Source organism: Parvibaculum indicum, from assembly GCF_011762095.1.
GTDB lineage: Bacteria > Pseudomonadota > Alphaproteobacteria > Parvibaculales > Parvibaculaceae > Parvibaculum > Parvibaculum indicum.
In genome coordinates this window covers 1-56,754 of the sequence record NZ_JAASQO010000016.1, presented here as the reverse complement: position 1 = coordinate 56,754, position 56,754 = coordinate 1, and the positions used below count along the sequence as shown (strand labels likewise).

General features: G+C 63.1%; 52 protein-coding genes (1 of these 52 only partly in view). 26 read left to right on the top strand and 26 right to left on the bottom strand.

Features of this window, described 5'->3' with window-relative positions; all coding sequences use genetic code 11:
- Positions 1-602: the 3' portion of a guanylate kinase gene (gene gmk / locus FHS78_RS16810; RefSeq protein ID WP_167095538.1), read on the top strand. 37 nt of this gene lie to the left of the window's left edge; 602 of the gene's 639 nt are visible here — the last part of the coding sequence; its start codon lies beyond the left edge, outside the window; the stop codon is at positions 600-602.
- Between the two features lie 124 nt (positions 603-726).
- On the opposite strand, the gene FHS78_RS16805 is transcribed toward gmk, so the two are convergent.
- The 8 genes from FHS78_RS16805 to lptF form a co-directional block, all read right to left on the bottom strand.
- Positions 727-1,344 carry a Spy/CpxP family protein refolding chaperone gene (locus tag FHS78_RS16805; RefSeq protein ID WP_167095537.1) on the bottom strand — a complete coding sequence of 206 codons (618 nt, stop codon included), beginning with the start codon at positions 1,342-1,344 and terminating at the stop codon, positions 727-729.
- A gap of 140 nt (positions 1,345-1,484) precedes the next feature.
- Complete coding sequence (locus FHS78_RS16800) at positions 1,485-2,534, bottom strand: alcohol dehydrogenase (protein WP_167095536.1); 1,050 nt, start codon at positions 2,532-2,534, stop codon at positions 1,485-1,487.
- Positions 2,535-2,616: 82 nt separating this feature from the next.
- Positions 2,617-3,471 (bottom strand): 16S rRNA (adenine(1518)-N(6)/adenine(1519)-N(6))-dimethyltransferase RsmA, encoded by an 855-nt coding sequence (rsmA, locus tag FHS78_RS16795; RefSeq protein WP_167095535.1) that lies wholly within the window; start codon positions 3,469-3,471, stop codon positions 2,617-2,619.
- Entirely contained in the window at positions 3,468-4,526 is a 1,059-nt protein-coding gene (pdxA, locus tag FHS78_RS16790; protein WP_167095534.1) for a 4-hydroxythreonine-4-phosphate dehydrogenase PdxA, read from the bottom strand. The genes rsmA and pdxA overlap by 4 nt, the downstream gene beginning before the upstream one ends.
- 5 nt (positions 4,527-4,531) lie before the next feature.
- The gene (locus FHS78_RS16785; protein WP_167095533.1) at positions 4,532-5,884 is read right to left on the bottom strand and encodes a peptidylprolyl isomerase; all 1,353 of its coding nucleotides are present in this window, start codon (positions 5,882-5,884) and stop codon (positions 4,532-4,534) included.
- A gap of 195 nt (positions 5,885-6,079) precedes the next feature.
- A complete protein-coding gene (locus FHS78_RS16780) occupies positions 6,080-8,302 on the bottom strand; it encodes an LPS assembly protein LptD (RefSeq protein ID WP_167095532.1) in 2,223 nt (740 codons plus the stop codon).
- A gap of 78 nt (positions 8,303-8,380) precedes the next feature.
- Positions 8,381-9,475 (bottom strand): LPS export ABC transporter permease LptG, encoded by a 1,095-nt coding sequence (lptG, locus tag FHS78_RS16775; RefSeq protein WP_167095531.1) that lies wholly within the window; start codon positions 9,473-9,475, stop codon positions 8,381-8,383.
- The gene (gene lptF / locus FHS78_RS16770; RefSeq protein WP_167095530.1) at positions 9,472-10,647 is read right to left on the bottom strand and encodes an LPS export ABC transporter permease LptF; all 1,176 of its coding nucleotides are present in this window, start codon (positions 10,645-10,647) and stop codon (positions 9,472-9,474) included. Before lptF ends, lptG begins: the two co-directional genes overlap by 4 nt.
- A gap of 232 nt (positions 10,648-10,879) precedes the next feature.
- Between lptF and FHS78_RS16765 the strand changes: the two genes are divergently transcribed.
- On the top strand, positions 10,880-12,379 hold the full coding sequence (locus FHS78_RS16765; RefSeq protein ID WP_167095529.1) for a leucyl aminopeptidase: 1,500 nt from the start codon (positions 10,880-10,882) through the stop codon (positions 12,377-12,379).
- A 21-nt stretch (positions 12,380-12,400) separates the two neighbouring features.
- Positions 12,401-12,850, top strand: coding sequence for a DNA polymerase III subunit chi (locus FHS78_RS16760; RefSeq protein WP_167095528.1), 450 nt, complete (start codon positions 12,401-12,403; stop codon positions 12,848-12,850).
- Positions 12,851-13,034: 184 nt separating this feature from the next.
- Here FHS78_RS16760 and FHS78_RS16755 read toward each other — a convergent pair whose 3' ends face one another.
- Complete coding sequence (locus FHS78_RS16755; protein WP_167095527.1) at positions 13,035-13,247, bottom strand: cold-shock protein; 213 nt, start codon at positions 13,245-13,247, stop codon at positions 13,035-13,037.
- A 370-nt stretch (positions 13,248-13,617) separates the two neighbouring features.
- On the opposite strand from FHS78_RS16755, the gene FHS78_RS16750 reads away from it, so the two are divergent.
- Both FHS78_RS16750 and FHS78_RS16745 read left to right on the top strand, forming a co-directional pair.
- Positions 13,618-14,484 carry a transglutaminase N-terminal domain-containing protein gene (locus FHS78_RS16750; RefSeq protein WP_167095526.1) on the top strand — a complete coding sequence of 289 codons (867 nt, stop codon included), beginning with the start codon at positions 13,618-13,620 and terminating at the stop codon, positions 14,482-14,484.
- Positions 14,485-14,563: 79 nt separating this feature from the next.
- Positions 14,564-14,890: a DUF6665 family protein gene (locus tag FHS78_RS16745; protein WP_167095525.1), complete on the top strand. Its 327-nt coding sequence runs from the start codon at positions 14,564-14,566 to the stop codon at positions 14,888-14,890.
- Here the strand turns inward: FHS78_RS16745 and FHS78_RS16740 are convergent.
- The 3 genes from FHS78_RS16740 to FHS78_RS16730 form a co-directional block, all read right to left on the bottom strand.
- Positions 14,887-15,252 carry a hypothetical protein gene (locus FHS78_RS16740; protein WP_167095524.1) on the bottom strand — a complete coding sequence of 122 codons (366 nt, stop codon included), beginning with the start codon at positions 15,250-15,252 and terminating at the stop codon, positions 14,887-14,889. The genes FHS78_RS16745 and FHS78_RS16740 overlap by 4 nt on opposite strands.
- A 14-nt stretch (positions 15,253-15,266) precedes the next feature.
- Positions 15,267-15,656 (bottom strand): DUF4175 domain-containing protein, encoded by a 390-nt coding sequence (locus tag FHS78_RS16735; protein ID WP_167095523.1) that lies wholly within the window; start codon positions 15,654-15,656, stop codon positions 15,267-15,269.
- Positions 15,657-15,776: 120 nt separating this feature from the next.
- Positions 15,777-17,693, bottom strand: a complete 1,917-nt coding sequence (locus FHS78_RS16730; protein WP_167095522.1) for an ABC-F family ATP-binding cassette domain-containing protein — start codon at positions 17,691-17,693, stop codon at positions 15,777-15,779.
- Positions 17,694-17,833: 140 nt separating this feature from the next.
- Between FHS78_RS16730 and ndk the strand changes: the two genes are divergently transcribed.
- Together ndk and FHS78_RS16720 are read left to right on the top strand one after the other, a co-directional pair.
- Positions 17,834-18,256, top strand: a complete 423-nt coding sequence (gene ndk / locus FHS78_RS16725; RefSeq protein ID WP_167095521.1) for a nucleoside-diphosphate kinase — start codon at positions 17,834-17,836, stop codon at positions 18,254-18,256.
- 174 nt (positions 18,257-18,430) lie between these two features.
- Complete coding sequence (locus FHS78_RS16720; protein ID WP_167095520.1) at positions 18,431-19,279, top strand: sterol desaturase family protein; 849 nt, start codon at positions 18,431-18,433, stop codon at positions 19,277-19,279.
- A 173-nt stretch (positions 19,280-19,452) separates the two neighbouring features.
- Here the strand turns inward: FHS78_RS16720 and purN are convergent, their stop codons facing one another.
- Together purN and purM are read right to left on the bottom strand one after the other, a co-directional pair.
- Entirely contained in the window at positions 19,453-20,100 is a 648-nt protein-coding gene (purN, locus tag FHS78_RS16715; RefSeq protein ID WP_167095519.1) for a phosphoribosylglycinamide formyltransferase, read from the bottom strand.
- Positions 20,100-21,194, bottom strand: coding sequence for a phosphoribosylformylglycinamidine cyclo-ligase (purM, locus tag FHS78_RS16710; protein ID WP_167095518.1), 1,095 nt, complete (start codon positions 21,192-21,194; stop codon positions 20,100-20,102). Before purM ends, purN begins: the two co-directional genes overlap by 1 nt.
- Before the next feature lie 275 nt (positions 21,195-21,469).
- Here purM and FHS78_RS16705 point away from each other — a divergent pair, with 275 nt between their 5' ends.
- The 6 genes from FHS78_RS16705 (at position 21,470) to FHS78_RS16680 (ending at position 30,071) form a co-directional block, all read left to right on the top strand.
- On the top strand, positions 21,470-22,762 hold the full coding sequence (locus FHS78_RS16705; protein ID WP_167095517.1) for a DUF2066 domain-containing protein: 1,293 nt from the start codon (positions 21,470-21,472) through the stop codon (positions 22,760-22,762).
- Between the two features lie 43 nt (positions 22,763-22,805).
- Positions 22,806-23,969, top strand: a complete 1,164-nt coding sequence (locus FHS78_RS16700) for an AI-2E family transporter (protein WP_167095516.1) — start codon at positions 22,806-22,808, stop codon at positions 23,967-23,969.
- Positions 23,969-24,646 (top strand): P-loop NTPase family protein, encoded by a 678-nt coding sequence (locus tag FHS78_RS16695; RefSeq protein ID WP_167095515.1) that lies wholly within the window; start codon positions 23,969-23,971, stop codon positions 24,644-24,646. Before FHS78_RS16700 ends, FHS78_RS16695 begins: the two co-directional genes overlap by 1 nt.
- A gap of 305 nt (positions 24,647-24,951) precedes the next feature.
- The gene (locus FHS78_RS16690; protein ID WP_167095559.1) at positions 24,952-27,090 is read left to right on the top strand and encodes an RNA degradosome polyphosphate kinase; all 2,139 of its coding nucleotides are present in this window, start codon (positions 24,952-24,954) and stop codon (positions 27,088-27,090) included.
- Between the two features lie 30 nt (positions 27,091-27,120).
- Positions 27,121-28,614 carry an exopolyphosphatase gene (ppx, locus tag FHS78_RS16685; protein ID WP_167095514.1) on the top strand — a complete coding sequence of 498 codons (1,494 nt, stop codon included), beginning with the start codon at positions 27,121-27,123 and terminating at the stop codon, positions 28,612-28,614.
- Between the two features lie 80 nt (positions 28,615-28,694).
- On the top strand, positions 28,695-30,071 hold the full coding sequence (locus FHS78_RS16680) for a 4Fe-4S ferredoxin (RefSeq protein ID WP_205305352.1): 1,377 nt from the start codon (positions 28,695-28,697) through the stop codon (positions 30,069-30,071).
- Positions 30,072-30,077: 6 nt separating this feature from the next.
- Here the strand turns inward: FHS78_RS16680 and FHS78_RS16675 are convergent, their stop codons facing one another.
- Positions 30,078-30,515: a MarR family winged helix-turn-helix transcriptional regulator gene (locus FHS78_RS16675; RefSeq protein WP_167095513.1), complete on the bottom strand. Its 438-nt coding sequence runs from the start codon at positions 30,513-30,515 to the stop codon at positions 30,078-30,080.
- 252 nt (positions 30,516-30,767) lie between these two features.
- On the opposite strand from FHS78_RS16675, the gene FHS78_RS16670 reads away from it, so the two are divergent.
- Together FHS78_RS16670 and FHS78_RS16665 are read left to right on the top strand one after the other, a co-directional pair.
- Positions 30,768-31,721 (top strand): diguanylate cyclase, encoded by a 954-nt coding sequence (locus FHS78_RS16670; protein WP_167095512.1) that lies wholly within the window; start codon positions 30,768-30,770, stop codon positions 31,719-31,721.
- A gap of 28 nt (positions 31,722-31,749) precedes the next feature.
- A complete protein-coding gene (locus FHS78_RS16665; RefSeq protein WP_167095511.1) occupies positions 31,750-32,709 on the top strand; it encodes a diguanylate cyclase domain-containing protein in 960 nt (319 codons plus the stop codon).
- 18 nt (positions 32,710-32,727) lie between these two features.
- Here the strand turns inward: FHS78_RS16665 and rnd are convergent, their stop codons facing one another.
- The gene (gene rnd, locus FHS78_RS16660; RefSeq protein WP_167095510.1) at positions 32,728-33,882 is read right to left on the bottom strand and encodes a ribonuclease D; all 1,155 of its coding nucleotides are present in this window, start codon (positions 33,880-33,882) and stop codon (positions 32,728-32,730) included.
- Positions 33,883-34,073: 191 nt separating this feature from the next.
- Here rnd and aspS point away from each other — a divergent pair, with 191 nt between their 5' ends.
- Positions 34,074-35,906 (top strand): aspartate--tRNA ligase, encoded by a 1,833-nt coding sequence (aspS, locus tag FHS78_RS16655; protein ID WP_167095509.1) that lies wholly within the window; start codon positions 34,074-34,076, stop codon positions 35,904-35,906.
- A gap of 90 nt (positions 35,907-35,996) precedes the next feature.
- Here aspS and FHS78_RS16650 read toward each other — a convergent pair whose 3' ends face one another.
- The gene (locus FHS78_RS16650) at positions 35,997-36,425 is read right to left on the bottom strand and encodes a phasin family protein (protein WP_167095508.1); all 429 of its coding nucleotides are present in this window, start codon (positions 36,423-36,425) and stop codon (positions 35,997-35,999) included.
- A gap of 220 nt (positions 36,426-36,645) precedes the next feature.
- On the opposite strand from FHS78_RS16650, the gene FHS78_RS16645 reads away from it, so the two are divergent.
- On the top strand, positions 36,646-37,104 hold the full coding sequence (locus tag FHS78_RS16645) for a baeRF12 domain-containing protein (protein WP_167095507.1): 459 nt from the start codon (positions 36,646-36,648) through the stop codon (positions 37,102-37,104).
- A 9-nt stretch (positions 37,105-37,113) separates the two neighbouring features.
- Here the strand turns inward: FHS78_RS16645 and FHS78_RS16640 are convergent, their stop codons facing one another.
- Positions 37,114-37,683 carry a fasciclin domain-containing protein gene (locus tag FHS78_RS16640; protein WP_167095506.1) on the bottom strand — a complete coding sequence of 190 codons (570 nt, stop codon included), beginning with the start codon at positions 37,681-37,683 and terminating at the stop codon, positions 37,114-37,116.
- 385 nt (positions 37,684-38,068) lie between these two features.
- Between FHS78_RS16640 and FHS78_RS16635 the strand changes: the two genes are divergently transcribed.
- Together FHS78_RS16635 and FHS78_RS16630 are read left to right on the top strand one after the other, a co-directional pair.
- Positions 38,069-39,907 (top strand): response regulator, encoded by a 1,839-nt coding sequence (locus FHS78_RS16635; RefSeq protein WP_167095505.1) that lies wholly within the window; start codon positions 38,069-38,071, stop codon positions 39,905-39,907.
- A 515-nt stretch (positions 39,908-40,422) separates the two neighbouring features.
- Positions 40,423-41,079: a hypothetical protein gene (locus FHS78_RS16630; RefSeq protein WP_167095504.1), complete on the top strand. Its 657-nt coding sequence runs from the start codon at positions 40,423-40,425 to the stop codon at positions 41,077-41,079.
- Here the strand turns inward: FHS78_RS16630 and FHS78_RS16625 are convergent, their stop codons facing one another.
- Complete coding sequence (locus FHS78_RS16625) at positions 41,080-44,790, bottom strand: vitamin B12-dependent ribonucleotide reductase (RefSeq protein ID WP_167095503.1); 3,711 nt, start codon at positions 44,788-44,790, stop codon at positions 41,080-41,082.
- Positions 44,791-45,173: 383 nt separating this feature from the next.
- On the opposite strand from FHS78_RS16625, the gene FHS78_RS16620 reads away from it, so the two are divergent.
- From FHS78_RS16620 to FHS78_RS16605, 4 genes are all read left to right on the top strand, one after another.
- A complete protein-coding gene (locus tag FHS78_RS16620) occupies positions 45,174-45,716 on the top strand; it encodes a response regulator (RefSeq protein WP_343042003.1) in 543 nt (180 codons plus the stop codon).
- A gap of 135 nt (positions 45,717-45,851) precedes the next feature.
- Positions 45,852-46,250 (top strand): NADH:ubiquinone oxidoreductase subunit NDUFA12, encoded by a 399-nt coding sequence (locus FHS78_RS16615; RefSeq protein ID WP_167095501.1) that lies wholly within the window; start codon positions 45,852-45,854, stop codon positions 46,248-46,250.
- A gap of 67 nt (positions 46,251-46,317) precedes the next feature.
- Entirely contained in the window at positions 46,318-46,782 is a 465-nt protein-coding gene (gene mlaD, locus FHS78_RS16610; RefSeq protein ID WP_167095500.1) for an outer membrane lipid asymmetry maintenance protein MlaD, read from the top strand.
- A gap of 56 nt (positions 46,783-46,838) precedes the next feature.
- Positions 46,839-47,267 (top strand): DUF2155 domain-containing protein, encoded by a 429-nt coding sequence (locus tag FHS78_RS16605; RefSeq protein WP_167095499.1) that lies wholly within the window; start codon positions 46,839-46,841, stop codon positions 47,265-47,267.
- Here FHS78_RS16605 and aat read toward each other — a convergent pair.
- From aat to aroQ, 4 genes are read right to left on the bottom strand one after another with little or no spacing between them, the layout of a single operon-like run.
- Positions 47,201-47,860: a leucyl/phenylalanyl-tRNA--protein transferase gene (gene aat, locus FHS78_RS16600; protein ID WP_167095498.1), complete on the bottom strand. Its 660-nt coding sequence runs from the start codon at positions 47,858-47,860 to the stop codon at positions 47,201-47,203. The genes FHS78_RS16605 and aat overlap by 67 nt on opposite strands.
- Positions 47,861-47,896: 36 nt before the next feature.
- Entirely contained in the window at positions 47,897-49,240 is a 1,344-nt protein-coding gene (accC, locus tag FHS78_RS16595; RefSeq protein ID WP_167095497.1) for an acetyl-CoA carboxylase biotin carboxylase subunit, read from the bottom strand.
- Positions 49,241-49,257: 17 nt separating this feature from the next.
- Complete coding sequence (gene accB / locus FHS78_RS16590; protein WP_167095496.1) at positions 49,258-49,710, bottom strand: acetyl-CoA carboxylase biotin carboxyl carrier protein; 453 nt, start codon at positions 49,708-49,710, stop codon at positions 49,258-49,260.
- 54 nt (positions 49,711-49,764) lie between these two features.
- Positions 49,765-50,214: a type II 3-dehydroquinate dehydratase gene (aroQ, locus tag FHS78_RS16585; protein WP_167095495.1), complete on the bottom strand. Its 450-nt coding sequence runs from the start codon at positions 50,212-50,214 to the stop codon at positions 49,765-49,767.
- A 281-nt stretch (positions 50,215-50,495) separates the two neighbouring features.
- Between aroQ and thiS the strand changes: the two genes are divergently transcribed.
- Both thiS and FHS78_RS16575 read left to right on the top strand, forming a co-directional pair.
- Positions 50,496-50,723 (top strand): sulfur carrier protein ThiS, encoded by a 228-nt coding sequence (thiS, locus tag FHS78_RS16580; RefSeq protein WP_343042002.1) that lies wholly within the window; start codon positions 50,496-50,498, stop codon positions 50,721-50,723.
- Positions 50,724-50,736: 13 nt separating this feature from the next.
- Positions 50,737-51,543 (top strand): thiazole synthase, encoded by an 807-nt coding sequence (locus FHS78_RS16575; RefSeq protein ID WP_425500308.1) that lies wholly within the window; start codon positions 50,737-50,739, stop codon positions 51,541-51,543.
- A gap of 95 nt (positions 51,544-51,638) precedes the next feature.
- Here the strand turns inward: FHS78_RS16575 and FHS78_RS16570 are convergent, their stop codons facing one another.
- Genes FHS78_RS16570 through FHS78_RS16560 form a run of 3 tightly spaced genes read right to left on the bottom strand, consistent with a single transcriptional unit; the run spans position 51,639 to position 54,843 of the window.
- Complete coding sequence (locus FHS78_RS16570; protein WP_167095494.1) at positions 51,639-52,628, bottom strand: zinc-dependent alcohol dehydrogenase family protein; 990 nt, start codon at positions 52,626-52,628, stop codon at positions 51,639-51,641.
- Positions 52,629-52,649: 21 nt separating this feature from the next.
- The gene (locus FHS78_RS16565) at positions 52,650-53,426 is read right to left on the bottom strand and encodes a DsbA family protein (RefSeq protein ID WP_167095493.1); all 777 of its coding nucleotides are present in this window, start codon (positions 53,424-53,426) and stop codon (positions 52,650-52,652) included.
- A 40-nt stretch (positions 53,427-53,466) separates the two neighbouring features.
- A complete protein-coding gene (locus tag FHS78_RS16560; protein WP_167095492.1) occupies positions 53,467-54,843 on the bottom strand; it encodes a M48 family metalloprotease in 1,377 nt (458 codons plus the stop codon).
- Between the two features lie 234 nt (positions 54,844-55,077).
- Between FHS78_RS16560 and FHS78_RS16555 the strand changes: the two genes are divergently transcribed.
- On the top strand, positions 55,078-56,601 hold the full coding sequence (locus tag FHS78_RS16555; RefSeq protein WP_167095491.1) for a gamma-glutamyltransferase: 1,524 nt from the start codon (positions 55,078-55,080) through the stop codon (positions 56,599-56,601).
- The last annotated feature ends 153 nt before the right edge of the window (positions 56,602-56,754 follow it).

Below are 56,754 nucleotides of genomic sequence, written 5' to 3'. Positions count from 1 at the left end.
TGGTGCTGTCCTCGCCGTCCGGCGCGGGCAAGACGACGCTGTCGCGCCGCCTGCTCGACAGCGACGCCAATATCGCCATGTCGGTTTCCGCCACGACGCGCGCCCCGCGCCCCGGCGAGGTGAACGGCAAGGACTATTATTTTCTGTCTACGGAAGATTTCGGCATCATGCGCAACAAGGGCGACCTCCTTGAAAGCGCCAAGGTCTTCGACAATTACTACGGCACCCCCCGGGCGCCCGTGGAAGAGGCGCTGAGCGAAGGGCGCGACGTGCTTTTCGATATCGACTGGCAGGGCACGCAGCAGCTCAGTGAAAGCGCCAAGGGCGATCTGGTGAGGGTTTTCGTGCTGCCGCCCTCCGCGCAGGAACTTGAAAGACGGCTGCACTCGCGCGCGCAGGACAGCGAGGAGGTCATCGCCCGTCGCATGGCGAAGGCGTCGGACGAGATCAGCCATTATTCCGAATATGAATACATCATCGTCAATGACGATCCGGAAAAGGCGTTCGGCGAGTTGCAGGCCATCCTGCGGGCCGAGCGCCTTCGCCTGAGCCGCCTGACGGGGCTGTCCAACTTCGTGAAGCAGATCCGCGAAGCACTCTAGGGAGGCTCGTTCCCCGACAGTGTCGTCATTGCGAGCGCAGCGACGCCATCCAGTGCCGTAAGGCAGGGCGTGGATTGCTTCGTCGCTATGCTTCTCGCAATGACGGCGGCTATCGGGTTCCCGCCTACATGCAGCCCATGACCGGCAGGATGTCGTCGGCCGTTTTCTTCTGTTCGTCGGAAAGGGCGTTGTAGAGCTTTTCGGTGGCGGGCTTCAGCTCCTGCAGCGTTTCCAGCCGGGCCTTCATGGCCTCGATCCGGAAATCGAGCATATCGACCACCGAACGGTCCTGACCGCCATTGCGGAACATCTGCATCATGGTGCCGCGCATGGAGACCATGGTCTGCGAATTCGTGCGCATCGCATCCGCATATTCGCTCCAGGCCGTTTCCTGATCGGCGGTGATCTTGAGTTCGGCCTTGAGGAAAGCGATCCGCCCGTCGAGATAGGTGCCGTAATCGCCGCCGGAGCCCATCATGCCGCAGCCGCCCATCATGCCGCGGCCATAGCCCTGGCCCATCTGGCCGGAGCCCATCATGCCCCGACCCATCATGCCTTGCCCCATCATACCGGGGCCCATGCCTTGTCCGGCACCCTGACCCCAGCCCTTCATCATGCCGTAGCCCGGCTGGGGGGCGGTGCCGGTGTCATCCTGTGCCCGGGCCGCGGGCGCGGACAGGGAAAGGCCCAATGCGAGAGTGAGTGCGCAGAAACCGGCACCCGCAGGCTTCAAAAAATTCATGGCGTCCTCCTGTTACGAGAGGACGCCATGCTTGTCCCGGAACCGGGCCTGCTCATTGAGGCAGATCAAACGGAACCCACAATTAATCTGTGGGTTTATCGGAGCCCCGTTTGAGCTGGATCAAATGGCCTTTCGCCGTGTCAGGGCTTCAGCACCACGCGGCCCATCACATGGCCTTCGCGCAGATCGTCCAGCGATTTGGAGGCTTCCGAAAGCGGGCGCTCGGCCACCGGGATCGGGTCGATCTTGCCGGCCTTCACCAGATCCATCATCTCATGCGTTTCCGACAGCGAGCCCACATAGGAGCCGCCGATGGAAATGGCGCGCATGGGGAACATCGGGATCGGCATGGAGAAGCCGCCGCCGAACAGGCCGACCACGATCACCTTGCCGCCCTTGCGCACGGCGCCTTGCGCGAATTTCAGCGAGGCTTCCGAGCCGACGAAATCGACCGCGGCCGGGACGCCGCCATCGGTGTCGGCGAGCAGCTTCTTCAGCGCGTCTTCGTCCTTCGGATTATAGACCTCATGCGCGCCGGACCCCTTGGCGGACTGGAGCTTGTTTTCGTCCACATCCGCCGCGAGCGGCGCGGCCGGGAACATGGCCTTGGCGAACTGGAGACCCATCATGCCCACGCCGCCGAGACCGACCACCAGCACCCGCTCTTCGTCGGTGAGCTCGCCGATCTTCTTCATCGCGCTGTAGGCGGTAAGGCCCGAGCACATATAGGTCGCGGCAAGCCCGTCCTGCACGCCTTCATAGTCGAGCAGGTAGCGCGGATGCGGCACGATGCAATGCGTGGCATAGCCGCCCGCCACGGTGATGCCGAGCGCGCGCGGCCTGTTGCACAGATGCTCTTCGCCGCGGTTGCAGGTGGCGCAGGCGCCGCAGCCGATCCAGGGGAAGACGACGCGCTGGTCGCCCACCTTCACGCCTTCGGCGTCCGGGCCGACAGCGACGACTTCGCCTTCGATCTCATGGCCGAGCGTGAAGGGCAGCTTGCGGCCGCCGCTGACATCGAGCTTGTTGCCGCCGCCCATGTCGAAATAACCGTCATGCAGATGAACGTCCGAATGGCAGACGCCGCAATGGCTCACTTTCACAAGGACTTCGGTTCCCTGCGGTTCCGGCGTGTCCAGGGTAACTTCCTGGAGCGGCGCCCCGTATTCGACGATGGCTTCGGCTTTCATGATGGCCTCCCGACTGGACTGGCTGGTTGTTTTGCGCGCTACTTTTACACGGCGCAGGCCCGCTCACAACATGGGCGGCCCGCTAAAACGCCTGCTGACGCAAGGTTTCGGCCAGCTGACAGAATTGTTCGACGCCAAGCTGCTCCGCGCGCACGGTCGGGTCGATATGGGCCGCCTCGAGCAGCGCGACGGGATCGCGCACGATGGGCTTCAGCGCGGCGCGCATCATCTTGCGGCGCTGTCCGAACGCGGCGGCGACGACCTTCTCCAGAATTTTCGGGTCGGCGGGCGCGAGCGGCTTGGGACGCGGAATGAGTTCCACCACCGAAGAGGTGACGGAAGGCGGCGGCGTGAAGGCGCGCCGGTCCACATCGAACAGAATGCGGGCATGGGTCCGCCATTGCGCGAGGACGCCGAGCCGTCCATAGGCGCGGCTGCCGGGCGGGGCGACGATGCGCTGAGCGACTTCCTTCTGGAACATCAGCGTCATCGTTTCGTACCAGGGCGGCCATGGTTCGGTCTGCAGCCATCTGACGAGGAGCGGCGTTCCCACATTGTAGGGAAGGTTGGCGATGATCCGCGCCCGCCCGCCGACAAGCGACCGCATATCCGTTTTCAGCGCATCGCCCTCGACGATCTGCAAACGGCCCGGATAGGCGGCCGACAGCTCCTCCAGCGCGAGGATGCACCGATGATCCATCTCGATCGCGATGACGCGCTCCGCGCCTTCTTCCAGCAGCGACCGGGTGAGACCGCCGGGGCCGGGACCTATTTCGATCACCTGCCGCCCGACCAGCGACCCGGCCGCCCGCGCGATGCGCCGCGTGAGGTTGAGGTCGAGAAGGAAGTTCTGCCCCAGCGATTTCTGGGGGCTGAGCCCGTGACGCTCCATCACTTCGCGGATGGGCGGAAGCTCGGGCGGCACGGCCTGGCTCATGCGCCCGCTCCGGCAGTGCGTCGCCTGCGGTTCCAGGCGATTTCGCCCGCCTGCCGGATCGCCTCGACGAGGCTGCCGGGATGGGCGAGACCCTTGCCCGCGATATCGAGCGCCGTTCCGTGGTCGGGCGAGGTGCGCACGATGGAAAGACCGAGCGTCGTATTGACGCCGCGCTCGAAGTCGATGGTCTTGAGCGGGATCAGGGCCTGATCGTGATACATGCACAAAACCGCGTCATAGCTTTCGCGCGCGCGCTCATGGAAAAGCGTGTCGGCGGGGAGAGGCCCCGTCACCTCCGCGCCTGTATCGCGGATAAGGGGGATGGCGGGGGCGATGATATCGATTTCCTCGCGCCCGAGATGGCCTTCCTCGCCGCCATGCGGGTTGAGCGCCGCCACGGCAAGGCGCGGCGCGTCGATACCGAAATCGGATCGCAGCGCGTGGGCCAGCGTCGTGCCCGTCTGCGCGATGGCCGATGTCGAGAGATGTTCGGCAACGGCCTTGAGCGGCATATGGATGGTGACGAGGGCGACGCGCAAGCCCGGGCAGGAGAGCATCATGACCGGCGATCCGCCGACCCGCTCGGCGAGATATTCCGTATGGCCGGGCAGCTTGAACCCCGCCTCGTAAAGCACGCGCTTGTGGATGGGGCTCGTCACGATGCCCGAGGCCTCTCCCTTGAGCGTAAGGTCGCAGGCAAGGTCGATGGCGCCGATGACGGCGGCGGCATTCGCCGGCGCAAGTTCGCCCGGCCGGGCCGCCGTGGCGAGCGGAAGGTCGAGCACGGGAAAGGCATGTTTGAAAACGGACAGGGCGTCGCCCGGCTGCGAAATCCGTTTGACCGGAATGTCGACGCCGAGGCGGCTCGCCGTTTCGCGATAGCAGGCCGCGTCGCCAATGGCGAAAAAAGCGGGAAGGGCCTCCCGGTCGCGCAGCCCCCAGGCCTTGAGAGAAATTTCCGGACCGATGCCCGCCGGCTCCCCGATGGTCAGGGCAAGCGGCGGCGTTTCGTCATGGGCGGGCCTGTCGTCCGAACTGCCGCTGGAGGCGTTCATGCATCCTACCGCATCACCACGACGGCATCGCGCCGCAGGTCGCGCAGGTGACGCCGCGCCATCATGGAAAGTTGCTGCTCATAGAGGTTGTTGTCGATCTGCTCCGCCGTGGGCAGGCCGCCTTCATCCGGCTTGTAGCCGCAGACGACGAGCATTTCCACACCGACATTGGAGCGGATGGGCTCGCTTACATCGCCGGTTTCAAGGCCGGAGATGGCCTTGCGCATGCGCGGCTCGAGCTGGCCGGCGAGTACCGTGCGCGGCTTGTCCGCCGTGCCGCCGACATAGGCGTTGATCTTCTTCTGGGCGGCCTCGCAACTGTCGACGCTTGAGCGGAACGCTTCCGCTTCGCGGGCGCGCTGCGCGACGAAACGCGGCGCGGCATCGGGCGTCAGCGGCAGCAAGACGCGCATCAGCACATACTGGTCGTTCAGCGGATCGGCGCCGGAGCCGCGGCGCATCGCGCGAAGCTGGATGATGTAATAACCGTTCCGGGTACGGATCGGATCGGAAACCGTGCCGGACGGCATATCCTTGACGACATCGGCGACGGGTGCGGGAAGCTGGCTTGCCCGGACCCAGCCGATATCGCCGCCGCTCGCCGCGGAGGCCGACTGGCTGAACTGACGGGCCACGGCCTGGAAGGGCGCACCCTTGCGGATCTGCTCGATGAGCTTTTCGGCGCCGCCGCGTACCTCGGCTTCCTGCGAGGGATTGTCGAAGGTCAGGAGAATTTCGCCGACATCGTAGCTCGGGCTGTCCGATTCATCGCGCAGCCGCTGGAGTACTTCCTGCACTTCGCCGTCGCTGACGGAAACCAGTGCGCCGAACTGCTGGCCCACGAGCTTGTTCCATGCAATGTCGGTGCGCAGCTGCTGGGTCAGTGTGCTCTTTTCGACGCCGTTGTCCTTCAGGAACTTGCCGATCTGATCGACCGTCATGTTGGAGCGGCTGGCGATCCGCTCGAACGCCCCGTTGATGTCGTCTTCGCTTACATCGATCTTCAGCCGCTTGGCTTCCTGTTCCTTCAGCCTCTCATCGACCAGATTGCGGAGAACCTGCGGCCGGATGCGGTCCCGGTTTTCCTGGGTGTCGGGAATACCGGAACTGGCGAATACGAGCTTGATGCGCTGGTTGAGATCGTAGCTGGAAATCACTTCGTCGTTCACGACCGCGGCGATGCCCTGGCTCAGCGAACCTCTGGAAGCGCCAGTGGCGGCCTCCTGGGCCGATGCGGCGCGAGGCAGACCGCCCGTCAGAATGACGAGACAGGCCAGCCCGAAAATCCTTGCGAAAAACGGCATGGCAACGCCCCGCCGAAAGGCAGGTGTCTCGCGAACGGCAATCTCTTTCGTCATGGCTGCTTTCTCACGGCGGACGTGTCGTCCGATGGTCGGCCCAGAAACCCGGGCACAGAATACTGGAATTGAGTGTCCGATCAACCTGGCCGACAATCGGAAAAAACTGTCCGATTTCAGTAGGTTGGCGATACAGCCCCTTGATGTTGCATCGTCATGAAAATCTCGTCGGGCGATCCTGGCGCTTGCTCGTCCTCACCCCTCGATGCCCCCGAGGGTCGCGAGGGTCAGGCGCAGTATGAAGGAATTTTCCGGCTCGATGTCGCGGTCGCGCGTGAAGGATTGGTAATATCCCAGCGAGATGTCGAGGCACTCGTCCGAATATCCCACGCCGACGCTGTTGTTGACCGCGCGGTGATTGGAGAGGTCGCGGCGGGTCTGTCCGAACAGGCGCCAGTAGTCGTCGAGGCGGACGACCGATCCCAGCACGAGTTCCTCGCGCGGCGTGAAGGTGCTGAACTGGTCGGCGGCGAAATAGGCATATCCGAGCTGGGCGCTCACCGGGCCGTAGCGGCCATAGGCATTCACTTCGTTGCGGCGCAGCTTGAAACTCTCGCTGCCGACCCGGAAGCGATGCACGATCAGCCAGTTCGACGACGGCGACAGCATGATCCGGCCGACCACGTCCGAAAGTTCGTTGCGAAGCCCGCTGGCAGACGAAAAACTCGTATTTTCGTCGAGGCGGTAACTCTGTCCGATCAGCGCGCTGGCGCGGCCCTGTTCGCCCCAGAAGAGCGAATAGCGCATACCGGCATTCAGGCGCGTGCCGGTTTCCCACTGGTCGAGGCCGGGGAACCGGTTTTCGGAGAAGAGGTTGGTGTCGTCGAACTCGAAGCTGAGCGAATCCTCGTTGGGCAGCTTCACCGTATTGCCGATGTCGGGCGAATAGATGAGCTGCAGGATGGGTTCGAGCACTTCGCGCAGGCCGCCGCTGTTGCGCACCAGCGGATAGCTGACTTCGGAGCCGATCGTCGGCAGGCCGCGGAAAAGGGTCGTGTTGTCGAAGGTCACGCCCGGGTTCGACGGATCCTCGATGTTTTCGACGGAATAGACGTCGCCGCGCAGATTGCCGAACAGCCGGTAGACGAAACCGCCCTCGGTCGTCCGTCTCATGTTCCAGTCCATCTGGGTGGACAGGCGGCGCATGTTCGGGCCGTCGTTCCGGCCCAGCACCAGCGCATCGCCGGAAAAGGAGAGCGTACCGCCCAGCACCTGCGAGGGAAGGGTGTAGCTTCCCTTCATATGCGGCGCGATCCAGGGCGTCGTGTCGTAGTTGTCGGAAGAGAGCAGGCCCCGGAAGGCGTAGAGGTCGGTTGTGAACCAGTTGCGGCCGTTCGCGTAGTCGACCGACAGGTTGTTGACGAGGTCGGTCGCACCGGAAAGGTCGTATTTGCGCAGATAGGTTTCGTCCGTCGTGAGCTCGCTCCGGAAGCTCCAGCTCCAATGGTCGTTCAGACGGAACCTGCCGTTACCGAAAAAGCTGCCGCGGAAATTTTCCTCGCCGGGCGTACCGAGCGTCTTGTCCCGGGGCCAGGTGCCGCTGCCGTTGAGCGTCATCCGGCCGTTGCTGAACAGCTCGCGATAGATGCCTTTGTAGACGATGCCCTGGCGCGAGGTGTAACGCGGCGAGAAGGTGAAATCCTTGTCGGGGGCGATGGCCCAGAAATACGGCGTTTCGACCTGTTTTCCGAGATCGTTGGAATTCGCGAAGCTCGGCGCGAGGAAGCCCGATTTGCGCTTCACCGACGGATCGGCCATCGAGAAATAGGGGGTATAGAGGACGGGGATGCCGAAGAGTTCCATCCGCGCGTCTTCGTAGACGATCTGCTTTTCTTCCTTGTTGTGCGTAACGCGGAAGGCCTTGATCTGCCAGACGGGTTCCGTCTGGCCTTTTTCCTCGCAGACGTCGCAGGCGCTGTAGACGCCCTTGTGCAGCGTCGTGATGTTGGCGTCCTTGCGGACGACGTCGTTGCCCGCGAGCTTTGCGTTGTTCGCCATCAGGATGCGCAGGGTGGTGACGACGCCGTCCTTCATCTCGTTGCGCAGAACGATATGGTCGGCAAAGGCGACGTCGCCGCCGGGATCGAGAAGCGCCACATTGCCATCGGCGGTCACGATGTCGGCGTTTTCGTCATAGACGACCTTGTCGGCGATCAGGACGCGCTCGCCATAGGCGAGTTCGACATTTCCCCTTGCCGTGACGATCCGGGCGTTGCGGTCATAGTCGAGTTCGTCGGCGAGCATGAGCACTTCGCCGGATTCCGGGAAGCTCTTGTTCTTGGCGATTTCCGATTGCGGCCGCGCGTCCTGGGCCGAGGCCGGGACGGCGACCAAAGCAAAGCCCGCCAGCAGGGTTGCCGGCAGGAGGGTCGCAGCACTCAGCGCGTGCCGGATTTTGTTCGTTCCACCCCGTGTCACGTGCTGCTTCAGCCCCCTGATGCCCCTCTGTCATGCGCGGCCGGAGGATATGGCAGTCCCCCGCGATTCGTCTGGTCTTTAACCGTCCTCAAGGTGGAACAGTACCGCAAGCCCCAAAAAAAGGACCATAAGCGATGGCGCCCACGCCGCAAGGAAGAGGGGCAATATGCCCGATAGGCCGAGTGCGAGCGAGAGGTCGGACAGAAAATAGACGATAAATCCGGAAAATATGCCGCCCATCACCAACTGGGCCATGCCGCCGAAGCGGTTCATGCGCAGCGAGAAGGCCGATCCGACCAGCACCATGGTGCATAGCAGCAGCGGCGTCGCCAGAATTTCGTAGAAATGGAGCTTGTAGCGCCGCGCCGTGAAGCCGGCCGCCTCGGCGGTCTCGATGAAGCGGGGCAGGTCCCAGAACGAAATCGTGTTGGGATTCGCAAAGCTTTCCTGCACCTGCTCGCGTGTGAGCGAGGTCGGCTGCTGGAAGGTGTCCATATGCACCGGCGCCTGATTGGGGCGCGCGATCCAGAGGTCGGACAGCGCCCAGTAACCGTCGCGCAGGACCGCCTGTTTGGCGTCGATGCGGCCCGTGAACTCGTCGTTGAGGCCGTAAAGGACGAAGATGACCTGATCGAGCGTCAGCCCGGCATCGCTGATCCGCGTGGCGTGAATCACCGCCTGGCCTCTCCCGTCGGCCTGACGCAGCCAGAGCCCGTTATCCGATACCGCCATGAAGCTCGACCGGCCCTTCAGATGCGTCGCGTCGAGCTGGTCGAATCGCGAGGCCATGGTGGCCGATATGGGGTTGTAGATCGTGATGACGATGACCCCCAGCGTGAAAGCCACGAAAATGGCGGGCGCGAGAAACTGCCAGACGGAAATACCCGAGGCGCGCGCGATGACGAGTTCGTTGCTGCGGCTCAGCCTCAGGAAGCACGCCATGGCGCCGAACAGCACCGCGAAAGGCATGGTCGCATTGCCCACGCGCGGCAGGTCCAGAAGGGCCATGCCGGCCAGAAAGGCGAAGGAAATGTCCTCGTGCTCCGCACCCCGGCGCATCAGCTCTACAAGATCGATCATGTAGATGATGAACAGGAACAGGCCGAAGGTGAACAGCGCCGTGGTGAGAAAGCGTTTGGCGAAATAGGCCGAAAGCGTCCAGGAGAGATTCATCGGCTATGGCTCCCCGGCCGCGGGTGACGGATCATGGCGCGAACCGCGTTGAGCCCGGCAATGGTTTTCCCCTCCACCGGAACGCCCGACAGCACCGCCGCGGCCATGGCGCAGACCAGGAGCGGAACGATGTACATGACCGGGATCGTCGCAGGCGCGGTGGCGGCCGAACTCACGATCCCGAAAGCCAGGACGCGGAAGAACAGCGCAATGCCCGCCGCCAATGCGATGCGCATGCCGTAGCCCCGGCGGCTGAACGGGGCGGGCAGGAGCGCGGCCAGCGCCACCAGCGCGAAAAGCAGGGGATAGATGGCATTCGATATGCGGTCGTTCGCATCCGCCAGAAGCTGGGTGCGGAACTGCTGCGCATAGGCATCGTCCGGCGCGGGGTTCACGAGCTCGCTGAAATAGCGCTCCCGGGCTTCGTTGTAATAATCGGGCTCCTGCTGGATGTAGGAGGACAGGTCGTAGGTGTATTTGTCGAAATAGAGCAGGGTGACGGGGCCGCTCTCGCCGTCGTCGGTCCGCTCGACACGCTGGATATTGCCGTTGAACATGACGAGCCGGGGCCCGGCGGGGCTCTTCACCAGGCTGCCGGTTTCGGCCAGATAGGTGGTCGGCTTCATCTTGTTGCGGCTGTCCTGCACCAGAATGCCGTGCACCGTGCCGTCGCTCGACCGCTCGCGGACATAGACCGTGAGGCCCTCCGTCGGATTGGTGAAGGTGCCTTCGCGCAGCATGGTGGTGACGACATCGCCGCGAATTTCGTAAAGCCGGCTCTTCAACTCGCGAAGGCCCGCCGGCGCGACATAGATGTTGAGGGCCAGCACCACGACCGAGACGGCGCCCGCCACGGCAAGAACGGGAACCGCCACCCGCCACATGCTCATCCCGGCGGAGAACATCACCACCACCTCGCTGTCGCTGATGAGCTTGTGAAGGGCGTAAAGCACCGCGCAAAGCAGCGAGATGGGCAGGACGATGGCCAGCGTGCTGGGCAGCGCGAGAACCGTCAGGTCGAAATAGGCGAGAATGCTCTGCCCCTGGGAGATCAGCACATCCAGCATCCTGAGGGCCTGGGTCAGCCAGATGATTCCGGTCAGCACGAATGTGACGATCGCGAAGGGCACCGCCGTTTGCCAGAAGATGTACCGTGTGAGCGATTGCAGCATCGAATCCGTCGGGCGGCGCAATGAGGAAAATTGTTCGGAACGGTCAGGTTTGTCTATCCTGCGTCACCGGGTTAGATAGCATGGTTATCCCAATTCGACGGGCGGGAAAAGGCGGCGGGGCCGCCGCCGGACCGCCCGACCCCCAAAGGCCGCCTTCGAGGCCGACCCGGGAGGCCAACCAGAATGCGGAACGGGCGCTAAGGGCGCCGGTGTCCGGAGAAAGGCTTGTTTGATGAATATTTCCTTCGCCGACATATCGCTGACCAAATCGGGCGCACTCGCCGTCCTCGTGACCGAGGCCGCGACGCCGCGGGGCGTGGCCGCCGAGATCGACAAAAAGACCGACGGCGCCCTGAAGCGGGCGATGAAGGCCGCCGGGTTCACCGGCAAGGCGGAGAGCGCGATCGAGATACTCGCCCCCAAGGGGCTGGGCGCCAGCCGGGTTCTACTTGTCGGCGTGGGCAAGACGGGCGATCTCGACAAGGCGGTTCTGGAAAAGGCGGGCGGCATCATTGTCGGCCGGCTCGAAAAGGACAAGGAGACGGCCGGAGCGATCGTGGTGGAGGGCATCTCGTCGGCCCGGGTGACGGCGGCCGACGCCGCGGCGCATGTTGCCCTTGGGGCGGCCTTGCGGGCCTACAAGTTCGACAAATACAAGACTGCCAAGGGCGGCAACCACAAGGATGCGAAGAAAGAGCTGAAGACGGTCTCCATCATGTCCGGCGGGGCCGCCGCCGCGCGCCGGGCCTATGCGCCGCTTTCCAAGGTGGCCGAAGGGGTCTGTCTCGCCCGCGATCTGGTGAACGAACCGGCCAATATTCTGCACCCGGCGGAATTCGCCAAGCGCGCCCGCGCGCTCTCCAAGCTCGGCGTGAAGGTGGAAGTTCTCAGCGAAGCGCAGATGCGCAAGCTCGGCATGGGCGCGCTTCTCGGCGTGGGGATGGGCAGCGAGCATGAAAGCAAGCTCGTCGTGATGCGCTGGGAAGGCGGCAAGGCGAACGACAAGCCGGTCGCCTTCGTCGGCAAGGGCGTCTGCTTCGACACCGGCGGCATTTCGCTGAAGCCGCCGGCGGGCATGGAAGACATGAAGGGCGATATGGGCGGCGCGGCCTGCGTGACCGGTCTCATGCATGCGCTTGCCGCCCGCAAGACCAAGGCGAATGTGGTCGGCGTGATCGGCCTTGTGGAGAACATGCCCGACGGCAAGGCGCAGCGCCCCGGCGACATCGTGACCTCCATGTCGGGACAGACCATCGAAGTCATCAACACCGATGCCGAAGGCCGCCTCGTGCTGGCCGATGCGCTCTGGTACACGCAGAACCGCTTCAAGCCGAAATTCATGATCGACCTCGCCACGCTGACCGGCGCGATCATGGTTGCGCTCGGCAAGGAGCATGCGGGGCTCTTTTCCAATGACGACAAGCTGTCGCGCCAGCTTGGCGATGCCGGCATGGCCGAGGGCGAGAAAGTCTGGCGGCTGCCCATGGGCCCGGCCTATGACAAGCTCATCAATTCCAGGTTTGCGGATATGAAGAATGTCGGCGGACGCGATGCGGGCTCGATCACCGCGGCGCAGTTCCTCGAGCGTTTCGTGAACAAGGTCACATGGGCGCATCTCGATATCGCCGGTACAGCCATGTCGTCGCCGCAGACGCCGACCAATCACAGCTGGGGCGCCGGCTGGGGCGTGCGGCTGCTCAATCGTCTGGTGGCGGACAATTACGAGGCGTAGTTGCCCGCACCGGAGAGCGGCATGACCGAGGTGCTTTTCTACCATCTGCAGAACGCGCCGCTGGAGCGCGTTCTGCCCGACCTGCTGGAACGCTCGCTGCAACGCGGTTGGCGGGCGATCGTCCGCGCCGGCAGCAAGGAACGGCTGGACGCGCTCAACAACACGCTCTGGACCTATCGCGACGAGAGCTTCCTGCCGCATGGCATGGCCGAGGACGGCCCGCCGGAGCTGGAACCCGTCCTGTTGACGACGGAGACGGAAAACCCCAACGGGGCGAATGTGCTCTTTCTGGTGGACGGCGCCGAGCCCGGCGAGGTGGACGGCTATGAACGATGCGTCCTGATGTTCGACGGTCGCGACGCGGAGGCCGTCGGCGCGGCGCGAAATCACTGGAAGACTCTGAAAGAAGCCGGACACGACACGACCTACTGGCAGCAGAGCGATGCCGGAAAATGGGAAAAGAAGGCCTGAGAGCAGCAAAAAGCCCCGCATCCATCATCAGGATACGGGGCCAAAGACGCGAGGCGTCTTACTGGGCGTCATGCCGCCGCTCTACCGCTTCGATCAGGGCCGCCAGTACATCCGTGGTCGGCCGTGAGCAAGGGCAAGCGGGCTGCCGGTCTTATCCGGAAATCCGGAACGCCGGCTTATGCAATCAGTCCAGAAACTTCAGGTTCTCGGCAGCGGACTTGCCACTGCGCGAATCCTGAGTGAGTTCATATTCGATCTTCTGGCCTTCGCGCAGATTGCTGCCGCCCGCGCGTTCCACAGCACTGATGTGAACGAAAGCGTCGTTGCCGCCATCATCCGGCTGGATAAAGCCAAAGCCCTTTTGGGCATTGAACCACTTTACGGTTCCTGTCGTCATATTGTGTTTCTTCCAAACATAGTGTGGTCGGCCCGCACCTTGCGGGCCGTCGATATCGAATTGTCAGGTGAGATGATTATGAACTTGGGGCGGGCAGGGCCCGCACAAGGCCAACACGTCTGGCCATCTATCGATTGGATGGAACATAAATCCTGTTTGGGTAAAGTACAAGTATATTCAAAAATTTATTTATCCGGCATCGTTTAAAGTACTGGAAAATTCTCGAAAATGACAAGGAATTTCGCCGGTTTTAAGGTGTTTTATCTTAATAAATCAGAGGGTTTTTGCGATTGAATTTTGCCATGGGGACGCGCTACGTCCGGTCCGGGCCTGTTTCAGACGAGGAAGTTTCGCCGCAAGGAGGCGCAACGTGACGGCAATCACCATTCGGCACCGAACGACCTACAGCTATGACGAAGCCGTCAGCCTGGGGCCGCATCGCCTCATGCTGAGGCCGCGGGAGAGCCGGGACCTGCGCCTCCTGTCGCATGAGGTCACGGTGACGCCGAAGGCGGAGCTGGCATGGTCGAGCGACGTGTTCGGGAACGCTGTCGCGATCGCGTCGATGGCCTCGCCGACGGACCGGCTGGTGATCGACAGCGTCGCGCGGATCGAACTCGACAGCGAACCATGGCCGGTCTTTCCCATCGCGGCCTCGGCGATCCGCTACCCCTTCCTGTATTCCGATGATGAATGGACCGATCTCGGCGCGATGACGGTCCGGCAATATGAAGACCCGGAAGACAGGCTGCGCATCTGGGCGCGGGGCTTCGTCCGGGGAGAGGAAACCGACACGCTTTCCTTGCTCAAGGACCTCAATGCCGGGGTTGCGGCTGCGCTCGGTTATCGCGAACGCGAGGAAGAGGGCACGCAATCCCCGGTGGAAACGCTCGATCTGGGCACCGGCACCTGCCGCGATTTCGCCGTGCTCTTTGCCGAAGCGGCCCGCGCGCTCGGCTTCGGCGCGCGGATCGTCTCCGGCTATCTGAGCAATCCCGACGACCCGGATACGGTCGGTTCGGCAGAGGCAGGTTCGACCCACGCATGGGTGGAGGTCTATGTGCCGGGGGCCGGCTGGATCAGCTTCGATCCGACCAATCGCGGAATGGGTGGATATAATCTCGTGCCTGTGTGCGTCGCGCGGGATATCCGCCAGACGATCCCCGTTTCGGGCAGCTTCGTCGGCAACCCCGCCGCCTTTCGCGAAATGGAGGTGGAGGTCGTCGTCTCCCGCTAGTGCCGCCGGAAAGCGGCCCCCTCTCGAAACGCAGGCCTTGTCATGTTTGAATGACGCTCCACCGAACGGAGCGGGACCCATGTCGCTCAGACCGCCAAATCTCTTTGCCGTCCAGACCCATGTCGAAACCGGCGAGCAGGTGCTGGACCAGGAAATCCTTGCCGAGCAGGCCTCCGCGCTGGGCCGGGCGGGCGCGGGTGTGGAAAAAGCGCTGAAAGCATTGCGGGAATGCGAAGCGGAAGACGAGGCGCGTCCGGCGCTCGTCGACGCGGCGGCGGAGAAGGTCTATGGCTTCCTGATCCAGCGCGAACTCTGCGGGCTCAGAGACCGGCGCGACGTCATTCGCACCTATGGCATCCCGGGTGAAGTGCTGGCGCGGCTGGGGGCGAGTTCGGGAGGAAGTTAAGGGGTGTAACCCCGTTTCTTCAACTCGGTTCGCAGCTCTTTTGCTTTCTGTCGCAGATATGAGAGCCGTTGTCGGGCCTCTCTATCAGCCTTGTATATTTCGGCGTCTTCCAGAAAATTATCGATCAACACATATAGCGCAAATAGCGTTGCAACTAGACCCCAAACGGTCATCGAACTGATCGCCGCGCCGGCAAAAAGGCCGGCGGCACTGAGGATAAGGTTTCGCGTCCTGCGGCCGGCCTGATGCGGAAGGTCGAGTGAGGCGAAAATGATGTGCGCCTCGATCTCTAGAGAATGCAAAAGCTCCCTTATCTCACCGTCGGTGAGAGTGGAAAGCGATTTGTTCCCTCTCGGAGCCATCGAAATGGCCTCTGTCAGGAGGGGAAATCGCTGGAATGGTCGGAAACTTGTGACGGCTTCTCCATCGCTTTTGCGAGGGAGCCGAATTCCTTCGACAATATCAAGGCTTCGAGCCTCAATGTTTCGCGTTCGGTATTACGACGCATCGATCGCATGGAAACCAAAAGCGCCAATGCACCGAAAGCCAGAGAGAACAGAGCGAGCCAGGGAAACTCGACAGCCCATGATAGGGACGAAGCGGTTGTCCGATCCGTCACATTAAGCCACAGCCAAATGCAGTTAGCCGCTGTAACAGCGAGAATAAGCGCTACGGGAACGAAGTCCCGCCACCATGGCAGAGGGGCTTTCATTTTTTCGTCTAGATGCAACGGGTCGTATTTGTAGTCATGATTGGAATAGCTCATGCGATACGCTCCCATCCTCGACTAAAATAAAACCTTAGCAGCCATTGCACGACACGAATAGTCTTGCAATTTCAGGACGAAATCCATCCTCGGGGCTTTAGGGGAGGGATACGAAGACGCTCACTCCGCCGCCATGGCCTCTTCATAGGCGGTGCTCGCTTCGAGCCACGCTTCCTCGGCGGCGTCCACCGCGCGCAGGGCGTCGGCGCGGGCCTTGGCAAGCTCGTTCGCCTTGTCCGGATCGCGCTCGAAAAGACCGGGTTCGGCAAGCCTGGCGTCGATCTTCGCGACCTCCGCCTGACAGCGCTCGATGTCCTTCTCGGCGGCCTGCGCCTTCTTTTTCAGCGGGGCGAACTGCTCGCGCTTCTTCGCGGCGAGGCGGCGGGCTTCCCGCTTGTCGTTGGAAGGTCGCGGCGCGGCGGGCGCGTCCTCCGCCTCTTCCCCGTCGGGCTCGATGGGGCGCACGCGCCGGGCCGGATCGAGCAGCCATTTGCGGTAGTCGTTGAGGTCGCCCTCGTAAGGCGCGACCGTGCCGTCCGCGACCAGCCAGAGCCGGTCGGCGCAGGTCTCCACCAGATGGCGGTCATGGCTGATCAGGATGAAGGCGCCGTCATAATCGTTGATCGCCATGACGAGCGCTTCGCGGCTGTCGACATCGAGATGGTTGGTCGGCTCGTCGAGAATGATGAGATGCGGCTTGTGGAAGGTCGCAATGGCAAAGAGAAGCCGTGCCTTCTCGCCGCCCGACAGCTTTTCCACCTTGGTGTCGGCCTTGTCCGCGCCGAACCCGTAGGAGCCGGCGGCGGCGCGCACCTGTGCCTGCGTCGCATCGGGCATCAGCTCGCGGAAATGCTCATAGGGCGTCTCGCCCATATTGAGTTCGTCGAGCTGGTGCTGAGCGAAATAGGCGATGCGCAGCTTTTTGGAATCGTATTTGTGCCCCGAACTGACGCGCAGCCGGTCGCACAACAGCTTGGCGAAAGTCGATTTGCCGTTGCCGTTCGCGCCCAGCAGCGCAATGCGGTCGTCCTGGTCGATGCGCAGGTCGAGATCCCTGAGCACCGGCTTGTCGGGCTCGTAGCCGACCGAGGCATGTTCCAGCCGGATGATGGGCGAGGACAGCGGCTTGTCCGGCGCGGGAAAGCGGAAGGGCAGGACGCGCTCGCTCAGAATGTCGGCAATGGGTTCCATCTTTGCCAGCGCCTTCATGCGGCTTTGCGCCTGACGGGCCTTGGAGGCTTTCGCCTTGAAGCGCTCCACGAAGCTTTCCATGTGGCGGCGCGCATCCTCCTGCTTTTTCTTCATCGACATCTGCAGGAGCAGCTTCTCGCGGCGCGTCTTCTCGAAGCGGTCGTAATTGCCCGCATAGAAGGTGAGCTTCTTGTGTTCCAGATGCAGGATCGACTGCGCGACATTGTTCAGTAGATCGCGGTCATGGCTGACGATGAGGACGGTGTGCGGATAGTGGCGCAGATAGTCTTCGAGCCAGATCGTGCCTTCCAGATCGAGATAGTTGGTCGGCTCGTCGAGGAGCAGCAGGTCGGGCTCGGAGAAGAGCACCGCGGCGAGCGCCACGCGCATCCGCCAGCCGCCGGAGAAATCCGAACAGGGCCGCGCCTGGGCCGCGTCGTCGAAGCCGAGGCCGGCCAGGATCGAGGCCGCGCGGGCAGGGGCCGCATGGGCGCCCATATCGGCAAGCCGCGTGTGGATTTCCGAGATGCGGTGCGGATCGGTTGCCGTCTCGGCTTCTTCCAGCAGCGAGGCGCGCTCCAGATCGGCGGCCAGCACCGTATCGAGCAGCGTGATCGGCCCGGCGGGCGCCTCCTGCCGGACCATGCCGATGCGCCAGTTTCGCGGATAGCTGACGCCGCCCGTCTCGGTGCCGTATTCGCCGGTGATGATCTTCAGCAGCGTGGACTTGCCCGTGCCGTTGCGCCCGACAAACCCCACCCGCTGCCCCGGCGGGATGGCGCCGGAGACGTGATCGAGAAGGAGGCGGCCCTCCATGCGGAATGTGAGATCGTTGAAATGCAACATGAGCGGCTACTTAGCACCGGTCGGTGCGTTCGTCACGGGGGATGGTTGCCGCCTTGGCTCCGGCCCGCTATAAGGCCCGCCAAATGCCGCCGGGAGCCTCCCGGCCGCCCCTAGGACAGCCCCTAAAGAGGACGAAGATCATGGCCCTTGAGCGGACCTTTTCGATCATCAAGCCGGATGCGACCCGGCGCAACATCACCGGCAAGATCGTCGACCGACTGGAAAGCGCGGGCCTTCGCGTGGTCGCCTCCAAGCGCATCCACATGACGAAGGAGCAGGCCGAGGGTTTCTACGCGGTCCATAAGGAGCGTCCCTTCTTCAACGATCTCGTGGCCTTCATGACCTCCGGCCCGGTCGTGGTGCAGGTGCTGGAAGGCGAAAACGCCATTGCCAAGAACCGCGAAGTGATGGGCGCCACCAACCCGGCGGAAGCCGCGGACGGCACCATCCGCAAGGATTTCGCCGAAAACATCGAGGCGAATTCCGTGCATGGTTCCGACGCGCCGGAAACCGCCGCGCAGGAAATCAAGTATTTCTTCAAGGACGAAGAGATCGTCGGCTGATTTCAGTCGCCGGACGAATTCGCAAGGCCCCGCCCCTGAAATGCAAAAGGGGGCGGGGCCTTTTGCTTTTTCGGCAACACTTCGCAAGGCAATCGCCCGATCGGCCTCGCGGGATGGAATCGCATGCTAGTCTTTTTCGACCGAAGCACATTGCCGATAAAGCGAGACGAAATCTTGAGACGCGTATTGTCTGTCGTTCTCTGGCCGCTGCTCTTTGCCGTGCCGCTGGCCATTGTATGGGCTGCCATGTCCACCGGGCATGGGGTGGCCGCCTTCAACGCGACCTATCTTGGGCTGGCGCTCGCCATCGCCAGCCTCGAGCGCATCATGCCGCATGAGCGGGCCTGGCTCGAAAATGACGGTCAGATGCTGCCGGACCTCCTGCATACCGTGCTGAACAAGGGCGTGGCGCAGGTGCTGATCACGGTGATCGTCTTCATGGGGATTGCCGGATGGGTGGCGCCGCAGGAAGGCGGCATCTGGCCGTCCGAATGGCCGCTCGTCTTCCAGCTCGCGCTCGGTCTCGTCGTCATCGAGTTCCCGCTCTACTGGAAGCATCGCCTGGCGCATGAATGGCCCTGGCTCTGGCGCTTCCATGCGGTGCATCACAGCGTGACGCGGCTCTGGTTCTTCAATACCGGGCGTTTCCACCTCGTGGATACGCTGACCGGCCTCGCGGTGGGCATCCCGATCCTGCTGCTGCTCGGCGCGCCGGACCCCGTGCTGCTGCTGGTCAGCGCGGTGACGGCCTTTGTCGGTCTTCTGACCCACTGCAATATCGAGATGCGCTGCGGCGTTCTGAGCTATGTCTTCAACACGCCCTCGCTGCATCGCTGGCATCACTCCAAGGATCTGAGCGAGGGCAACCGCAACTATGGCGAGAACCTGATGCTGTTCGACCAGCTTTTCGGCAGCTTCTACAACTCGCCGCGCCGCCCGCCCCGCGATATCGGGATCGAACAGCCCATGCCGGAAAATTTCCTCGGGCAGTTGAAAGTGCCGTTCACCCGTCAGCCGCTTTGATTGGCTTTGCCTTCTGAACGGAATCTACCTCCCCCTGGCGGGGAGGTCGGAAATTTGCGGAGCGAATTTCCGGGTGGGGGGAGGCGTTGCCGCAATCTCGGGCGCATGCGCGTGTCGCGTCACCCCCTCCCAACCCTCCCCCGTCAAGGGGGAGGGCTATTGAGCCCGATGCTCTAGCCCAGTGGCGGCATGAAGATGGGCGCGGGCGCGTCGGGGATGCCGTCGGAGATGACGACCCGCTCATCGGCGACGCGCGCCTTGCCCTCTGCGACGAGGCGCAGCGCAAAGGGGTAGAGCTTGTGTTCCGCCGCCAGAATGCGCTCCGCCAGCACATCCGCGGTATCATCCGGCAGAACCGGCACGGCGGCCTGCGCGACGATGGGGCCTTCATCCATCTCGGGGCGGACGAAATGCACGGTCGCGCCCGAAATGCGTACGCCTGCGTCGATCGCGCGCTGATGCACATGCAGGCCCTTGAAGGCGGGCAGGAGCGAGGGATGGATGTTGAGCATCCGGTCGCGCCACCTGTTGACGAAATCGTCGGTCAGGATGCGCATGAAGCCCGCATTGCAGGCGAGTTCGATCTCCGCATCCTCCAGCGTGCGGTGAAGCACCGCGTCGAACTCTTCGCGCGTCTTGAATTCCTTGTGGTCGATCACCTTGTGGGGGATACCGGCTTCCTCGGCATGGAGGAGGCCCGATGCGTTCGGCCGGTTGGACAGCACAAGGCCGATGTCGGCGGGGAAATCTTCCGCCGCGCAGGCATCGATCAGGGCCTTGAGGTTGGAACCGCGGCCCGAAATCAGTACGGCAATGCGCATCAGCGGCCAGACCCCAGTTCGCCCTCGATGACGACGCGCTCGCCGCCGTTTTCCGCTTCGGCCAGTTCGCCGATGCGATAGACGGTTTCGCCCGCGCCGCGCAGGAAGCTCGCGACGTCCTCGGCCTTGTCCGCATCCGCGACCACAACCATGCCGATACCGCAATTGAAGGTGCGGCCCATCTCCGCCTCGTCGAGCCCGCCCAGCTTCATCAGCCAGCGGAAGACGGGCGGCATGGACCAGCTTGCGCCGTCGATGCGGGCGGCGAGACCGTCCGGCAGCACGCGGGGGATGTTTTCGACAAAGCCGCCGCCGGTGATATGCGCCATCGCCTTCACGGCCTGCGTCTCGCGGATCGCCGACAAGAGCGAGCGGACATAGATGCGCGTCGGCGTCAGCAGCGTCTGGCCGATATTCGCGCCGTCGCCGCCGGGGAAAGGGGCCGACCATGAAAGCCGCTCGTCTTCCACGATGCGGCGGACGAGCGAATAGCCGTTGGAGTGGAAACCGGAAGAGGCAAGGCCCAGCAGCACGTCGCCCGCCTTGAGGTCGGCGCGCGGCAGCACGCCGTCGCGTTCGACCGCGCCGACGGCAAAGCCCGCAAGGTCGTAATCGCCCCTGGAGTACATGCCCGGCATTTCCGCGGTCTCGCCGCCGATCAGCGCGCAATGGGCCTGGCGGCATCCTTCCGCGATGCCGGACACGACCGAGCGCGCCACATCCACATCCAGATGGCCGGTCGCGTAATAGTCGAGAAAGAAGAGCGGCTCGGCGCCCTGCACGACGAGGTCGTTCACGCACATGGCGACGAGATCGATGCCGACCGTCTCATGCTCATCCGCCTCGATGGCGACGCGCAGCTTGGTGCCCACCCCGTCATTGGCGGCGACCAGCAGCGGATCCCTGAAGCCGCAAGCGGCCAGGTCGAACAGGCCGCCGAACCCGCCAAGCGCGGCATCCGCGCCCGCCCGGCGCGTGGAGGCGGCCAGCGGTTTGATCTGCTGTACCAGCTCGTTTCCGGCGTCGATGTCGACGCCCGCCTTGGCATAGGTGTAGCGGTTGCTGCGGTCCGGATTTTCAGGATTGGAGGCCATGTCGCGCCGTCTTCAGGGAGGGGGAATCGAAGGGCATAAACCACCCGAAATTGAGCCCGTGCGCAAGTGGCTGCGGCAGAACGGGCCGGGAAGCCGGAAAGAAGCCGGCGGGAAGAGGAAGAATGCGTGGATAAGCGCGGATTGCGGCGGCTTTTTGGCCCGGCCGCCTTCGCGTGAGCGGGCGCGATGGTATAGTGTCGCGGAAATCCAAGGACCCCGCCGTCCAGGGCGGGGGCGCAGTCGAGCGTTTCCGGGACAGAATTGAAGGCCAGTTCATGAAGGCGATTTACCGGCTCCTGCCCGTCGCAGGGCTTTTCCTCGCATCGCAGATCGTATTCGGCGCCCTCCCGGCCGGCGCGGGCGAGCTGTTTACGGTGAAGAACGTGCATGTGGACGTGACCGCCGACAGCGCCGCCACGGCGCGCGGACTGGCGCAGGCGAAAGGCCAGCGCGAGGCGCTGACGCTGCTGATGCAGCGCCTGACCCTGCCGGAAGACTGGGACAAACTTCCCCCGGTGGATGACGGGATGGCCCAGAACGCCGTCTCCGGCTTTCAGGTCGCCGATGAAAAGGCGAGTTCCACCCGCTATATCGCCGACCTGATCGTGAGCTTCCAGCGCGGGGCGGTGCGCGGCATTCTCGGCCGGTCCGGCGTTCCCTATGCCGAAACGCAGGCCCGCCCGGCGCTGCTCCTGCCGGTGCTGGAAAAGGACGGAACCCGCATCCTCTGGGAAGACGACAATCCCTGGCGCAAGGCATGGAACGAGCGCGATCTCGCCGGTGCGATGAAGCCGCTCATCGTGCCGCTGGGCGACATCGACGAAATGAGCCTCGTCCCCGTCGACAAGGCGGTGTCGGGCGATGCCGAGGCGCTGAAGACGCTGGCCGACCGCTATGGCGCCGCCGACGCCGTGGTGGCGCTGGCCAAGGCCAGCCCGCGGGACGGCAAGACGGTGCTCGACGTGACCGTTACCCATTACGGCGATCCGGCGTCGCAGGAACCGATCCAGCGTTCCTTCGAGGACGAGACGCTGGAAGGCGCCGCCGCGCAGGCCGCGCAAGGCATGCTCACCTCGCTGGGGATCCAGTGGAAGCGCCAGATCATCGTCCGCGATACCCGCATACGCGAACTGAATGCGACGGCCAGTTTTGCCAATCTGGGCGAGTGGCAGAAGATCCGCCAGGGGCTGGGCAGCACCCCGCTCATTACCGGCATGGACGTGATGGGCATTACCGGCGGCGCGGCCGAACTGCATCTCTCCTTCAAGGGCGCGCCGGAAAGGCTGGCGCTTTCCCTCGCCCAGCAGGGCATCGCGCTCTCCCCGGACGGCGCGGCCATCCAGGGCCCCTCGGCCGATGGCGCGGATACGGGCATGTCGCCGGTCGCCGAGCCGGGCGATGATGCGTCCGCCGAAACCCGGGTGCCTGAGGAAGGCGGTTTCCTGACGCCCGAGGAACGGCAGACGCGGCGCCGCGACCCGATGGACGCAATGCAGGGCGCCGCCGCCGATATGGCGGAACAGACAATCGAAAGCGGCCGGCACTGGGTTCTGAAAGTGCAGCCGTGACAGGCATCGCCGATCCGCAACGAGACCGGCCGGGGAGAGGGCAATGAGCATTCAGCGGCAATTGATCGTCTGGGCCATCGTGGCGTTCGTCTTCGTGCTCATGCTCTGGCTGCTTGAAAGCATTCTCCTGCCCTTCGTGGCGGGCATGGCGATTGCCTATTTCCTCGATCCGATGGCCGACAAGCTGGAGGAGTGGGGGTTGTCGCGCCTCTGGGCGACCGGGGTAATCACCATCTTCTTCGTCATCGTCATGGTGGTGGCGGCGATCCTGATATTGCCGCCCGTCGTGCAGCAGGCGGTTTCGCTGGCGGAATCGCTGCCGAATCTGCTGGAAGAGGCGAGACAGGGGCTGCTGCACCTGACCTCGGCCCGGCTCGAGGCGATCTTCGGCGAGCGCGCGGCGGATATTCAGGACGCCATCAAGAATTCGCTGGGCGACAGCTTCGGCTGGCTGCTGAACATCATCGCCTCGGTCGGGTCGCAGGGGCTTCAGATCGCGGGCGTCATCGCCCTGGTGGTGGTGACGCCGGTCGTCGCCTTCTATCTGCTGCTCGACTGGGACCGGATGGTGGAGCGGATCGACCAGTTGCTGCCGCGCGACCACGCGCCGACCATCCGGGCGCTGGCCCGCGAGATCGACACGGTGCTGGAAGGCTATGTGCGCGGTCAGGTGCTGGTCTGCATCATTCTGGGCACCTATTACGCCATTGCCCTGTCGGCGGCGGGACTGCGCTTCGGTCTCATCGTCGGGATCATATCCGGCATCATCAGCTTCATTCCCTATCTGGGATCGCTGACCGGCTTCGTCATTTCGCTCATTCTGGCGCTGCTTCAGTTCTGGCCCGACTACACCCAGATCATTCTTATCATGGCGATCTACCAGCTGGGGCAGATCGTGGAGGGCAATTTCCTCCAGCCCAAGCTGGTGGGCGACCGGGTGCAGCTTCATCCCGTCTGGGTGATGTTCGCACTGTTCGCCTTCGGCGCGCTGTTCGGTTTCGTCGGCGCCCTGCTGGCCGTGCCCGTCGCCGCGGCAATCGGCGTCGTCGCGCGTTATTCGGTGGCGCGCTATCAGACGAGCCCGCTCTATCTCGGCGACCGGGCCTATTCGACGGGATCGGGCGATATGGTGGCGCAGGCCCAGCATGCGGAAGGGCGGCCCGTCCCGCCCGGCGTGGCGCCCACCAAGGAAACACCGGAAGGCTGATGGCCCGGCAACTCGTATTGGCATTGCCGCACCGCCCGGCGCTGGGGCGGGAGGATTTTCTGGTCGCAGCGTCGAACGAGACCGCGGTCGCGATGATCGACGCCTGGCCGGACTGGTCGGCGCCATGGCTCGTCCTGTCGGGACCGGCGGGAAGCGGCAAATCGCATCTCGCCGAGGTCTGGCGCATGAGAAGCGATGCGCGGCACGTCGCGCCCGCCGACTTGCCCGACGCCGATATCGCCGCCCTGGCCGCGAGCGGTCCGCTGGTGCTGGAGGGCATCGACGCGCTGTCGGAAAAGGGCGAGCGGGCGCTTTTCCATCTGGTGAACCTGACGCGGGAAGAGGGCGGGTTCCTGCTGATGACCTCGCGCACCGCGCCCGCTCAGCATCCCTTTACCTTGCCCGATCTCGCCTCGCGCCTGCGCGCCGCGCCGCATGCCGAACTGGGCAGCCCCGACGACGACCTGCTGGCAGGCGTGCTGGCAAAGCTCTTCGACGACCGCCAGCTCAATGTGCCGGAAACGCTGATCCCCTTTCTGCTGCCGCGCATGGAGCGCTCTGTGGCGGCGGCCCGTGCGCTGGTGGCCGCGCTGGACGAGGCGTCCCTGGCGGGGAAACGGCCTTTGGGGCCGCGGCTCGCCGCCGAGATACTGGAGCGCGGCCCGGCGCAGGATTGACCCCCAAGCCTTTGAGCGTTCAGGCGAAATCGGCTTTTCGGGGTCATATCTTGGTCATATAGTTTTCGTAATCTGCGATCCGTTTCATCATTCGATTTGATAGCCGACAGGCTGAACAGAAAGACGCGCCCCACATGACCACCGGTAAAGCCACGCGAAACGCCGCGGCCAGCGATATGGCCCAGCCGGATGACGCCCGGGACGCCGCGCCCAAACCGGCAGCGTCCAAGCCGGCCGCGTCCAGGCCCGCGGCGCCGAAGTCCGGCGCGACGGCGGCGCCGGATATTCCGGTCACGTCGATCGACATGACCCGGCCCGAACGGTTCATCAATCGCGAGCTGTCCTGGCTGGCCTTCAACCGGCGCGTGCTGGAAGAGTCGGAAAACCCCAACCACCCGCTTCTGGAACGGCTGCGCTTCCTGTCCATCTCGGCCTCCAACCTGGACGAGTTCTACATGGTCCGCGTGGCGGGCCTGCGCGGCCAGGTGCGCGCGGGCGTGGAGACGATGAGCCCGGACGGGCTGACGGTGGCCCAGCAGCTCGACCGCGTGAACGCGATGGCGAACGAGCTGATGAACGATCAGCAGGACCGCCTCGGCGAGTTGCTGAAGGAATTGCGTCAGGCGGGCATCTGCCTGCTGGAGCCGGAGGAAGTGACGGAGGAGGAGTTCTCCTGGGTCGAGACGCGCTTTCTCGAACAGGTCTTTCCGGTGCTGACGCCGCTGGCCATCGACCCGGCGCATCCTTTCCCCTTCATCCCCAATCTCGGTTTCGCGCTGGCGCTGCAACTGAGGCGGATCGGCGATGGCAAGATGATGGATGCGCTGCTGCCGGTGCCCCATCAGGTGGAACGCTTCATGCGCCTGCCGCCTGATATGGGGGGCAGGGGTACGGAAGGCACGATCCGTTTCATCAGTCTTGAAAACATGATCGGCCTGTTTCTCGACCGGCTGTTCCCCGGCTATCAGGTGGCCGGGCGCGGCGCCTTCCGCCTGCTGCGCGACAGCGATATCGAAATCGAGGAAGAAGCCGAAGACCTCGTGCGCTATTTCGAAAGCGCGCTGAAGCGCCGTCGCCGGGGCAGCGTGATCCGGCTGAAGATCGAAGCCGCCACGCCCGAGGGGCTGCGCAATTTCGTGGTGGACGAACTCGACGTCAGCGAAAAGGAACTGGTTCAGGTCGACGGCATTCTGGGGCTTGCCCAGGTCAGCCAGCTCATCGTGGACGATCGTCCGGACCTGAAATTCCCGCCCTATAATGCGCGCTTCCCCGAGCGGATCCGCGACCATGGCGGCGATTGCCTCGCGGCGATCCGGGCCAAGGATATTCTGGTCCATCACCCTTACGAATCTTTCGACGTGGTGGTGCAGTTCCTGCGGCAGGCTGCGGCCGACCCGGATGTCGTCGCGATCAAGCAGACGCTCTACCGCACCTCCAAGGACAGCCCCATCGTGGAGGCGCTGATCGAGGCGGCGGAGGCGGGCAAGTCCGTCACGGCGCTGGTGGAGCTGAAGGCGCGTTTCGACGAGGCGGCCAATATCGGCTGGGCGCGCGACCTGGAACGCGCCGGCGTGCAGGTGGTGTTCGGCTTCATCGAACTCAAGACCCACGCCAAGGTGTCGCTGGTGGTCCGCCGCGAGAGCGGCGTGCTGCGCTCCTATGTGCATTTCGGCACGGGCAATTACCACCCGATCACCGCGAAGATCTATACCGACTGCTCGATGTTCACCTGCGATCCGCGCCTGGCGCATGACGCGGCACAGCTCTTCAACTTCATCACGGGTTATGCCGAGCCGAAGGATATGGAGCTGCTCTCCGTCTCGCCGCTGAACCTGCGCAAGCGACTGCTCGCCGACATCCAGACCGAGATCGACAATGCAAGGGCGGGCCGCCCCGCCGCGATCTGGGCGAAGATGAACTCGCTGGTGGATACCGCGCTCGTCGATGCGCTCTACAAGGCCAGCCAGGCGGGCGTTCACATCGAACTCGTCATTCGCGGCATCTGCTGCCTGCGTCCGGGCGTGCCGGGTCTTTCGGAAAATATTCGTGTAAAGAGCATCGTCGGGCGCTTTCTCGAGCATTCCCGCATCGTCTGCTTCGGAAACGGCGCGGAACTGCCCTCCGACAAGGCGAAGGTCTATATCTCGTCGGCCGACTGGATGCCGCGCAATCTCGACCGCCGGGTGGAGACGCTCGTGCCGATCCTGAACCCCACGGTTCACGATCAGGTGCTGGACCAGATCATGCTGGCCAACCTCAAGGACAACCAGCAGAGCTGGGAACTGCGCCCCGATGGCCGATTCGTCCGCACCAGGGTGCCGGAGGGCGAGGAGCCCTTCAACGCGCACACCTATTTCATGAACAATGCCAGCCTTTCTGGACGCGGCAAGGCGCTGCAGAAGAATCTGCCGCCAAAATTCGACATCAAAGCCGCGCAGGATTAAAACGTCCTGCAAACGTCCAAGAGGGTTGAAGTGAGCCGCAGCAAGAAGAGCGGCCGGTTCGGCATTATCGATCTCGGCTCAAACTCTGTACGACTCGTGGTCTATGCCGGTGCGCAGCGCAATCCGGTACCGGTCTTCAATGAAAAGGTGATGTGCGGCCTTGGCCGTACCCTTGCGAGTACCGGGCGGCTCGATCCGAAAGGCATGGAACGGGCGCTGGCGGCGATGCGCCGCTTCATGGCGCTGCGCGACCAGATCGGGATCGACGAGCTGGTGGTCGCCGCGACGGCCGCCGTGCGCGACGCGGAGGACGGGGCCGAATTCGTCAGACAGGCCGAAGACATCTGCGGCTTTCCCTTCATGATCCTTTCCGGCAAGGACGAGGCCCGTTACGCCGCGCAGGGCGTTCTGTCCGGCACGCCCGATGCCGAAGGCGTCGTGGGCGATCTGGGCGGCGGCAGCCTCGAACTGGTGACGGTGGGCGGCGGCAAGATGGGCGAGGGCGCCACGCTGCCGCTCGGGCCGCTGCGCCTCATGGACCTTTCCAAGGGCAATCTCACCCTTGCCGAGACCATCGTCGAGAAGGAACTCAAGGATCTCGACTGGCTGAGGCGCCTGGAAGGGCGCCGTTTCTACGCGGTCGGCGGCGTCTGGCGGAATCTTGCCCGCATTCACATGGCGCAGCGCAAGTATCCTATCCATGTGCTGCACCATTATTCCATGCCCGCCTCCGAGGCGGCCGAGATTTCCCGCGTGATCGAAAAGCTCGGCCCCAAGACGCTCTCGCAGATCCCCGACGTGTCGGAACGCCGGATCGATGCGCTGCCCTATGGCGCGCTAATCCTTGACAAGATCCTGGCCGCCACAAGGGCAAAGGAAGTCATCGTCTCCGCCTACGGTCTGCGCGAGGGCGTACTGTTCGACCGGCTGGACGCTGAGGAAAAGGCGAAGGACCCGCTGATCGCAGGCGCGCACGATCTGGCGGGCCGTCTGGCGCGCTTTCCCGAGCATGGCGACGAGTTCTTCGACTGGACCGCGCCGCTCTTCGCCAAGGATCAACTGGGCGAAAACAAGGAGGAAGCGCGGCTGCGGCTCGCCGGCTGCATCCTCGCCGATATCGGCTGGTATGTGCATCCCGATTACCGGGCGCATCACGCCATGACCCAGATCATGCTGGCGCCTTTCTCCGGCATCGATCATCCCGGACGTATCTTTCTGGCTCGTGTGGGTTATCACCGGCATGAGGGGCGGGGAGAGCCGGACCTGCTGGGCGATCTCACCGGCATGATGAACGAGAAGGAGAACAACCGGGCGCTGGTGCTGGGCCTGGCGCTCCGTCTGGCCTTCACGCTGTGCGGCGCGACGACCGGCCTCCTGCCGCGCACCAGGCTGAGCGTGAGCAAGAACTTCGTGACCCTTACCCTCGACCGCAAGGACGAGGCGCTGACCGGCGAAGTCGTTGAAAAGCGCCTCAACGCGCTGGCCCGGACGCTGGGCCGGAAGGGCGAGATCAAGATCAAATAATCCGCGACGGACGGCATTAACCGCATTGACGACGCTCTCCGGCACTCTATATAGTGTAGATACACTATATAGAGTTTGGCATGACCGGGACGACGACCGAACATCGCGATATCGCCGCTTATCGGGCCCTGAAAGAAACGGGCGAGAGCGGACCCGCCTCAGGCGCATTGGAACCGCTCGACGCGGATTTCATTCGCGGGCTCTTCATCGAGGCCGGGGCGGACGATTGCGGCATTGTCGCGGCAAACGACCCGGCCGCGGCCGCGCAGGCCCACCTGATCGAGGCGCTTCTGCCGGGGACGCGGACGCTGGTGAGCTTCGTCTGCCGTATGAACCGGACGACCGTGCGCACCACGGTGCGCTCCGTCGCCAATGAAGAGTTCCACCAGACCTACGACCTGGTGAACGATGTCGCCCGCGACGTCGTGCGCAGGCTGGAGGATAGGGGGATCCGCGCGATCAATCCCGCCGCCGCCTTTCCGATGGAAGCGCAGAATTTCCCGACCAATATGCAGACCATCTCCCACAAGCCGCTGGCCGAAGCGGCCGGGATGGGCAAGATGGGGCTTCACCGCAACGTGATCCATCCGAAATTCGGCAGTTTCATCCTGCTGGGAACGGTTCTGATCGAAAACCCGGTGACGGAGGCGAGCGCGCCCCTCGACTATTCGCCCTGTCTGGATTGCCGTCTCTGCGTGGCCGCCTGCCCGGTGGAAGCCATCGGCGCGGACGGCACCTTCAACTTCTCGGCCTGCTACACGCATAATTATCGCGAGTTCATGGGCGGCTTTACCGACTGGGTGCATGAAGTCGCCGATGCCGGGGACGCGGAGGACTATGACCGCCGCGTGAGCCATGGCGAAACCGTGTCCATGTGGCAAAGCCTGTCCTTCAAGCCGGGCTACAAGGCGGCCTATTGCCTGAGCGTGTGTCCCGCCGGAACCGATGTGCTGGGGCCCTATGCCGACGACCGGATCGAATATCGCAAAACCTATCTCGACCCGTTGCTGGCGAAGGAGGAGACGGTCTTCGTGCTCGAAGACTCCGATGCCGCCGAGAGCGTTCCCAAGCGCTTTCCCCACAAGCAGACGAAACCGGTGGACTGGACGATCGAGAGCGACAATCCCTTCGCTTTCCTGTTCGGCCTGACGCTCACCTTCCAGCGCCGCAAGGCGCGGGGGGTGGACGCGGCGATCCATCTCACCGTGACGGGCGAGCAGGCGACCGAGGCCGCGCTGACGGTCGCCGACAACAGGCTGACGGTCGATTTCGGCGCGCCCGAAACACCGGCGGCGCATCTGTCCATCGGATGGGAAGACCTTCGCCGCCTGTTTCAGGGCAGGACCGAGCTTGCCGCGCTGGTGGAGGAGGGCGCGGCGCAAGTGGAGGGAAGCGAACAGAGCCTCGCGCGGGTTCTGGACTGTTTCCCGCGCTACCGGGTGAGCGAGACCGTTTAGGCGGCCTCAGACACCGCGAATGATCTGCTCAAGCGAGGATTTCGCCACCGGCCAGTCGTCGCCCAGCTCCGCCTCCACGGCGCGCTGGGCGGCCTGCCAATGGGGAAGGGCCTCATGCAGGCGCGTCTTCCCGCTGGCCGTGAGTTTGAGCGAAAGCGCACGGCCTTCGCCGGACGGCTCGCTCGAAACGAGGCCGGCCTCCTCCAGCACCTTCAGATTGCGCAGAAGCGTCGTCCGCTCCATGGCGAGAAGGTCGGCAAGCGCGCTTACCGATTTCGCGCGACCGTCCTTGACGGCGATCAGCAGCGTGAACTGCGTGATCCGCAGGCCGGTCGGCTTCAGGGCCTTGTCGTAGATCCGGGTCAGCTTGCGCGCGGCCATGCGCGCCCGCAGACAGGCGCAGTTTTCCCGCACCAGTTCTTCCAGCTCTTCATCGTCTTGCATCTGGCGTCATTCCCTTGGTCCGACCGGAAAAAGTGTACCTACACAAATCCAGGCGAACAAGGCTCGCATCGTCATGTCCTCGGGGTCGACGCGGTGTGCGTGAACAGAACAAAAAACATAAATTTCACAATGGGTTAAGTGCATTTTCCGGACGCGCGGCGAAAGGATTTGGAGAGGTTTGTATGTTTTGCTGGGGACGGTCTGAAAGCGAGAGTCGGAGGAAAGCCTCCAAACCACGGAGCGCCCGCGATCATGCAACCCAGCGATACGCCGAAAGACGAAATCCGGAAAGCGATCAACATTCTTGACCAGGAGCTGTTCAATCACAGCTTGTGGATGGACACGCTTCAGATGACGTTGGTCTGCCGCTTGCGGCCCGACGACCGGGACCTCGCCGCGGATGCCTACCGGCGCTGCCGTTTCGGGCAATGGTATTACGGCGAGGAAGGGCAACCTTTCCGTTCCAATCAGAATTTCATAGAGCTCGAAGCCGCGCACAGGAAGATGCACGAGCACGCCGCATGTTTGCTCAACCTGTCGATGCGGCATGAAGAAATTCCCGTCGCCGAATACGAACGGTTCCTTCATGAGCAAAGGCGCATGCGGCTTCAGATGGATACGCTCAAGCACGAGCTTGAGGACGAAGCCTTCAACCTGGATGCGCTGACGGGTGCGTTCAGCCGCTCAGGCATGCTGACGCGCCTTCGCGAACAGCAGAGCCTGGTGAAGCGCAACCTGGAAAGTTGCGTCATCGTCATGATGGATATCGACCACTTCAAGCTGGTCAATGACAATTACGGCCACACGGCCGGCGATCGGGTGCTCGCCGCCTTCGCACGGCATGTGATGTCGAATACCAGGCCCTTCGATCGCCTCTTCCGCTATGGCGGAGAGGAGTTTCTGCTTTGCGCTCCGCATACGGATATTGAGTCCGCCCACACCCTGATCGAGCGCATTCGGTCGGGACTGGAACAGCTTGCCATCGAAAACAATGGAGACGCGCCGCTGCATATCACCGCGTCATTCGGCATGACCATGCTCGATCCCGACCTTCCCGTTGTGGACTCGATAGATCGCGCGGACATTGCGACATACGCAGCCAAGCGGGCAGGCCGCAACCGGACCATGGTATGGGATTCTTCCATGACCAAGGCGGAGATGGGCGCGTCCGACCCGGTACGGTCCGTCGCCGGTACTGCTGGATAGGGAGCGGGCGTCGCCCCGGAAGAATTCGATGGGTCTTTTGGTCGAGGAAACGGACAGCGAAGGCGACGTCGTCTTTCCCGCCGCCGACGAAATTCGCGCCGCGATGGCAGACATCGACCGGCAGATCTTCGAGCATGTCGGGTGGCTGGACAAGCTGAACATGGCTCTTGTCTGCAAGCTTCCTTTCGATCCCGAAAACTTCCGTGAGAACGCGCATCATTGCTGTCCCTTCGGGCGCTGGTACGACAATGAATCTCCCGACTGGCTGCGTGATGTGCCGGGATATGAGGAGCTGGGCCAAAGCCACCGCAGGATGCATCAGGGGGCTCACGGCCTGCTCAGGCACTCTGCGGAAGGCCGCTCGATCGAAAAGGCCGAGTATGATGCCTTTCTGAAGCTGGTGGGGGATCTGCGCCTGCATATTTTGCTGCTCAAGCGCACCCTGGAAGACATGCTCTTCGACTTCGACCCGCTCACCGGCGCGGGCAATCGAGTGGGGATGATGGCCAAGCTGCACAAGCAGCAGCAACTGGTCGACCGTCAACTCGTGGATTGCATGCTGGTGATGATGGATCTCGACGAGTTCAAGCAGGTCAATGACAGTTACGGCCACACCGCGGGCGACCGTGCGCTTATGTCCTTTGCCAGATACATCATGGATTCCACCCGGCCCTTCGACATGCTGTTCCGCTATGGCGGCGAGGAGTTTCTGCTCTGCGCTCCGCAATCGGGACGGGACATGGCGCTGGAAACCGTCGAGCGCATCAGGAAAGGCCTGATGGAAGTGCCTGTGACGACCGGCGACGGCGATCCGGACGCCAAGGCGTTTCAAATCACCGCATCTTTCGGTATCGCTTTCATGGAAAAAGGCATCGCCGCGGAGGAGGCGCTCCGCCGCGCGGACGTCGCCGTCTACGCAGCCAAGAAGGCCGGGCGGAACTGCACGAGAATCTGGTTGCCCGGCATGGGCACCCGGCCGAACGCCTGAGCGGGCATCGGCGAGAGCCTATCGGCCGGTTTCGATCAGAACGATCTTCTTGCCTTGGGCGCCAAGCGCCAGCTCGCCCTTTTTCAGCCGCAGCGCATCCTCGCCGAAAAGCTCCCGCCGCCAGCCCTTGAGGGCGGGGACATCGGCTTCTTCATGCGCAGCGATGAGTTCGAGGTCCGACACATTGGCGACGAGCTTTTGCGCCACGTCGTGCTTTTCGCATTTGAGCTTCAGCAGCACTTTGAGAAGTTCCACCAGCGGGCCGATACCCGGCGGCAGGGGCTCGGGGCCCTCGACGACGGGAATGTCTTCCTCGGACATGGCCAGCCCCCGCTCGATGGCCTCGATCAGCCCTTGCGCGGAGCGCCCGCCGGAAAAGCCGCGCGGGATCGCCCGAAGCTGTTCCAGCTCTTCGAGCGAGCGGGGAAGCTGCGTCGCGATCTCGTAAAGCGCATCGTCCTTCATGATCCGCCCGCGCGGGATGTCGCGCTCCTGCGCCTGCCTTTCGCGCCAGGCCGCGGCCTCCACCAGCACGGCGAGGCCCTGCCGGCCGCGATAGCGCATCTTGAGGCGCTTCCAGGCATTTTCCGGTTTCATTTCATAGGTGGCCGGGGCCTGAAGGATGGCCATTTCCTCGCCCACCCAATGGACGCGCCTGGTCTTGGTCAGCCGCCGCGCCAGCACCTCGTAGATGGTACGCAGATGGGTGACGTCGGCCATCGCATATTTGAGCTGCTTGTCGCTGAGCGGCCGGCGCGACCAATCGGTAAAGCGGGAGGATTTGTCCACGCTGCCGCCCGTGAGCCGCTTCACCAGCGTTTCGTAGCCCACGCTGTCGCCGAACCCGCAGACCATCGCGGCCACCTGCGTGTCGAACAGCGGGTCGGGAATGGTGTTGCCATCATGGAAGAAGATTTCGATGTCCTGCCGGGCGGCGTGGAACACCTTCACCACGTTCCGGTCGGCCATCAGCCGGTAGAAGGGGGCAAGGTCGATCCCCTCGGCCAGCGGGTCGATAATGGCTTCATCGTCGGGCCCGGCCACCTGGATCAGGCAGAGTTTCGGCCAGAAGGTGGAGTCCCGCATGAACTCCGTATCGACGGTGATGAAGCCGGCCTTGGCGAGACGCTCGCATAGGGATTCCAGAGCGTCGGTTTTCGTAATTATGTTCATGGGCCGGTTCTATACCGCATGGCGCACGGCCTGTCCTGCATGAAGGCCGGCCCGCCGCCGCCATGCGAGGGCAAAGCTGGGCCTCGCGGTCTTGACAAGGCAGGTACATCCATGCGCTTTTCGCGCGTCAAATTCATTCACTCCTCCTGATTTGATGACGATTCGTCCTTGAATCTCAAGGCCTTGCAGAAATGAACAAATTCCGCAGCCACACCTGTGGCGAGCTTTCCAAGTCCGATGTCGACAAGACCGTGCGCCTGTCCGGCTGGGTTCACCGCAAAAGAGACCATGGCGGCCTGCTTTTTATCGACCTCCGGGACAATTACGGGCTGACCCAGCTCGTCTTCGACCCCGACCGGGCAGACGCTTTTGCGATTGCCGAGCGCGTGCGCGCCGAGTCGGTTCTCTCCGTGGAGGGGCAGGTGGTGGCCCGCTCCGACGAGACGGTCAATCCGAACCTCGTGACCGGTGAAATCGAGATCCGGGTGGAGGGCGTCGAAGTGCTCTCCGATGCGCAGGAACTGCCGCTCCCGGTCTTCGGCGAGCCCGATTACCCCGAAGAGACGCGGCTTACCTATCGGTTCCTCGATCTGCGCCGCGAGACGCTTCACAGCAACATCCTGAAGCGCTCCCAGATCATTTCGTCGGTCCGCCGCCGTATGACGGAGGAAGGCTTCCTGGAGTTCCAGACGCCGATCCTGACGGCCTCCTCGCCGGAGGGTGCGCGCGACTTCCTGGTGCCCTCGCGCATGCATCCCGGCCAGTTCTACGCGCTGCCCCAGGCGCCGCAGCAGTTCAAGCAGCTCATCATGGTGGCGGGCTTCGACCGCTACTTCCAGATCGCGCCCTGCTTCCGCGACGAGGATGCGCGCGCCGACCGCTCGCCGGGCGAGTTCTATCAGCTCGACGTGGAAATGAGCTTCGTCGAGCAGGACGATGTCTTCAACGCCATCGAGCCGGTGCTGCACGGCCTGTTCGAGGAGTTCGCCGACGGACGCGAAGTGTCCCCGCTGCCGTTCCCGCGCATTCCCTTCGCCGAGGCGATCCGCAAATACGGCTCCGACAAGCCGGATCTGCGCAACCCGATCGAGATGCAGGATGTGACGGACGCCTTCCGCGGCTCCGGCTTCAAGGTCTTTGCGAACCTGATCGAGCAGAACCACCAGACGGAAGTCTGGGCGATCCCCGCGCCGGGCGGCGGCAACCGCGCCTTCTGCGACCGGATGAACTCCTGGGCGCAGTCCGAAGGGCAGCCGGGCCTCGGCTATATCTTCTTCCGCGAGGAAGAGGGCGGCGTGCAGGGCGCAGGCCCCGTGGCCAAGAATATCGGTCCGGAGCGCACGGCGCAGATCCGCGAACAGCTCGGCCTCGGCGCCGGCGACGCGGTCTTCTTCGTGGCGGGTATCCCGTCCAAATTCTACCAGTTCGCAGGGCTCGCCCGCACGCGGGTGGGCGAGGAACTCGAACTGGTCGAGCAGGGCATCTTCAAGTTCTGCTGGATCGTCGATTTCCCGATGTTCGAATGGGACGAGGACGAGAAGAAGATCGACTTCTCGCACAACCCCTTCTCCATGCCGAACTATCCGCTGGACAAGTTCCTGGAACTCGATCCGTCGAATTCCGACGAGATCCTGGGCATGACCGCCTTCCAGTACGACATCGTCTGCAATGGCGTGGAGCTGTCCTCCGGCGCCATCCGGAACCACAAGCCGGATGTCATGTACAAGGCCTTCGAGATCGCGGGTTATGACAAGTCGGTCGTCGAGAACAAGTTCGGCGGCATGCTGAACGCGTTCAAATACGGCGCGCCGCCCCATGGCGGTATCGCGCCGGGCATCGACCGGATCGTGATGCTGCTGTGCGGCGAGGAAAACCTGCGCGAAGTGACCATGTTCCCGATGAACCAGCAGGCGCAGGACCTGCTGATGCAGGCGCCCTCCGAGGTGGATGCAAGGCAGCTCAAGGAACTGCACATCCGCGTCGTGCCGCCGCTGGAGAAGAAGGCGGACAAGAAGGACGACTGACGTCTTTCAGCGCAAGGCATTTCAGCCCGGCGGGCGCGCATCGCATGAGCGGTGACGCTCGCCGGGTTTTTCATGTCCGGCCGGAAGGCTTTATTCCGCCGCCGCCTGCTGCTTGGCCTGCGCCGGTGCCTTCTTCGCGGTCTGCTTCGCGGCCTCGTCCGGCGCGATCTCCGACATGGCTTCGATATTGTCGTTGGTCATCTTCCGCCAGATATCGCCGAGCGCGCGCATCTCTTCGAGATAGGCCGATGCCGCATCGGTCAGATACTTGTTCTGCACCTTCACGGCGTCCATCGGAGACTTCGCCTCGCGGAGCTGGTCGAAAGCGTCCTTGGCCACTTCCATGCGCTGCTCCGTAAAGCGCTTCATCTCGTCCTGCCAGGCGGCCATGCCGTCCTTGCAGGCACCGAGAGACTCGTTCATCGCTTTTTCGACCGACGTGCCGCCAATCGGAAAGAAATTTTCCAGTTGGCTGCCGAACAGTCCGCCGAAATCCTTGCCGTTCTCCTGTTTGGTCACGGGTAAGCTCCTCAAATCCTGCCGACAAAAAACTACCGGCCCTCATGCGGGCGGGCCCTTACACGAAGAACCGGACGAACGCAGGATAGTCTGAGAAGTTTGTTTCTATTGTGACATGATCTGAATCAAGCTCATGCAGATTCAACGCCGTCAGAATGGATGTTGAAAGAGAAACCGCTGCCGACAATATCTTCTATGCGGACAAACGGACGGGACAGCCATGACACCGAAAAAGATCTGGGTTCTGGTCGCCAACGGCCACAGTGCGAAGATGTATGAGAGCGCGAAGCGCAATGAAGGGCTGAGGGAAGCCTTGCCCTACGAGCTTCACATGCCCAATCCGCCTTCCGGCAAGAAAGGCGATGACGACCGCCCGGGCCGGGTGCATGAAAGCGTCGGCGCGCAGCGCCACGCCATGGAACCGCGCTCCGATATGGAAAAGCTCGCGAAGGAAAATTTCGCCCGCTACGTCGCCACGGTGCTGGGCGAGGAAGCGCAAAAGGGAAAATTCGACGAACTGGTTGTCGTCGCCTCGCCCGAATTTCTCGGCGACCTGCGCGACGAACTGCATGGCGAGATCCGGAAAAGGGTTGTGGGCGAGATCGACAAGGATCTCACCCACATGAAGCCGAAAGAGCTGCGCGACCGGGTGTCCGCCGATCTCGACCTGTTGCTCTGACGCCGAACGCTATTCGGCCGCGGCGGCGCCGGCCGTCTCCGGGTCGACATCGGAGAAGGAGGGCATGGGGACGCCGTCGATCGGGACGAGTATGCCGTTCGCCGCGCGGACCGGGTCTCCGGCGACGCTCCCGCCATAGTCACCCCCATATCGGACCGTTCCGTCCTTCATGGCGATTTCCACCTTGCCCTTCTGGTAGGTGGTCATCACGCGGGGCGTTTGAAGCGCATCCATATCCACCCGGCCGGACACGATCTGATAGAGCAGCAGCGCCTGGACATTGTTTTTCGTGCTCTCGTTCGACGGTGCGATCATGTCCCCATATCCGCCGGGGATCATTTCGAAGGCGTCATTGGTTGGCGCGAACACGGTGCGGGCATCGCCCCCCTGATAGCGCCATTGCAGGCCGACGCCCTCGATAATCCGTGCAAGGATCGAGAAGCGGGAATCCGTGCTGATGACGGACCACAGATCGCCCTGGGCCGTCTTCTGTGCCGCCTGCGCGGCGCCTGCGGAAAGGCCGACGACCATCAGGACGACGGCGGGCAGGGAGACCGCATTGCGGAAAAATTTGGTCATGAAGGCCTCCTTTGAGTGTTCTTTGCGGTTGCGGGGCGGGAAGTCCTTTCCGCCCTGCCGGCAGCCGCCATCTGGCGTCAGCATTCGGGCCGTTCTGGGGCGGCGGGCCGGAAAGCGTCTATTTCGGGCGAGCCGTTTTTCCAGAATATCCGGACAAGCCGTATCCGTGTGTCTTATTGAAAAAATCTCGTGTTTTTCCGCAGTGTAGTACCGCCAAAACGAAGAAATCACGATCTAACCCGAGCATAAATTTACCTTTGAGTTAAGGACTCGCAGCGAGAATCCGGCATGTGATTACGGCAGGAAACCTGCCTGCATCGTTGAATCGGATGGCCCCGGCATGAGTCTCGGCAAACAAGCCATGAAAATACCCGGAAGGATCGACTTGCCCGATTGGCTCGGGCAGGCCTTCTCGCTGGGAAAGTGGCGCTTCGACATCGCCGCGGATCGCCTGCATCTCGATCACCCGCGATTGACGAAGCTGGGGATCCCCAGACAGCCGGTGTTCTCGCCCGACTATCAGACGCCTTCTCTGGACCGGCTTCACGCATGGCTGGGCGAATGCGTGCCGGGCGATGCTGTGACGTTGAACTTCACGGAAGACCGTTCGCCCTTCTCGGTGCGGGCCTGCTGTACGGAGCGGGACGAGTATCACGTTGCCGGTTTTTTCCAGGATTTGTCCGATCCCATTTTCGGCAACGGGGCCGACAAGCGCTTTCGCATGGCGCTGGAGGGAGCGGCGCACGGAATTGCGCTGGTCTCGCTGGACGGGTCATGGCTGCAGGTCAACAATGCCCTGATCGACATGCTGAGATACACGGAGGACGAGCTTTACGAAAAGACCTTCCAGGACATAACGCATCCGGACGATCTGGAAGCCGATCTCGATCTTCTTCACGAATGCGTGGAAGGCAAGCGCACCACCTACCAGATGGAGAAGCGCTATTTCCGCAAGGACGGCGAACTGATCTGGGTCCATCTCGCCGTCGCCGTCATCCGCTCGGACAATGGCGCGCCGCTCTATTTCATTTCGCAAATTCAGGACATCTCCGCCCAGAAGAGCGGCGAAACCGAACTGATCGAGGCCCGCGACGCCGCCCGGTGGGCGAACAAGGCGAAGAGCGATTTTCTGGCGGCGATGAGCCATGAAATCCGCACGCCGATGACCGGTGTTCTCGGTATGTTGACACTGCTGGAACAGACCGGCGCAACCGACGACCAGAAGGCGATGATCGAGACGGCGCAGCATTCCGCGGAGATGCTGTTGTCGATCATCAATGACATTCTCGACATGGCCAAGCTGGAGGCCGGCAAGCTCGACATCGACGATATCGATTTCAATGCCGACACGGTCTTCCGGATGGTTTGCGATCTGATGGCCGGGCGGGCGGAGGAAAAGGGGCTGACCTTCAACGCGGTCCTGCCCATTTCCGCGCGCAGATGGCTGAAGGGCGATCCGAACCGCATCTCCCAGATCCTGTTCAACCTGCTCGGCAACGCGGTGAAGTTCACCGAGCGCGGCACGGTCTCGCTCTTTGCCGAAACGAGGCAGGGCCTGCAGTCGCTGGAACTTGTGTTGCGCGTCATCGATACCGGCCCGGGCATACCGGAAGACAGGCGGAAAACGATTTTCGAAGAGTTCGAGCAGCTTCAGCAGGGGCGGCAGCGCCATGACGGCACCGGCCTCGGCCTGGCCATCACCGCCCGTCTCGTCTCATTGATGAACGGATCGATCGAGCTGGAAAGCGAGGTGGGCAGGGGATCGGAATTCCGCGTCGTGCTGCCCGTGAAGCCCGGCAAGCCGCAGGAAGCCGACCGGCAGGCGGAAGAGGACGCGGCAAATGTCGTATCCAGCCCGCTGGCGGGGCGCCGTGTGCTGGTCGTCGAGGACAACGAGATCAATCGCAAGGTCGTCAAGGGCATGCTGGATATTGTCGGCATCGAGGTCGCATTCGCTTTCAACGGGGCGGAAGGGCTTGAGATGCTGAAGGGAGCGGAGTTCGATGCCGTTCTGATGGATATCGAAATGCCCGTCATGGACGGGCTGACCGCGACGCGCCGGCTGCGCGAGGGCGGCGCGGGCCTGCCCGTGATCGGCTTCACCGCCAATGCCTCGGCGGAAGACCGTGCAGCCTGCCTCGAGGCGGGCATGGACGATGTCGTCACCAAACCCGTCCGCCCGGCCGAGCTGCTCCTCACCATCTCGAAACATCTGTCGAGCTGACAGGAAAAAGAGATATGATGGCCAGTGTGACTTTTGTTCGCTGCTAACCTAGCTGGCACTCTATACCACTATATTGCAAATCTAATGTGCTGCAGGCTATGCGTTCGTTACATCTGTTTTTGTCAAAGCAGACTGGGAGGGGCACTAGGTAATGACGAGTGCTGTGATTGAGATGAGAACTTCGTAGACGCCTAAGGTACAGAGAACGTCTCGAGCGCCTAGTGCGGGTTGCGGCGAAGCGGACAAAGTGGGTGAAGGGGAGAAGAAAGCCTACTTCCCCATAGACACGTCACGGCCCGGATAAGTCGGGCCATGCCATTTTTGTTGTGATAGTTACTCCGCCAGCCAATTCCGCGCAGTAGGCCACTTCATCTTCACGCAACTGGTCGTTCGGTCGTGCCCTTCGAGGCGCGAGATCAGATTGGCACGGGCGCGGAGGGTTGGAGAGGAAATGGTTCCGAGTGTCCGATATGCTGAGCAGATAAACAGTAGCGGATCGTCCTCAGGAGAAAGGCATGGCAAAAGGAACATCAGGAATTCCTCCAAACATGGAAGACTTCATGAATGAAAATTTTGATGCCGTAGCCAATTCGCCTCACGAGTGGTTCATGCAATCTCAGAAGTTGTGGTTCTGTGCAAAGATCATCCTCGAAATTTGCACTAGCGCAAAACAGGAGATGTCTAATCAATGGGCTAAGCAAAAGAAAGCTTCATCGGAGGTTGACGCCGATAAAGAAGCTGAACAGTTCCCTAGGCCAATCGCAAAAACCGAGTGGGCTATGATGTCGGAGAATACCGGACTCATGTTGCTTGGAATGGCTTTCGAATGTCTTATGAAGTCAATTTTGATCGCACAGGCAGACATTCCTGCTGCAAAAATGGGCGTGTACAAACCGCCGGCGGGGCACGACCTCGTTGAAATGGCCAAGCTTATTGATGACACAACGAACACGAGGGAAATTGAACTTTTAAGGGTGCTAACAGAATGTGTGCTGTGGCGAGGGCGTTATCCCACGGCGAAACGAGTCTCGGTTATTTCATCCTTCTATTCGTTCACGGAAACAGAGGGTTCCTTTCTTTGGTATGGTGCTGACAAAGATCACGATGACGACAAGGTTATCTCTGCCTTGTATCACCGGCTAGCACAACGGGCGCTACAGGCTTGGCGATAGCTAACTACAGCCGCTCGTACTCCCGCAGGTGTCGCATTTGAGGCAGGTGCCGTTCCTGACCATGGTGAAGTTGCCGCATTCGCCGCAGGCTTCGCCCTCATAGCCCTTCATCCGGGCTTCGGTGACGCGGGACATGGTGCTGGCCGCGAAGCTGCCGCCCCCGCCGCCGCCCGATACCGCGACGCTCGCTTCCACGGTTTCTTCATGCAGGCTGATGCCCGCCATGTCTTCGGCGTCCAACGTCGCGTCGAGCATGGCCTGGGTGCCGGTTTTCTCGGCCGCCTTCTTGGCGTCCGACGCCGCGCCGCCGCGCACGAGGTAGAGATTGCCGAGCTGCGCGTTGCGCGTATAGCCGGGGCTCACCACGGCGGAGGCGGGGACCGCTTCCGGCAGCTTGCCTTCATCCGCGCCGTCGCCCATGGCCGTGTGGTCGAGGTCTTCCGGTTCCACATGGCCGAGGTCGGACCGGCCGAGATAGGAGACGGCCAGCTCGCGGAACACATAGTCGAGGATCGACGTCGCATTCTTGATGCGATCGTTCCCCTGAACGAGGCCCGCCGGCTCGAAGCGCGTGAAGGTGAAGGCCTCCACATATTCTTCCAGTGGCACGCCATATTGCAGGCCGAGCGAGATGGCGATGGCGAAATTGTTCATCAGCGAGCGGAAAGCGGCGCCTTCCTTGTGCATGTCGATGAAGATTTCGCCGATCTTGCCGTCGTCATATTCGCCGGTGCGCAGATAGACCTTGTGACCGCCCACAAGCGCTTTCTGCGTGTAGCCCTTGCGCCGGTCGGGCAGGCGCTCGCGGGAGCGCTCCACGACACGTTCCACCACACGCTCGGCAACCACGCGGGCGCGTTCCTGAGCCGGTGCGGCGGCGACGCGCTCGACGAAGGTCTCTTCCTCGTCCTCGTCGAGATCCTCGTCCTCGAGGATCTGCGCATTGAGCGGCTGGGAAAGTTTGGACCCGTCGCGGTAAAGCGCATTGGCCTTGAGACCCAGCTTCCAGGACAGCATATAGGCCGCGTTGCACTCTTCCACGCCTGCATCGTTCGGCATGTTGATCGTCTTGGAGATCGCGCCGGAGATGAAAGGCTGGGCCGCCGCCATCATGCGGATATGGCTCTCCACGGAGAGGAACCGCTTGCCCGTGCGGCCGCACGGATTGGCGCAGTCGAAGACCGGCAGATGCTCGTCCTTCAGATGCGGCGCGCCTTCGAGCGTCATGGCGCCGCAGACATGGAGATTGGCGGCTTCGATTTCGGCATTGGTGAAGCCGATGGCGCGCAGAAGGTCGAAATCGAGATCGTCCATCGCCTCGGCGTCGAGCCCCAGCACCTGCGTGCAGAACTCCTCGCCCAGCGTCCATTTGTTGAAGACGAAGCGAATGTCGAAGGCCGTGGCGAGGGCGCCTTCCACGGTTTCGATCTCCGCTTCGGTGAAGCCCTTGGCGCGCAGCGCGGCATGATTGACGCCCGGCGCGTCGGCCAGCGTACCGTAGCCGACCGCGTAGCCGACAATGCCCTCGATCTCCTCGCGCGAATAGCCGAGCGTATTGAGAGCCTGCGGCACGGCGCGGTTGATGATCTTGAAATAACCGCCGCCGGCCAGCTTCTTGAATTTCACCAGTGCGAAATCGGGCTCGATGCCGGTGGTGTCGCAATCCATCACCAGGCCGATCGTGCCGGTCGGCGCGATGACGCTGGCCTGGGCGTTGCGATAGCCATAGGCCTCGCCCATGGCGCAGGCGACGTCCCATGCCGCGCGGGCATGGTCGATCAGGTCGCGTTGCGGGCAGTTTTCGGCGTCGAGCGGCACCGGCGGCTGGTTGACCCCCTCATAGCCGGCGGTCACGCCATGCGCCGCGCGGCCGTGATTGCGCATCACGCGCAGCATGTGATCGGCATTGTCGGCATAGCCGGGGAAGGGGCCGAGTTCCTTGGCCATCTGGGCCGACGTCGCATAGGAAACGCCCGTCATGATGGCGCTGATGGCACCCGTGATGGAGCGCGCCTGATCGGAATCGTAGGGGATGCCGCAGGACATGAGCAGCCCGCCGATATTGGCAAAGCCCAGCCCCAGCGTGCGGTAGCGATAGGAAAGCTCCGCGATCGCCTTGCTCGGGAACTGCGCCATGGCGACGGAGATTTCCAGAACGATGGTCCAGAGCTTCACGGCATGCTCGAAGGCCTCCACATCGAAGCGGCCATTGTCCTCGCGGAACTGGATGAGGTTGAGCGAGGCGAGGTTGCAGGCCGTGTCGTCCAGGAACATATATTCCGAGCACGGATTGCTGGCGCGGATCGGGCCGGAGGCAGGGCAGGTGTGCCAGTCGTTGATGGTGGTGTGGAACTGGATGCCGGGATCGGCGCTCGCCCAGGCGGCGTGGCCGACCGAATCCCAGAGGTCGCGCGCCTTCAGCGTGCGGGCCTCGGTGTCGCGGGTCCGGTTTCGCAGCGTCCAGTCGCCGTCATTCTCCACAGCCTGCAGGAACTCGTTCGTCACGCGGATGGAATTGTTGGAGTTCTGGCCGGAGACGGTGAGATAGGCTTCCGAATCCCAGTCCGTGTCATAGGTGCGGAAGTCGATTTCCCTGTAGCCCTGTTTGGCGAACTGGATCACGCGCTGGATATAGTTCTCCGGCACATGCGCCTTGCGCGCGGCCAGCACTTCGCGCTTGAGCGCGGGGTTCTTCTTCGCGTTGAAGCAATCGTCATCGGGGCCGTCGCAGTTCACGCAGGCCTTCATGATGGCATTGAGGTGCTTCCGGTTGATCTTGGAGCCGGTCACCAGCGCGGCGACCTTCTGTTCCTCGGTCACCTTCCAGTTGATGAATTCCTCGATATCGGGGTGGTCGACATCGACGATCACCATCTTGGCCGCGCGCCGCGTGGTGCCGCCGGACTTGATCGCGCCCGCCGCCCGGTCGCCGATCTTGAGGAAGCTCATCAGGCCCGACGACTTGCCGCCGCCCGACAGCGGTTCGTTCTCGCCGCGCAGCGAGGAGAAATTCGTGCCCGTGCCCGAGCCGTATTTGAAGAGACGCGCCTCGCGGACCCAGAGGTCCATGATCCCGTTTTCGTTCACGAGGTCGTCGCCCACGCTCTGGATGAAGCAGGCATGGGGTTGCGGGTGCTCGTAGGAGCTGGTGGCGCGCACCGTCTCGCCGGTTTCCGGATCGACGTAGTAGTGGCCCTGCGCCGGGCCGTCGATGCCATAGGCCCAGTGAAGGCCGGTATTGAACCATTGCGGCGAATTGGGCGCGGAAATCTGCGCGGCCAGCATGAAGCGCATCTCGTCGTAAAACGCCTGCGCGTCGCCCTCGCCGTCGAAATAGCCGCCTTTCCAGCCCCAATAGGTCCAGGTGCCGGCAAGGCGGTTGAAGACCTGCCGCGCATCCTTTTCCGGGCCGAAGCGTTCTTCTTCCGGGAGCGCGGCCAGCGCTTCCTCATCGGGCACCTGGCGCCAGAGCCAGGAGGGAACCGTCTCTTCCTCGACCGGCTTCAGCTTCGCCGCTACGCCCGCCTTGCGGAAATATTTCTGGGCCAGGATGTCGCTCGCGACCTGGCTCCATTCCGCCGGAACCTGAATGTCGTCCAGATGGAATACGACCGAACCGTCCGGATTGCGGATCTCGCTCGTGGCCGTTCTGAAGGGAATGCTCTCATAGGGGCTGTGCCCCTCGACGGTAAAGCAACGTTGGATACGCATATCTGGCCCCGGTCTCCGCATTTTCTGGTCGCTGCGCTCTTCTCAGGAGGCTGGGAGCGGAGACAAGCAATCCCCTGCGCCGGACGCATTCCTTTCAAACGGGTCTAACCGTTTGATCCGAAATGTTTTTCCGTCGCTCAGATGGTCGTTTCTTAACGGGAGCCTGTCGCCTCGCGCCCCATCCCCTGAGAGGAGAAAATCCTATGAAGGGTCCGCCCATGCGTCAAGCGATAGCGTGTCGCGCCTGATAAATCGCAACATATTGAGGTTCGATTTCAGCCTGACTCACTCGTTTCGGTTACGAATCGGCCAATTGCGTTAGCTATTCGGAAAGATGGATTCGCCTAATGTGTTAACGGATGCGGTCTGGCAGGGTCTGAACGGTGCGAGTAGAAGAGGCGAACCCATCCTTCGGGAAAGCGATAAGCGACCTCAATGTCCTCATTGTCGAAGACAATAGCGGCATGAGGCTCTTGCTGCGCACGCTCCTGAACGCGTTCGGCGTCGGATCGATTTCACAGGCCTCGGACGGCAGCGAGGCGCTGGCGATGATCCCCGGGGGCGGTTACGACCTCGTCATAACGGACTGGGAAATGGCCCCGATGAAGGGCGGCGACTTCCTGCGCGAGCTGCGCGGGCTCGACAACCAGCCCTTCTGCTTTATCCCCGTCATCGTGCTGACCGGGCATGCCTCCCGTAAACTGGTGCAGCAAGCCTTCGACAATGGCGCTACGCATTTGCTGGTAAAGCCGGTGACCGCCGCAAGCCTTCATCACCGCATAGAATGGGTGCTGGCCGACGATCGTCCATATGAGGTGGTCGGGGCCGGATACCGCCAGCCCATCCCCATGCCCGCCGCCCATGCCGGCGGCGCGGGCCATGCCGGGGCGCTGGAGCCGCTGCGCGAAAGCTGGACGCTGGACTGATCCGACCTAAACTCACGAGACGGGCCCCCTGGCCACTGGACCATTCCGGGTTCGGGTGCCATATTCGGCGCGAATTTCAGCGTTCCGAAGCGGTTGCCGCGCCGAAAGGCCGGTCCCGCCGAAAGGTCAGAGCAAATGGGTTTGTTTTCCGAAATCTTCATCTGGTGGCAGGGGCAGACGATGGGCACCCGCTTCTACACATGGCGGAAGGGCAAACACGTCGGCGAAGACGATCAGGGCAATCGCTATTACGAAGCCCGGGACGGTCGGCAGATCGGCGGTTATACCCGCCGCTGGGTGATCTATAACGGCGAGGCGGAAGCCTCCCGCATTCCGCCGGGCTGGCATGGCTGGCTGCATCACCGCACCGATGTGCCGCCCAGCGAGGAAGACTACATGCCGCGCGACTGGCAGAAGCCGCACCAGCCCAACTGGACGGGCACGCCGCGCGCGTACCGGCCCAAGGGCTCTCTCCATGTCGACGGACAGCGGCCTCGGGCCACCGGCGACTACGAGGCCTGGCAGCCTGAATAAACGGGCCTGAAAACCGGCCGGGCCCACCGGCCGGGCAGGTGTCGATAGGGATCAATCGGGGATTTCCATGCAGAGCAATCTCGTCGAAACGCTGATCGGCACGGTCGTCGTTCTGATCGCAGCCGTTTTCCTTTTCTACGGCTATTCGACCGCCGGTGTGCGGTCGGGCGACGGCTACAAGGTGACGGCGGAATTCAGCCGCGTGGACGGGCTGACCAATGGCTCGGATGTCCGCATGTCCGGCATCAAGATCGGCACGGTCGTGGGCCAGCGCCTCGATCCGGACAATTACCAGGCAGTCGTCGATCTCAACCTCGATGCGGGCGTGAAAATTCCCGACGACAGCAACGCCAAGATCACCAGCGAGGGCCTGCTGGGCTCCAACTATGTGTCGGTGGTGCCGGGCGGCAGCGAGACTTATCTCGCCGATGGCGACGAGATCATGTTCACGCAAGGCTCCGTCGACCTGATGGGCCTGATCGGTCAGGCGCTGTTCTCCACCGAAGGTGGCAAGAAGGACGACGGCAACTAACCGGCGCAAGCGACCGATGGACGGGGTGCGCGGGGCGTAGGGTGCAGGACAGGGCGATGGCACGAGGTTTCACACGACGCGCGACGGCGGCTCTTGCCGCGCTGTTCCTGACGGGCAGTGCGCTTGCCGCGCCGGCTCTGGCCGACAGCTACAAGACGGCGGTCTTCAGCGGTCTCGACAAGATTACCGGCCGGGTCTCCGAATTCGACGCGAAGGTGGGCGAACATGCGCGTTTCGGCGTGCTCGATATTCTCGTCCGGGCCTGCGAGAAGAAGCCGCCGGAAGAACCGCCCCAGACGGCGGCCTATGTCGAAATCCGCCAGATCGACGAGCAGACGGGCGAGACGGAAGAACAGCCCATCTTCAGCGGCTGGATGTTCGCCGAAAGCCCCGGCCTCAATGCGCTGGAACACCCCGTCTATGACGTCTGGGTGGAAGACTGCAAGGCCAGGATCGGCGAGACGCCATCCGGCGGCCAGCAGTAGAAGTCCGCGTCTCTCACCACGGCGTCGTGCAGCATGCGGCGATATTCCGCGCGCGGAATTTCCACCGCGCCGAACTGCTTGAGATGTTCCGTCACGAATTGCGTATCGAGCAGGCGGTATCCGCCCGCCTTGAGACGGCCGACGAGATGCACCAGCGCCACCTTGCTAGCGTCCCGGGCGCGGCTGAACATGCTCTCGCCGAAAAAGGCGGCCCCCAGCGATACGCCGTAAAGCCCGCCGACCAGCTCGCCGTTCAGCCAGCATTCGACGGAATGCGCATCGCCGCGTTCATGCAGTTCGTTGTAAAGCGCGAAGATACGCTCGTTGATCCATGTGCCGTCGCGGTCCGGCCCGGGCGCGGCACAGCCCCGCATCACACCGGCAAAGGCCCGGTTTACCGTCACGGTGAAGACGCCGGATTTGACGGTGCGCGCCAGCCTCTTGGGGACATGGAAACCGTCGAGCGGCAGGATGCCGCGCTGCTCCGGGTCGATCCAGTAGAGTTCCGGATCGTCCTGCGATTCCGCCATGGGAAAGACGCCATAGGCATAGGCGCGCAAAAGCACGTCGGCATCTATCCCGTTCTCGTTCATGAACGGAAGCTCCCGCGGTGAGAAAGCCGTGGCGGGTCAGGTCGTTTCGGCGAGGAAGTCCTCGAGCCAGTGAATGTGATAGTCGCCATTGATGAAATCGGGCTCATTCACCAGCTCCTGAAACAGAGGAATGGTGGTTTTTACCCCGTCGATCACGAATTCGTGCAGCGTGCGGCGAAGCCGCATCAGGCATTCGTTGCGGTTACGCCCATGCACGATCAGCTTGCCGATCAGGCTGTCGTAATAGGGCGGAATGCGGTAGCCGGAATAGACGCCTGAATCGACGCGCACCCCAAGACCGCCCGGCGTATGGAAATCCTTGATGGTGCCGGGGGAGGGCGTGAAGGTGCGCGGGTCTTCCGCGTTGATGCGGCATTCGATGGCGTGGCCGGAGAAGGCGACCTCATCCTGCGTGAAGCTCATTTCGAGCCCCGCCGCGATGCGGATCTGTTCGCGGACGAGATCGATCCCGGTCACCATTTCGGTAATCGGATGTTCCACCTGCAGGCGCGTATTCATCTCGATGAAGAAGAACTCGCCATTCTCGTAGAGGAACTCCACCGTGCCGACGCCCAGATAGCCGAGCCCCTTGATGGCCTTGGAAACGATGCCGCCGATCTCCGCGCGCTGCGCATCGTTGAGCGCGGGCGAGGGGCATTCTTCCAGAACCTTCTGGTGGCGGCGCTGCAGGGAGCAATCGCGTTCGCCCAGATGCACGACATTGCCATGGCTGTCCGCCACGACCTGAATTTCGATATGGCGCGGCTGGCCGAGATATTTCTCCATATAGAGGCTGTCGTCGCCAAAGGCGGCCTTGGCCTCCGAGCGCGCATTGGCCAGCGCGCCGGACAGCTCCTCGCGGGTCTGGGCGACCTTCATGCCGCGTCCGCCGCCGCCCGCCGCCGCCTTCACGAGAACGGGAAAGCCCGTCTCCTCGGCGACCTTGTAGGCTTCGTCGTCCGTCTTGATGGCGCCGTCGGATCCCGGCACGACCGGAATGCCCAGCTCCTTCACGGTCGATTTCGCCTGGATCTTGTCGCCCATCAGGCGGATATGTTCCGCCGTCGGCCCGATGAAGGTAATGCCATGCGCTTCGAGAATTTCGGCAAAGCGCGCATTCTCCGACAGGAAGCCGTAACCGGGATGCACCGCGTCGGCGCCGGTGATTTCGCAGGCGGAAATGATCGCCGGAATGTTCAGATAGCTGTCCGTCGCGGAGGGCGGACCGATACAGACGCTTTCATTGGCCAGGCGCACATGCATGGCATCGGCGTCTGCCGTGGAATGAACGGCTACCGTCTTGATACCCATTTCGCGGCAGGCGCGATGGATACGGAGCGCGATTTCGCCGCGATTGGCGATGAGAACCTTTTCAAACATCGGCTGCGGCGCCCGCCTTATTCGATAATGAGCAAGGGTTCGCCGAATTCGACCGGCTGGCCGTCTTCGACGAGGATTTCTTTCACCGTGCCGGAGCGCGTCGCCGGGATGTGGTTCATGGTCTTCATGGCTTCCACGATCAGCACGGTCTGGCCTTCCTTCACGGTCGAGCCGACGCTGATGTAAGGCGCGGCGCCGGGTTCGGGCGCAAGATAGGCCGTCCCGACCATGGGCGAGGGGACCGCGCCCGGATGGGAGGCCATGTCGGCCGCGGACGGCGCGGGCGCGGCCGGTGCCGCGGCGGGCGCAGGCGCGGCGGCGGGCGCCACGGACACGGAAGCGGACTGGAGGTGGCGCGCCACGCGCAGCTTCAGGTTGTCCGTCTCGATTTCGATCTCGCTCAGTTCGGTTTCCTTCAGCAGAGCGGCGAGCTCGCGGATCAGTTCCTGATCGACACCTGAATTGCTCATCTCGATTAGCTTTTCCCTGTTGCCGGGCGGAGCCCGGTACGCGCCAAGGCGTTTTCAGTTGGTGGTCAGTATCCGGTGAATGGCATCGAGCGCCAGTTCGTATCCCGTGATACCAAGACCGCATATCACCCCGGTGGCGACCGGGGAGACGGTTGAATGATGACGGAAGCTTTCCCGCTTGAAGATATTGGAGATGTGAACCTCGATCACGGGAATGTCCAGCGTCGCCAGCGCATCCTGGAGGGCGACTGAGGTATGAGTATAGGCGGCGGCGTTGAGAATAAGGCCGGATGCCTTCTCCCGCGCTTCCTGAATCCAGGTCACCAGCTCGCCCTCATGATTGCTCTGGCGGCACTCCGCGGCGAGGCCTAGCGCGCCGGCCTTGTCCGATACGAGTTTCTCGATATCGGCCAGCGTCGCGCGGCCATAAATCTCCGGCTCCCGCTGCCCGAGCAGGTTCAGATTGGGGCCGTTGAGCACATATATGGGTTTGAAGCTGGACATGAGGATGGGCCGGACCCGGTTGCGGCAGGATCGTGTGTCGGAATGCTAGGGGATAGAGGGTTAAGCGGGCAAAAATATGTTCGCCGTAACCCGCGGAAATCCCCTCATCCCCCGATTCGATGCGGGCCTTTTATACGCGAAGCCCTGCGCTTGCGAAAGTCCTTGCCGCAGAAAGCCTTAGCCGCTAGATGGCTTGCCGGGGCCGGGTTGAATTACCCATCCGGCTCACCCAATATCCCTGAAAAGCCCCGCGGAAACCGTCCCGGGCATGATTTGCGAGCGTGACGCTGGGTCGAATGACATTCACCATCAATGGCGAGCCCTATGAAGTGCCCGAGGCGGAAGCGCAGGGGCTGACGGTTCGGGGCCTTCTCGACCGGCTGGGCTTTGCGCCCGACAAGATCGCGGTCGAACTCAATCTGGAGATCGTGCCGCGCTCGGCCTATGCCGAGATTGCGTTGAAGCCGGGCGACCGGCTGGAAATCGTCCGCTTTGTGGGCGGCGGCTGAGAGGAGTTTGAAAGTGGCTGACACTGCTGAGGCTGTAACGGACGCATCGGCTGAGGATGTTCTGGAGGTGGCGGGCCGCCGCATGACGTCGCGCCTGATCGTCGGCACCGGCAAATACAAGGACCTCGCCCAGAACGCCGCCGCGGTGGAAGCCGCCGGCGCGGAGATGGTGACGGTCGCGGTGCGCCGCGTGAACGTGACGAACCCCGACGAGCCCATGCTGGTGGATCATATCGATCCGAAGAAAGTGACCTATCTGCCGAACACGGCGGGCTGCTTCACCGCGGAAGACGCCATCCGCACGCTGCGCCTTGCGCGCGAGGCGGGCGGCTGGGACCTGGTGAAGCTCGAAGTGCTGGGCGACCAGAAGACGCTCTATCCCGACATGGTGGAGACGCTGCGCGCCGCCGAGAAGCTGCTGGAAGACGGCTTCAAGGTGATGGTCTATTGCTCCGACGACCCCATCATGGCCAAGAAGCTGGAAGAGATGGGCTGCAGCGCCATCATGCCGCTCGCGGCCCCCATCGGCTCCGGCCTTGGCATCCAGAACCCGGTCAATATCCGCATCATCATCGAGAACGCCAATGTTCCGGTGATCGTGGATGCGGGCGTCGGCACCGCGTCGGACGCCGCGATTGCGATGGAACTGGGCTGCGACGGCGTGCTGATGAACACGGCGATTGCTGAAGCCAGGGATCCGATCCGCATGGCCCGCGCAATGAAATACGCCGTCAAAGCCGGACGCGACGCCTATCTGGCCGGCCGCATGCCCAAGCGAAAATATGCCGACCCGAGTTCGCCGCTGGCGGGGCTGATCTGAACGTCGTCATTGCGAGAAGCGAAGCGACGACGCAATCCAGCGCGGAGTCTGTCGCTTCTGGATTGCTTCGCTTTCGCTCGCAATGACGGCGAGGGTCAAACCGCCCCGTTCGGGCTCACCAGCACCTTGCCGTGTCGGCCGCCCGTCTGTGCGCGGATGAGGGCGTCGCGGATTTCTTCGATGGGATAGACGCTGTCCACCGGCGCGTGGATGAGGCCGTTTTCCATTTTCGCGGCGAGGTCGGTATAGATCGCGCGGATGTCGTCCGTGCTCCGCCTTTCCAGAAAACGTCCCAGCATGAAGCCCGTAAAATTGACGCCGCGATAGATGAGATCGCCGACCGGCAGTTCGGGCCCGGCACCTGACATGGCGCCATAGGTGCAGACGGTCGCCTCGTCATGGACGCAGGCCGCCATGCGCGCCGTCGCGCTTCCCGAAACCGCGTCGATGGCGAACGGAATATCCGCGCAGTCCGTGGCTTCCTTCACCCGCTCGGGCAGATCGGTCCCGTCGGTGAGGCAGAGATCGGCGCCGAGCGCTTTCAGCTCGTCGAACACATCGTCGCGCCGCGTGACATTCACCGTGCGGATGCCGCGCTCCCGCGCGAAGGTGACGACGAGCCGCCCCACGGCGGAGTTGGCGGCATTCTGCACGATCCAGTCGCCCGGCTTGAGGTCCACGATATCGGTGAGCAGCAAAAGCGCCGTGGGCGGATTGATCCGCAACATGGCCGCCTGTCTGAGGTCGAGGCCCGACGGAACGGGGATCGCGTCTTCCGCCTTCACGCGGCGCTTCTGCGTCCAGTTCTCGCGCTTGAGATTGATGACGAGATCGCCCGGCGCCACATGCGTCACGCCGTCGCCGACGGCGGTGACGCGGCCCACGCATTCCGCGCCCGGCGTGGCGGGCAGCGGCGGGCGCAAGCGATAGCTGCCCCGGCAAAAGCCGATATCGGCGGGATTGATGGGGAAGGCCAGCACGTCGAACACGACTTCGCCCGGCGCGGGCGCACCGACATCGGGCACCTCCACACACCGGGCGACGATTTCCGGGACGTCGTAAGCGTTAAGATCGATCCGTTTCATGTCCGCCCCCTGAAACGCCTGCTAGCAGGATGTGGTCTGGCCGCATTCGTCGCGCGCCCGGGCGACATATTCCTCGATCTCGTCGGGATGCAGCAGGCCCTTATAGGCATCCTTGCCGATGATGAAGCTGGGCGTGCCTTCAAAGCCCAGCGCCTTGGCAAGCGCATCGTTATGCTTCAGCGCTTTTTCGATCGCGGGGTCTTCCATGTCTTTCTGGAGCTTCGTCATATCGAGGCCGACCTTGGCCGCCGTGTCGAAAACCCGCTCTTCGGTGAGCCTGCCCTTGAGGCCGAACAGCGCATTGTGAAGTTCCAGATATTTGCCCTGCTCGCGGGCCGCCATCGCCGCCTTGGCGGCGAAATGCGAGGCGGGGCTCAGCACCGGCCATTCCTTGAGCACGAAGCGGATGTTGCCGTCCTGCTTCACCGTCTCGCGCAGCGGCTCGAAATTCGCCCGGCAATAGCCGCACTGATAATCGAAGAACTCGACGATCGACACATTGCCATTCGGATTGCCTGCCACATAGGTCGAGGGATCGTGGAAGAGGGCCTCCGCATTCTTCTCGATCACCGCGCGCGCCTGGGCCTGCGCCGCGGCGGCCTCTTTCCGGTCCAGCGCCTGCATCGCCTCGATCAGCACTTCCGGATTGGTGACGAGATAGTTGTGGATGGTCTCCTCGATGGCCCTTGTCTGCTCGTCGGTGAACGTCTTGTCGGCGGCAAAGGCCGATGTGACGGCGAGCGCGGCCCCCATGCCTGCAAGAACGGAGAGGCGGAGAAACGGGCGGATCGAACGCATGAACATTTGTCCTCGATAGGCGAAAGGGAAACGGGCTGGATCACCCGCGGGGGGTGACCTGCTGGGAGGCGATGTCTTCCGCCTTCAGCCAGTCCGGCGTGCCGGTCTTGAGATGCTTCTGGGCGCGGCGCGCATGGCGCGTAGCCTCCCGGGCATTGCCCATCGTGTCGTAATATTGTGCGGTCGCCAGCTCCGCGAGGCCGATCTCGTCGAGCCGGCCATAAGCCCGCGAGAGCTGGTAATAGGCATAAGGGTAGTTGCTGATGCTGCGCGTCGCGGTCTGCAGATAGGGCAGAGCCTCCTTCGCCGCCGGCACCGTATCGCGGGCGAGAATGGCCTGCCCGAGCGCCATCCGAAGTTGCGCTTCGCGCGGATCGAGGTCCAGCGCCTTGCGATAGGCGACGATGGCGGGCTCGATATTGCCGCTTTCGAACAGGATCTGGCCCTTCAGTTCATAGACAAAAGGGTTGTCGGGCTGATGCTCGATGACGGGCTCGAGTTCCTTCAGGGCGTCCTGCGTCTTGCCGAGCTGATGATAGGCGACCGTGCGGGCATAATGAGCAAAGTCGCTCTGATCGGAGGGCGGATAGGTATTCATCGTCACGGAGGGGTTTTCGATGAAGCCGACGAGCTTGGCCTGAACCATCTTCAGATCGTGAATATCCTTGGCGCTGTCCTTCTTGTCGAAATAGCGCGAGGACTCCACGCGGCCGCGCAACGCGGCAAGGCGATCTTCGGAAATGGGGTGAGAGCGCACGAACGGATCCTGGCTCCGCCCGGACAGCACTTCCTGATCGCGGAACTTGGCGAAGAGTTCGAGCATGCCTTCGCCGGAAAGCTGCGCGCGTTCCAGAAAGGTGGCGCCGGCCTGGTCGGCGCGCGATTCCTGTTCGCGGCTATAGGCAAGGACGCCGCGCTGCGCGATGTGCTGGCTGCCCATCAGCACGGCGGCGCCGACATCGGCCTGTCCGGCGGCGATGGCGCCGACGCCCAGCAGCATGCTGGCGATAAGCGGCATTTCGAGATTGCCCAGCGCATCCTGCGTCCGCGCCAGATGCCCGCCCGCCATGTGGCCGGCTTCATGCGCGATCACGCCGATCAGCTCCCCGGGCGTGTCGGACTGGGTGATGAGGCCCGTATTGATGAACAATTGCTGGCCGCCCGCCACGAAAGCGTTGATGCTCTGATCCTGCACGAGATGGATCTGCACCGCATTCTCGTCGATCCCCGCGGCGCGCCAGATGGGGCTGGAGAAGCGCTTCAGAAGGGCTTCGGTCTCCGCGTCGCGAATAAGGGAGATGCCGCGCTGCTGGGCGAAGGAGTGCGACACCGGCGCGAAACAGAGCGCAGCGCTCAGCGCGACAGTGCCTGTCATGCGCAGGGCCGCGGGAAGTCTCTTCATCAGGCTGAATGCCATTTCTTTTTTCCTGCCCAGGTCAGTACGCCGGATTACGCTTTCGCCATTTGCCCAATGTGGCAAATCTTATCATGATGCCGCTCGATCCGTTTCGGCGGCTGTCGCCTCGTTCCCTTGAGGTTACCAGAAACCTATGGGGAGGGGTCGGAACCGTCAACGTAACTAGCCTAAGAAGCAGCGCGCCGATTCCGGCGCAATTTTCGAAAGATGAACAGGAAGATAGAAAGCGTGGGAATGAGGCCAAACTTTGATCCGAAGAGCGGCGCGCGCATCGCCGTACCGCACCGCAGCAAAGCGAGATCCGCGGCGGCCCGGCGCCGTCCCGCCGCATTCGGCGCAGCGGTTCTGTTCGGTTTGTCGCTGACGGCCTGTTCCGTCCCCGATTTCGGTTCCGGCGGCTCCGGCGCGGACGAACCGCTGGGCGTCACCGTCGGCAGCGGCGGCGTGGAGCGAAAGGCCGAACGCGAAGCCGGCCGCCGCCCGGAAGTCGACAGTTCCGCCTCGTCCTTCGCAGGCGCCGCCGTCGCCGACGAGCCGCGCGCCGCGCTCGCCGCCCGCGAGGTTCTGGAAAAAGGCGGGAACGCCGCCGATGCCGCCGCGGCGCTTTATTTCGCGTTGTCGGTCACCTATCCGGCCTCGGCCGGTCTCGGCGGCGGCGGCGTCTGCCTCGTGCGCGAGCCTGAGAGCAACAAGGTGGAAACCGTGTCCTTCCTCACGCGCCGGCCGCGCGACGGGGGAGCGGTTGCCGTGCCGGGCAATGTGCGCGGTTTCGGTCTGCTTCAAGCCCGTTTCGGCAGTCAGGACTGGAGCGCGGTGGTTGCGCCCGCCGAACGCCTCGCGGCCACCGGCGTGCCCGTTTCCCGTGCCTTTGCCAAGCAGCTCGCCGCCGCTGCGCAGACCGTCTCCGCCTCCGACGGGTTGCGGCACAGTTTCATGAAGCCCGATGGCGGCGTCTATCGCGAACTCGATAGTTTCGACCGGGTCGATCTTGCGTCCACGCTCGCGCTGATCCGGAGCCGGGGCGTGAACGGGTTCTATGCGGGGCAGGTGGCGGCCGATCTCGTCGCCGCCTCGAAAGCCGGCGGCGGCAAGCTCTCGCTCGACGACCTGCGCGACTACCGCGCCGAGACGATGCCGGCGCAAAGCGTGTCCGACGGCCGCACCACGGCCCATCTCGCCGGCCGCAAGCTGGGCGCGGGCAAATTCGCCGACGCCATCTGGAAGGCGACGCAAGGCGTAGCGCCCTCCGCGTTGCTCGAAACCGCGAATGTCACGGCGCAACGCCTCGGCGTTCCCGCCGATATCGACCGCGACTTCGGATCGACCGCTTTCGCCACAGTCGACGGGCAGGGCGGCGCGGTTGCCTGCGGCGTAACGATGAACGGCGCTTTCGGGTCCGCGCTCACGGCGCGCAGTTCCGGCGTCACGCTCGCCGCCTCGCCCGCGCTCGATCCGCAAGGGCTTGCCTCGGCGTTCCTGATGCCGCTCATCGTGACGAGTGCCAATGGCGAGCGCGTCTATCTCTCCGGCGCCGGGACCGGCGCCCCGCGCGGCGCGGCCTCCATCGCCTATGCCGCGCAAAAAGCGACCAGCGCGACGGATAGCGTGGCCCGGGCGCTGGATGCGACGCCCGCCACCCGGACCTCTTCGGCCAATGCCGTCTTCTGTCCCTCCGGCGTGACGGATGGCGGCTGTTCGCTCGCCGTCAATCCGAAGAGCGACGGCGTGGGCGTCAGCGCCGTGGGCGTTGGCGGCTGACGCTTCATCCGAAGACCGAAAGAAAAGGCCCGGCGGAAACGCCGGGCCTTTGTCGTTTTAGAGCATTTTCCGATCATTCGCATTCATATCCGGCCGCAGCGAAGTAGTTCCGGCATTCTTTGGTAGTGAAGGTGTCGATGCCTTGGGCGATGG

Coding starts and splice junctions, on each gene's coding strand:
- accB (WP_167095496.1), bottom strand. CDS start 49,710: ATGAGCAATTCAGGTGTCGATCAGGAACTGATCCGCGAGCTCGCCGCT.
- FHS78_RS16755 (WP_167095527.1), bottom strand. CDS start 13,247: ATGACGACAGGAACCGTAAAGTGGTTCAATGCCCAAAAGGGCTTTGGC.
- FHS78_RS16700 (WP_167095516.1), top strand. CDS start 22,806: ATGAGCATTCAGCGGCAATTGATCGTCTGGGCCATCGTGGCGTTCGTC.
- FHS78_RS16785 (WP_167095533.1), bottom strand. CDS start 5,884: ATGACGAAAGAGATTGCCGTTCGCGAGACACCTGCCTTTCGGCGGGGC.
- FHS78_RS16760 (WP_167095528.1), top strand. CDS start 12,401: ATGACCGAGGTGCTTTTCTACCATCTGCAGAACGCGCCGCTGGAGCGC.
- FHS78_RS16740 (WP_167095524.1), bottom strand. CDS start 15,252: ATGGCTCCGAGAGGGAACAAATCGCTTTCCACTCTCACCGACGGTGAG.
- FHS78_RS16695 (WP_167095515.1), top strand. CDS start 23,969: ATGGCCCGGCAACTCGTATTGGCATTGCCGCACCGCCCGGCGCTGGGG.
- FHS78_RS16735 (WP_167095523.1), bottom strand. CDS start 15,656: ATGAGCTATTCCAATCATGACTACAAATACGACCCGTTGCATCTAGAC.
- FHS78_RS16560 (WP_167095492.1), bottom strand. CDS start 54,843: ATGGCATTCAGCCTGATGAAGAGACTTCCCGCGGCCCTGCGCATGACA.
- FHS78_RS16745 (WP_167095525.1), top strand. CDS start 14,564: ATGTCGCTCAGACCGCCAAATCTCTTTGCCGTCCAGACCCATGTCGAA.
- pdxA (WP_167095534.1), bottom strand. CDS start 4,526: ATGAACGCCTCCAGCGGCAGTTCGGACGACAGGCCCGCCCATGACGAA.
- FHS78_RS16675 (WP_167095513.1), bottom strand. CDS start 30,515: ATGCAAGACGATGAAGAGCTGGAAGAACTGGTGCGGGAAAACTGCGCC.
- accC (WP_167095497.1), bottom strand. CDS start 49,240: ATGTTTGAAAAGGTTCTCATCGCCAATCGCGGCGAAATCGCGCTCCGT.
- FHS78_RS16625 (WP_167095503.1), bottom strand. CDS start 44,790: ATGCGTATCCAACGTTGCTTTACCGTCGAGGGGCACAGCCCCTATGAG.
- FHS78_RS16615 (WP_167095501.1), top strand. CDS start 45,852: ATGGGTTTGTTTTCCGAAATCTTCATCTGGTGGCAGGGGCAGACGATG.
- rsmA (WP_167095535.1), bottom strand. CDS start 3,471: ATGAGCCAGGCCGTGCCGCCCGAGCTTCCGCCCATCCGCGAAGTGATG.
- aat (WP_167095498.1), bottom strand. CDS start 47,860: ATGAACGAGAACGGGATAGATGCCGACGTGCTTTTGCGCGCCTATGCC.
- FHS78_RS16805 (WP_167095537.1), bottom strand. CDS start 1,344: ATGAATTTTTTGAAGCCTGCGGGTGCCGGTTTCTGCGCACTCACTCTC.
- FHS78_RS16570 (WP_167095494.1), bottom strand. CDS start 52,628: ATGAAACGGATCGATCTTAACGCTTACGACGTCCCGGAAATCGTCGCC.
- purM (WP_167095518.1), bottom strand. CDS start 21,194: ATGGCCTCCAATCCTGAAAATCCGGACCGCAGCAACCGCTACACCTAT.
- FHS78_RS16705 (WP_167095517.1), top strand. CDS start 21,470: ATGAAGGCGATTTACCGGCTCCTGCCCGTCGCAGGGCTTTTCCTCGCA.
- mlaD (WP_167095500.1), top strand. CDS start 46,318: ATGCAGAGCAATCTCGTCGAAACGCTGATCGGCACGGTCGTCGTTCTG.
- FHS78_RS16640 (WP_167095506.1), bottom strand. CDS start 37,683: ATGACCAAATTTTTCCGCAATGCGGTCTCCCTGCCCGCCGTCGTCCTG.
- ndk (WP_167095521.1), top strand. CDS start 17,834: ATGGCCCTTGAGCGGACCTTTTCGATCATCAAGCCGGATGCGACCCGG.
- FHS78_RS16630 (WP_167095504.1), top strand. CDS start 40,423: ATGGCAAAAGGAACATCAGGAATTCCTCCAAACATGGAAGACTTCATG.
- FHS78_RS16765 (WP_167095529.1), top strand. CDS start 10,880: ATGAATATTTCCTTCGCCGACATATCGCTGACCAAATCGGGCGCACTC.
- FHS78_RS16680 (WP_205305352.1), top strand. CDS start 28,695: ATGACCGGGACGACGACCGAACATCGCGATATCGCCGCTTATCGGGCC.
- FHS78_RS16645 (WP_167095507.1), top strand. CDS start 36,646: ATGACACCGAAAAAGATCTGGGTTCTGGTCGCCAACGGCCACAGTGCG.
- aroQ (WP_167095495.1), bottom strand. CDS start 50,214: ATGTCCAGCTTCAAACCCATATATGTGCTCAACGGCCCCAATCTGAAC.
- FHS78_RS16555 (WP_167095491.1), top strand. CDS start 55,078: ATGAGGCCAAACTTTGATCCGAAGAGCGGCGCGCGCATCGCCGTACCG.
- purN (WP_167095519.1), bottom strand. CDS start 20,100: ATGCGCATTGCCGTACTGATTTCGGGCCGCGGTTCCAACCTCAAGGCC.
- lptG (WP_167095531.1), bottom strand. CDS start 9,475: ATGAATCTCTCCTGGACGCTTTCGGCCTATTTCGCCAAACGCTTTCTC.
- FHS78_RS16665 (WP_167095511.1), top strand. CDS start 31,750: ATGGGTCTTTTGGTCGAGGAAACGGACAGCGAAGGCGACGTCGTCTTT.
- FHS78_RS16690 (WP_167095559.1), top strand. CDS start 24,952: ATGACCCGGCCCGAACGGTTCATCAATCGCGAGCTGTCCTGGCTGGCC.
- aspS (WP_167095509.1), top strand. CDS start 34,074: ATGAACAAATTCCGCAGCCACACCTGTGGCGAGCTTTCCAAGTCCGAT.
- FHS78_RS16605 (WP_167095499.1), top strand. CDS start 46,839: ATGGCACGAGGTTTCACACGACGCGCGACGGCGGCTCTTGCCGCGCTG.
- FHS78_RS16730 (WP_167095522.1), bottom strand. CDS start 17,693: ATGTTGCATTTCAACGATCTCACATTCCGCATGGAGGGCCGCCTCCTT.
- FHS78_RS16565 (WP_167095493.1), bottom strand. CDS start 53,426: ATGCGTTCGATCCGCCCGTTTCTCCGCCTCTCCGTTCTTGCAGGCATG.
- FHS78_RS16670 (WP_167095512.1), top strand. CDS start 30,768: ATGCAACCCAGCGATACGCCGAAAGACGAAATCCGGAAAGCGATCAAC.
- FHS78_RS16800 (WP_167095536.1), bottom strand. CDS start 2,534: ATGAAAGCCGAAGCCATCGTCGAATACGGGGCGCCGCTCCAGGAAGTT.
- rnd (WP_167095510.1), bottom strand. CDS start 33,882: ATGAACATAATTACGAAAACCGACGCTCTGGAATCCCTATGCGAGCGT.
- lptF (WP_167095530.1), bottom strand. CDS start 10,647: ATGCTGCAATCGCTCACACGGTACATCTTCTGGCAAACGGCGGTGCCC.